Below are 50,220 nucleotides of genomic sequence, written 5' to 3' on the forward strand. Positions count from 1 at the left end.
GGATAAATCCGGCGACGCGATTGTGTGAATTAATGAAGAAACTGCAGAATTGAAACGAGGAGAATAGAGATGCCGCTCGATCCGCAGCTTGAGGCCATGTTCGCCAATCAGCCGGAATGGCCGCCGATACGGAACATTCCCGTACCCGTATTGCGGGAATCGGTGCGGTCGAGTTCGATCCAGTTGCCGCCGCCGCAGGTGTCGTTGGCGTCGGTTTCCGACCGCACGATCCCGGGACCGAACGGTGAAATACCGGTGCGCATCTATACGCCAGAGGGGAAAGGGCCTTTCCCGGTCACTGCCTATTTCCATGGCGGCGGGTTCGTCGTCGGCGATCTCGACACGCAGGACATGATCGCGCGCGGACTGGCGGCGGGCGCGGAGACCATCGTGGTGTCCGTGGACTATCGCCTGGCGCCCGAGCACAAGTTTCCGGCGGCGTTCGAGGATTGCTGGGCCGCGACCCAGTGGGCGGCGGCGAATGCGGCCGAACTGGGCGGCGACCCTGCCCTGATCGCCGTTGCGGGAGACAGCGCGGGCGGCGTGCTGGCCAGCGCCTGCGCCCTCCTGGCACGCGACGCCGGCGCGCCGCGCATCGCCGCGCAGATCAACTGGTATGGCCCCGGCATCCATCCGATTCCGGAAGAAGGTTCAGCCCTTGAATTCGCGAACGGCCCCGTGCTTCGCCTGGAAGATGCCCATTATTTCTGGGAACTGCACATCAAGGACGAAAGCGATTATGATGATTTTCGCGCCAGTCCGATGAAGGCCGAGAGCCACAAGGGCCTCGCGCCAGCCTTTATCGCCGCCGCCGAGTGCGATCCCATTCGAGACGCGGTGGAAGCCTATGGCCCGGTGCTGGAAAAGGCCGGGGTGGAAGTCGAAGTGAAGCGCTATCCGGGCATGGTCCACGGTTTTGTTTCATGGCTGGGGTTCTTGCCGGGCGCGCAGGAAGCGATGGCCGACGCATGCGCTTTTGCCAAGAAGCAGTTCGCCGCCGCGCGCCAGACTGCGTGAACCATATGAGGCGAAGGGCGGCGCCGCGAGGCTGGAGCCGCCCTTCGGCCAAGGATGATCATATTCAAGTGATCGCCATGCCGGACTTGATCCGGCGCCCGTTTCTTATCTGACGCTGACGATGTAGCGGGACCCCGGATCAAGTCCGGGGTGACGGAAAGGGCCGGATGCGTCCGTAAGACGATCACAGTCTGAGCAGTCCGCGGCGGCTCTTGGCCCCGGCCGCTACTGGCCGCCGATCAGCGCGCGGGCGTCGGCTGATCCGTCAAGCAAGCGATTTACGCGACGCGCCACCTTCCATTCCTTGCCCATGCGTATGAGATGCCAGCTATTGGCGGAGGCGCGATGGGCCTCCCAGCTATCGCCGGACTTGCGGAAGACGACCGAATAGGTCCGGGCGGTCGCCTTGTCACCGTCGAGGTCGATGACCGGCGGGCTAAGGACATGGGCTGCGCCGCCATGGATCAGCGATTGGTGGCTTTCCCCTTCCAGCAAGGCCTGGATCGCGGCGCGGCCCGTGTAGCTGCCGAACCCGCCGACTTCATAAACGCCATCCTCCGTCCAAAGGGCAGCAGCGCCCGCGCAGTCGCCAGCGTCGGCCAATGGGCCATAGCTGGCGATCAAGCCGCGTATCGCTTCCCGATCTTCAAGGACGGCGATACGCGCAGTGAGATCGGCAGGCGCGCTCAGAGCTTTACCACCTTGCATTGCGGCACCGGATGCTCGTCAGCCTCTATCCAGCGCCAGAGGCCGGTGCCCTTGCGATGGCCGGACAGGTCGATCCAGTTGCCATAGCCCGGATCCTTGTCGGCGCAGACCAGGATGACGCTGCCATCTTCTTCATATTTAGCCTGCGCGCCATTGACCCACACCTTGCGGTTCACATGGTCCATGGATTCCATCCACCAATTGTCGATCTGGAAGTTCCAGAAGCGGCATTGGGGCGGCTTTGCGGTGATGACCAGCGCCTCGTCAGGGGCGAGATCATAATAGATGTGCCCATACCAGATTTTCGGATCGCCACCGGCACGCTGATAGACCGACTGTTCCTTGCCCTCATAAAAGCGGTTGGGCTGTTCCATGAACCATTGCGACCAGTCGGCGAAGGTGTTGGCCGTGCCGCGCACCCAGGCGGCAGCACCGTTCAACTGCGCTTCGATCGCTTCCGGCGCCAGAATCGCGGGCACGGTGGGCCCTTCGCTGATCCGTTCGATGCGCACATCCGCTGCGACTTCCGTCCTCTTGTCATTGAAGGTCTGGCGAATGATGAGCAGGGTCGTGTCATCCGCCATCGGAAGCCAATTGCCGGGCTTTTGCGCCTTGCTGACGATGATTTCGAAGCTGCCGTCCGGCCCGAACTGCATGTCGGCAAGCTCGATCTCGCCGGTCGAGGCCATGGTGCCGTCGATCGCATAGCGATTCGCCTTCGACCCGATCGAAAAATAGGGAACGCTGTTCCGCTTGCCAGTGATGCGATATTCGCGATCACCCCGAACGACGATCTGCTGATAGAGATTGTCCGGATTGTCGGCGCCGATCTTGATCGCGTCGTCAGTCAACAGGAAGATGCGGGGGAAATCCGGATCGCTGGAATCGACCAGCATGTTGAGCGCCGTGCGGGTCAGTCGGGAAAGATACCGCAGTCCTTCCGCCTGATCGATCGCCGTTCCCGGCGCAGTGGAACGATCCAGAACTTCCCCAGCCTGCGCCAGTTGATCGCAGAAATTCCGCCAAACTGCCGACAACCGAATGTCACCTGCTGCCTTTTCGGCCATCATTCTCTCCAACATGCGTATCAGCTGATCTGGCTTACGCCATTTTCAGGCGCTAAGACAGAGATTGTCTCACATAAATGCGTAACGCGAAAGGGGTTGAGGATGACCGCACTAGCCTTCAGTTTCACCAAGATCATCGTCGGGGATCTTGCCGCTGCCGAACGTTTCTACACAGAACTCTTTGGCCTAGAGGTGGTGGGTTATCTCAATCTTGGCGAAGGCGAAGAGTTGATGAACGAAGTGATCCTCAAGACCGCTGGCGCTCAGCCGCCCGCGCCCAACTTCATCCTGGTCAGCTATCCCAACCGGACGCCCCCTGCCACAGGAGAGGCGACGACGGGCTTCGTCGTAGATGATCTGGACGCGACGCTGGAAAAGGCGAGTGCTGCCGGTGCAACGATCGAGGTCCCCGCGACCGACATACCCGAACATGGCTTGCGTGCTGCCTATATCATCGATCCGCAGGGCCACAGGGTCGAGTTGTTGCAGACCATGAGCGCCTAGAGCATGATCGGGTCAGAGTGAGCCCAAGCCCGGATGTGATCCGGGCCTCGCCCCGTAATCTAACGCTGCGCAGCCAGCGGGACCCCGGGTCAAGCCCGGGGTGACGTAGAGTAGCGGACGCTTGCGTGAAAGATCATGCTCTCCATCACAGTTCGTGATCGATGACTGCGCGGGTGACCTCCCCCGCCTTCAGCGCGGCGATCGCCTCATTGATCCGGTCGAGCGGCCAGATGCCGCTGATCTGGTCGGCGATGTTCAGCCGACCGTCCCGCGCCTGCGCGATGAGTTCGGGATAATCGCGCTGCGGCAACGCGCCACCGTTCATGGTCGCGATCACCTCACCACCCATGACGAAGCTGCCGAGCGGCAGCGCCGCTTCCGCACCGGGGCGCGACATGCCGATCAGCACGACACGGCCCCCGCGCTTCGTGCAGCGCAAGGCGGTGTTGATGGCGCCCACCGCGCCGCTGCATTCCACCACCACATCAATGGGGCCATGCTCGGCAGCCAAAGCGGCCGCTGCGGCATCGCTGTCCTGTGCGGGGTCTGCCAGCACAAAGGCGGTGGCGCCAAATTGCCGCGCCGTCGCTTCCTTTGCAGGATTGGCATCGACGGCGATCACATTCGCGCCATTCCGCGCCGCGCCCTGAATGGCGTTGACGCCGATGCCGCCCACCCCGAAAACGGCGACGGTGTCCCCGGCGCGCACTCGGCCGAGAACGCGCGAGGCGCAGACGCCCGTCGAGACGGCGCACCCGATCAGCGCACCTTGATCCAGGGGCAGGTCATCGATCGCGAACAATTGCGACGCCTTCACCACGATTTCGCTGGCAAAGGAGGAGACGTTGGCGAAAGAGGCAACCGGCTTTCCATCAAGGGTGAAGGGAAAGCCGGGCGCCATGCCCCAATTGATGTCGCAATTATGCGGCTCCCCGCGCTGGCACTCCCGGCATTCTCCGCACGGTGTTTGCGTACCCACGCAGACATGGTCGCCCACCGACCAGCCCTCTACGCCTGGGCCGAGTTCCGCGATCTCACCGGCGGCCTCATGCCCCAGCACGACCGGGAGGTTGGGCAGGTGCGGCGTCAGCATCGCTATGTCGCTGTGGCAGATGCCGGACCGCAGAACGCGGACACGAACCTCGCCCGGCCCGATGGGGCGAAGCGTCACGGCGTCACTGACGAAGAGCGACTGTCCATCCCAAAGCGCGGCCCTCATGCGCTCAACCCCGCCAGCAGGGGATAGCGGAAGGACGGATCATCACGATCCGCGCGGCCATTGGGTGCATCCTTGCTCATCCGTTCAAAGGCTCCTTCATCAACCGGCACGATCGAACCATGATCGAAGACGAGGCTGCGATAGGTGAATTTCCATTCGCCATCCCGCCTTTCATAGCGGTCGAGATAGCGGCCGAGGGCGATGAAGAGCTTGGCGTCAGGGCCATGGGTACGATGCCAGGCCTCTACATAATGTTCACCTTCGGCATGATCGCCGTCGACGACGAACAGGCTGTTGCTGATGCTGTGGCGGGTCAGGCTCCAATGCGCGGTCACTTCAGGTAGCCAGGCAACGAATGCATCGGGACTGCCTTGAAACATCGCTCCATGGTCGTCGATCGCATCATCATGATAGAGGGTTCGCACGAGAGCGAAGTCGCGGCGATCACATCCGCGACAGTAGCGCATCACCAGATCGTGCAGCGCAATCCGGTCGAGCAATGACTGCGACATATTTCTCTCCATTCCGGTCGCGAGGCCGGATTGTTATCGTTCCACGATGTCGAATAGCGGCTATCCTGCGCATAGGGGAAGCGCAAAAAGAGCCGAACCGCTGCTTTTCGTAGCAGCCGGATCTGCGCAAAGGGATTTGGAGTTATCACGGAGATCGTTTATAATTCTGGTAACCCCGACGTTAAAAATGGGGAAGAGGATGGAACCTGACAGTACCATATTCTTGTTATGTCCCTTTCGATTGCTGTGCCTGGCTAGCGGTACATCGGCGCTTATAGGGTTGAGCGTGATCCTCCTGCTGACCTGACAACATTTCCGATCCGGGATCGGAAAAATACTTGCCTTCCGCCTGCGGCAAACCCTAAGCCGTCGCCGTAAAGCCGAGACGGTAGGAATGATATGACCGAAGCTAAGGGGCCGTCGACCGACAGGGCCGAGGCAGGGACCCTTCCCCACGAAGACGTTCATGACAGCGCGAGCAATCCGAAGCGGCGCAAGCTGGGCCTGATCCTGGGCACGGCTGCTGTGATCGTGCTGATCATCGGGGCGATCTGGTTCATACGCCACCAGACATATGGCAAATATCAGCAGAGCACCGAAGACGCCTATCTGCAGGCCGACAGCGTCACCGTGTCCGCCCGCGTTTCGGGCTATATCAGCGAAGTGCTGGTGCATGAGAATCAGGATGTGAAGCCTGGTCAACCGCTGCTGCGGATCGAAGCGCCGGATTACCCGGCTCAGGCGGCACAGGGGCAGGCGCAGATCAATCTGGCAGCGGCCAATGCCGAGAATGCGCAAGCGCTGATCGGCGAACAGGAAGCCGCCATCGCGCAAGCCCGCGCCATGCTGGCGGCGGCGCAGACCAAGGCGCGCTTTGCCGCAGCCGAGGTGGCGCGCTACACCCCGCTCGCCGCGAGTGGAGCGGAGCCACGGGAAAAGCTGGCAACGCTTCGCACCCAGGCGGCGCAGGCGGCGCAGGATGTCGCGGCACAGCGCGCGACGACGGAGGGCGCGGAACGGCGCATCGCCAGCCTGCAAGCGCAGATCGCCCAGGCGAAGGCGCAGGGCCAGAGCGCGCGCGCCCAGCTTGAGGCGGCGCAGCGCAATGTCCGCGACATGGTGATCCGCGCGAGCGTCGCCGGGCGGGTGGGCGACCTTTCCGCACGGGTAGGGCAGTTCGTGCAGCCGGGCCTGCGCCTCATGTCCGTCGTGCCGGTCGAACAGCTGTATCTGGAAGCGAATTTCAAGGAAACGCAGCTCGGCCTGATGCGGCAGGGGCAGCCAGCGGAGATCGAGGTCGACGCTCTGCCGGGCATGACGCTGCATGGCCATGTCGCAAGCCTTGCGCCCGGCACCGGCGCGCAATTCTCGCTGCTGCCGCCGCAGAACGCGACCGGCAACTTCACCAAGATCGTTCAGCGGGTGCCGGTGCGGATCGCGATCGATGCTGATCCGTCGATCAAGAAGCTGTTGCTGCCCGGCATGTCCGTCGGCGTATCTGTGGACACGCGCTCGGCTCGCGAAGAGCTGGAGCGGCTCAAGAGTAACCAGCAGGTCCGGCGGGAAGCCGCCAAGTGAACGCAGCCCAGCCTGAGACAGCGCAGCGCGCGAGCGCGGCGGACTGGCTCGCGGTTGCGGCAGGCACGCTGGGCGCGATGATGGCGATGCTCGACATCTCCATCGTCAATTCGGCCTTGCCGATCATCCAGGGCGAAATCGGCGCCAGCGGGACGGAAGGCACGTGGATCGCGACGTCGTTCATCGTTGCCGAAATCGTCATCATCCCCCTGGCAGGCTGGTTGCAGCGGCTGTTGGGGCTGCGCAATTTCCTCATCATCGCGACGATCGGCTTTGTCCTCTTTTCGATGATCTGCGGCATGGCGCAGACATTGCCGGTGATGATCGGCGGGCGGATCGGCCAGGGCATCACGGGCGGCGCGCTGATCCCGACGGCGATGACCATCATCGCGACGCGGCTGCCCCGCCACCAGCAACCTGTCGGCAACTCGCTCTTTGGCGCGACCGCCATCCTGGGGCCTATCATGGGGCCGGTGCTGGGCGGCTGGCTGACCGAGAATTGGAGCTGGCACTATGCCTTCTTCCTCAATCTTCCGGTCGGCGTTGCGCTGCTGCTTTTGCTGTTCGTCGCGCTGCCGCATGAGCGGGCGCGGCTGGACCTGATCGGCGAGGCGGACTGGCTGGGCGTGTTCGGCCTGATCCTGGGGCTCGGCGGCCTTACCGTCGTGCTGGAGGAAGGCGAGCGGGAACAGTGGTTCGAATCCTCGACGATCATCTGGCTCACCATCACGGCGGTCGCGGGCTTTGCCATGCTGCTGGCGGGGCAGATGCGTTCGGAGCGGCCAGTGATCCGGCTGCGGCTGCTGCTCGACCGGCAGTTCGGCGCGGTGTTCATCATGGCGATGATGATCGGCATGGTGATCTACGGCACATCCTATGTCATCCCGCAGTTCCTGACGGCGATCGCGCATTATAACGCGCTGCAATCGGGGCAGATCGTCCTGCTTTCCGGGATACCGATGGTGCTGATGATGCCGTTCATGCCATGGGCGATCCGGACCGTGCCGATCCATCTGTCGGTGCTGGTTGGACTGGCCCTGCTGATCCTCAGCACCTATATCGAAACGTCGCTGACATCGGCGTCGACTGGCGCCGACTTCGTCGATTCCCAGCTGATGCGCGGGGTCGGCACCATTTGCGTCATGATGTTCCTGAATCAGGCTGCCATCCGGTCGGTGCCCACGTCGCTGGCCGCCGACGCGTCAGGCCTGTACAACGCAGCGCGCAATCTGGGCGGTTCGTTCGCGCTGGCGGGAATCGCGGTCATGCAGGATCAGCGCTTGTGGCTCCACAGCCGCAGGATGGAGGAAAACCTCGCCGCCAACGGGCTTGGCCTGCAAAATTATGTGGACATGCAGGCGCAGGCGCTTGGCGGGCATGAGGCAGCCTACCGCATGATCGAGCAAGGCATTTATACGCAGGCGCTGACCATGACCTATATCGACCTGTTCTGGATGCTGATCATCGCCATCCTCTGCACCGCGCCGCTCGTCTTCTTCCTTCGCCCCTTGCCACAGCATGCCGCGCCCGTGGGCGCCCATTGAGATCGCCAATGCGTAACCGATCCGCCATTGCCTTCATCCTCCTGCTGGCCACGGCCTGTACCGCTGGCCCCGACTATCGGGGGCCACAAGAGGCAGCCCCTCCCCCGCCGCCAAACTTCGTCAGGGGCAGTGCGGACAGCACATCCGTTGACGGTGCCAGCCCTTGGTGGACGAGCCTGGGCGATCCGGTTCTCAACCAGTTGATCGACCGCGCGCTGAGCGGCAATCCGCGTCTGGACGCTGCTGCCGCCCGTATCCGGCAGGCGCGCGCCACGCTTCGGCAAAGGCGGGCGGATGAATTGCCGACGATCAACGGATCAGCCATTTATGCAAAGGCGCGTTTACCCGGGCAGTCCGAGGACGGGGGCGCCACCACATTAGACCTTTACAATCTGGGTTTCGACGCGAGCTGGGAGCTGGATCTCTTCGGCGGCTCCCGCCGCGCGGTCGAGGCTAGCCGGGCCGATGTGGCGGCAAGCGAGGCAAGCCTGGAAGACGCGCGCGTCAGCCTGTCGGCGGAAGTGGCGCAAAGCTATGTCGATCTGCGGGACCGGCAGCAGCGGCTTGCGCTGGGCGCAGAGGCCCTGGCCTTGCAGGATGAGGAAGTCGCCCTCACCCGGCAGCGGTTTGAGCGCGGGACGATTGCGCGCGGCGACTTGCTGCAACGGGAATCCGACAGGGACGGAGCGCGGGCGAGATTGGCGCCGATGCGGGCAGAAATCGATTCGCTGAAAGACAAGCTGGCGGTGCTAACCGGCGGCGCTCCGGGTTCACTCGACGGCATGTTGGATGCGCCGATGCCCCTACCTTTGCCGCCTGCGCAAGTCGCGGTCGGTGATCCAGCTGCGCTGTTGCAGCGTCGCCCCGACATCAGGGCAGCGGAACGCAAGCTGGCGGCGCAGACCGCGCGGATCGGCGTGGCGGACGCGGCGCGCTTTCCGCACATCAGTTTCCTCGGGCTGATCGGCCTCGGTGGATCATCGCCGGAAGATTTGGTCGACCTGGACAAGTTCACGGTGGCGGCGGTGCCGCGGATCAGCTGGTCTTTCCTCGACTTTGGCAAAGCGCGGGCGCGGATCAATGCGGCGGAGGCGCAGCGGGACGAGGCGGCGGCGGATTACCGGGCGGCCGTGCTGGGAGCGTTGCAGGATGCGGAGGGATCGCTGGCGCGGTTCCAGCGGCAGCGCGAGAGCCTGGCGGATCTAGTGCGGGCGGAGCAACAGGGGAAAGCGGCGGCCGAACTTGCGCGGCAGCGGAGCGAGGCGGGGACGATTTCACGCATTAATTATCTGGAAAGCCGCCGTTCGCTTTTGAACGCTTCGCAGGCGCGGGTCCAGACGGCGGCGGCGTTGACCAGCAGCTTTATCAGTGTTGAAAAAGCTTTGGGGCTCGGTTGGCAGGGGGTGGGCACCGCTGAACCTTCTAAATAGTTGCGAATAAGAAACGAAATAGGAGAGTATGGATGAACGCGAATTATGCGCGGGGTTGCCGTCGCCTGGAAGGCAAGGCCGTCGTGGTGGCGGGCGCCTCCACCGGCATTGGCCGGGGCACGGCCTTGCGGCTGGCGGCGGAGGGCGCGACCGTCGCCGTGGCCGCGCCGGCGGGTGAAAAGGCAAAGATCGACAGCCTGGTCGAGGAGATCAACGCGATGGGCAGTCGGGCTGTTGGCTATGCATTCGATGCCACGGATGACGCGTCGGTCGCGGCGTTGATCGACGGCGCGGCGAGCAGCTTTGGCGGCATCGACGCGGTCCATGCCAATTTTGCTGACCTGCGCGTGCTGATGTCGGACAGCGATGCGCTCACCGTGACCGAAGAGGTGATGGAGCGCACGCTGGACGTCAATTTGAAGGGCATGCTGCGGATCACGCGCCATGCCGTGCCCAAGCTTCTGGAACGCGGAGGCGGCGCGATGATCTATACCTCGTCAGCAGCGGCCATCGCGGCGGAGCCGGTACGTCCCTGCTATGCTATGGCAAAGGCCGGGATCAACGCGCTGGTGCGTCATGTCGCAAGCGGCTGGGGCCAGCAGGGCATCCGGGCCAATGCGATCATGCCGGGCCTGATCATCACGCCAGAGCTTCGCCAGACGATGCCGACCGATTTCCAGCAGGAGGTGCTGGCAAGGGGCCGGTCTCCGCGTCTGGGCGAAGTGGAGGATATCGCGGCGATGGTGGCGTTGCTTGTGAGCCAGGATGGCGAGTGGATCAGCGGCCAGTGCATTGCCGTGGATGGGGGATCGACGGTTAATTAGACGTCGACTCCGGTAGATGCCATTCCCCCTCCCGCAGGCGGGAGGGGGTCAGGGGGTGGGTTAGCGCCACCTCGGACTTGTTCTTCAAAGGCTTGCGTCGAAGCTCGCTTCGCTCGCGCTCACCCCTAACCCCTCCCGCCTGCGGAAGGGGAATGTTGGGGGTGATCAGAAGGCGATCTTGGCGTCGATGCCGTAGGAGATCGGCTTGTTGAACGTCGCACCGGCAAAACCCAGGGCACCGAAGTCGATGCCGTAGACCAGACGCTGCTGGTTCAGCAGATTGTCGCCCCAGACGCCTACGTCGAGCTTGCCGCTGCCAAGGTCGATGCCTTCCACAGACAGGCGTGCCTTGACGTTGGTCTGGCTGGGCGAGACGATCTGTTCGTTGAACGGCGCGGTGTTGTCGAGCGCGTTGAAGTAGATCTTCGAGCGGTAGGAATAGTCGCCACGCAGACGGACTAGCGTGTCGCCGCCGCCGATCGGGTGCGAATATTCAGCGCCGACATGGACGTTCCACTTTGGCGTGTAGAGCGGTCGTGCCTCGTCAGCGACATCGAGAACCGTGTTGGTGCCCGGATCGCGGAAGAGGAACGTCTTGTAGTTATGCTTCACATAGCCGACCGAACCGTCGATCTGGAAACCCTGGAACGGCGCTGCGGTCAGTTCCGCTTCGAAGCCCGACAGGCGCACCTTACCCGCGTTCACGATCAACGAGGTGGCGCCGCCGCTGCCCGCGGCGAACTGCTGGACCTGAAGATCATCATAGTCCGTCATGTAACCAGCGAGGTTCAGGCGCAGGCGGTTGTCGAACCACTGCGACTTGATACCGGCCTCGTAAGAGGTGGCTTTTTCCGGATCGAAGCCGTTGATGGTGCCGCCGCGCGGGTTGATGCCGCCCGAACGATAGCCGGTCGAAACGCGGCCATAGAGCATCACGTCATCCATGACCTCATAGGACACCGACGCCAGCCAGGAGAAATTGTCGAAGCTGCGGCGGCCACGCTGCACGGGGAAAACATCCCCCGCGAGATAGATGGTCTTGTCGTCAGCGGTATGGCGGCCACCGAGGGTCACTTCGAGCTTCTCGTCCAGCGAGGCAGGCTTCCAGCTCACCTGACCGAAGAGCGCCATCGACTGCGACGTGCCGCCGAAGGCCTGAACGGGCGTCGCATTGATGCCGACCGTTGCGAGGCCGGGGTTGGCCGCCGCTACTGCGGCACCCGTGCCGACGGGGAAGCCGTAGAAATCAAGGGCAGCAGGCGGCGCCAAAATCGTCAATGCCTGCTGGTTATATTCCGACGATTTTTCGTAGAAATAATACATGCCGAGCAGGTAGTTGAAGTCGCCGACCTTACCGAGCGCCTGGAATTCCTGGCTGAACTGCCACTGTTTCTGCGGTGCATTGTTCCCGGTGTAGGGAACGACATCCTGGACGGAAACCAGCGTCGGCGAGGTGAAGTCCACGACTGGACCACGCAGTACACCGTTACCCGACAGGTTCAGGATCGTGTCCTGGAAGAACTTGCGGTATCCGGTAATCGACTTCAGTGTCAGTTCCGGAATGGCGTCATAGTTGATGGTCAGTGCATGACCATGAACGCGGGTCTTGCTGCCGTAACGGAAATCGCCATTGCGGTCGGTGAAGCCCGCCTGCTGGACCGTGCCCTGACGATCCGGGCTGACGAGGAACGGCGCGCCGCCGAAGCTGGGCGACTGCGAATAATAATCCTGCGCCTGTGGCGTCGCCGCGACGATCTGGAAGAAGGCAGGCGTGCCCTTCCGGTTGTCATAGTCGAAGCTGTAGTTGACCGTGACGTCGCCGAGGTCCGCCTGCAGGCCGATGGCGAGCGAGTCCGCGTTGAGCGAGCCGGGGTCCTGCCGGGCGGGCGTCAGGATATTGTCCACGTAGCCGTCACCTTCACGATGCTGGTAGGCGATAGACGCCTTCAGCACGTCACCGAGGATATAGCCGGTGTCGAGGCGCGCGCGCGCGTACCATTCGTTGAAGCGGCCGTAGCCAGCCTTGGCCGTGACGGCCATGTCATTGGCGGGCTTCTTGGTGATCAGCTGCAGCGCGCCGCCGATGGTGTTGCGGCCGAACAGCGTGCCCTGCGGACCGCGCAGAACTTCGATGCGCTCAAGGTCGATAAGGTCGAACACGGCACCAGCCGCGCGAGCGAGGTAGACGCCGTCGAGATAGACGCCAACGCCCTGTTCCGACACGGCGGAAGGCTCGTTGTTGCCGATGCCGCGAATGTAGATGGTCGCGGCCGAAAGGCTGGACGGCTGCTGTTCGATCGTGATGTTCGGCGCGAAGTTCGGCACGTCCGTCGGATCGGAGATATTCTGCCGTTCGATGAAGTCGCCGCTGAGCGCGGTCACAGCTACGGGAACGTCCTGCAGCGTTTCAGCGGAACGGCGCGCGGTCACGACAATGTCGCCCAGGCTCGTCGAAGGCTCCTGCGCGGCGGAAGACTGTTCCTGCGCGTTTGCGGATACGGAAAAAGGAACGAGAATTGCGGTGACGCCCGCAAGCAACATGGATTTCATATATCCTCCCAAACACAGTTGTTCTTCGTCAACAGTGCGGCATTTATCGTTGTCGGCGCGCTTTACACCGGAAAAAGCGCCTGTTGAGCCCGAACATGAAGAAACATGTCCGATGCGGTTCCGTTAGTCGCAATTATCGCTTACATCAACCCGCTAGTTGCAATCTGCGTAACATATAACGTTTATGTCTACGCTGTTGCATAATCCCAACAGTGAGTGGCTACTCAGGAAGGCGAGCCCAGCAGTCGTGATGCGGGGGTTTCCGCGTGGCGGACGAGCAGCTTTTGAACGGAAAGACCCTGCGGGATGCTGGGGTCCTGCGATCCGGGCAGCCACAGCACTGCCTTCGCAGGGAAAGCCCTTTCGGTCCAATTGGTTGTGAAGTCGATGGATACGCCTGCCATGTCCTTGGCGAGGCTGCGCGCCCAATCAGTGACTGCGGAGCGCAAGTCGACATGTCCGGCACTGTCCTGAACCAGCAAGGCTGTGCGCAGGCCGTCAGTCGCCGCGCGCGGTCCGGAGGACAGGATTACTTCCTCCACGCCAGCGGGGGCGATCACGGATCGGTCCATGAAACGTTCTTCGTCGGCGGCCATGATTTCGCCCACTGGCCCCGCCATCAGCGCGGCGGCGGCTTCTATATCGTCAGACCAGAATTCGCTGATGGTGTCCCAGCCGAAGGCCTGCGTCCCGATGACATGGTTGCGCGCGTAGGCCGAAAAGGGGAAGTAGCCGATCGCCAGAGGAACATGATGATCCTCATAATAAAGCTGGAAATCTTCACGGGTGCTGCCGGGCTTGTGCGCCAGGGCGCAGATGGATTTGGTCATGCTGCTGCACTCTTTCCAGATAGGGTGGCGACAATCTGCTCTGCCGCCGCGTAGGGATCAAGCTGCCGCGTTTCGACACGGTGCATGATGGCGTCGCCGCTTATGCTGACGGCGCGGTCGGCAAGCGCGTCGCGCACCAGCGAAAGAACTTGCTCGCGGGCGCGCATGCGGCTGCGGCTTATGAAGTCGCCATGGCCGTCCAGCCAGGCGCGGTGAGCGGCGATGGCGTCAACGATGGCATCCGCCCCCTCACCCTTTGCGGCCACGGCGCGCAGCAGGGGCACGTGCCAGCGCTGATCCGTGACCGTTTGCGCGCGAAGGTGGAGCATCAATTCCATCTGGCGGTGGGTCGCGTCATAGCCGTCCCGGTCGGCTTTATTGACGACGAAAATGTCGCCTGCCTCCATAAGGCCCGCCTTCACCGCCTGGATCTCGTCGCCAAGGCCAGGCACCGCGATGATGACGGTCGTGTGGGCGAGGTTCACGACATCAATCTCATCCTGACCCACGCCAACGGTTTCGACGAGGATGATGTCATAGCCCATGGCATCGAAGACGAGGCAGGCGTCATGGGTGGAGCGGGACAGGCCGCCCGCCTGACCCCGCGTGCCGAGCGAGCGGATGAAGACGCCCGGATCAAGCGCGTGACGGCTCATGCGGACGCGGTCGCCCAGGATGGCGCCCCCGGTAAAGGGACTGGAGGGATCGACGGCGATGACGGCGACGCGCTGGCCACGTTTGCGCCATTCAGTGACGAGCGTATCGGTGAGAGTGGACTTGCCAGCGCCGGGCGGCCCGGTGACGCCCACCACCTGCGCTCGGCCCGTTTGCGGATAGACGGCAGCAAGCACCTCCGGCCCGCGCGGGTCGCGATCATCGAGCCAGCGGATGGCGCGCGCGCCTGCCGCGACTTCCCCGGCAAGAAGGCGGTTCGCGACATCCGCCGCGCGCTGCATCATCAGGCGGCATCCTCCGCCAGCCGCTGCGCCCACCAGCTTTCGAGATAGGCGACGATGTCGCGCGTGTCCGAACCCATGGTGAAGATGCGATCAACGCCCGCCTGTTCGAGGATCGGCTTGTCCTCTTCGGGGATAACGCCGCCCGCAACGAGCAGCTTGTCACCCGCGCCCGCTTCGCGGAGCAGGCGGGCGAGCTTGGGCAGGCTGCGGGTATGACCGGCGGACAGGGTGGAGATGCCGACGACATCCACATCCTCCTGCACCGCGGCGGCGCAGACCATTTCCGGGGTTTGCTTGAGGCCGGTGAAGATCACTTCCATCCCCGCTTCTCGCAAGGCGTGGCCGATGACGGTGACGCCGACGGTGTGCGTGTCCATGCCAAGCTTGGCGAGCAGGACGCGCAAGGGGCGCTTGAATGTGGTCATGCTGGTCAGATTCCCATCAACTGGCTGTCGGCGCTGTGGACGCCGAAGACGTCGCGCATCGCGTTGCAGATTTCGCCGTGCGTCGCGTAGAGTTTGACGGCTTCGAGGCAGGGCGGGACCATGTTCGCGCCGGTGCGGGCGGCGTCGCGCACCTTTTCCAACGCGGCATCGACGGCGGGCTGGTCGCGGCGGGCGCGCAGATCGCGAACCTTGCGGATCTGCTCCTCCTCCATCGCTTCGTCGAGGCGGAAGATTTCGATCTCGCGCGCCTCATCCTCGCGGGTGAGGTGGTTGACGCCGACCCATTTGCGGCGGCCTTCCTCAATATCCTTGTTGCGCTCATATTGTTCGCGGCCGAGCGCGCGCTGGATATAGCCGGTCTCGATTGCTTTCAGCGCGCCGCCCATGGCGAAGACCTTCTCCATCTCCGCGAAGGCGGCGTCTTCCATCTGCTTGGTCAACGTCTCGACATAATAGGAGCCTGCGAGTGGATCGATCGTCTCGGCGACGCCGGTTTCATGGGCGACGATATGCTGGATCGCGGCGCCAACGCGGATTGCGTTTTCGGCTGGCAGGGCGTGGGCCTCGTCATAAAGCGGCGTCGTCATAGCCTCCCCTGCCCCGCCGAGCGCGCAGGCGGTCGCCATGATGCCGAGGCGGGCGATGTTGTTCAGCGGCTGCTGAAGGGTGAGCGCGATGGTGGTCGGCGACGTCATCATGCGGATCTTGAGCGCTTCGGGCTTCGACGCGCCGTAACGCTCCTTCATCAGCCGCGCCCAGCATTTGCGGAAGGCGCGCAGCTTGCAGACACCTTCGAAGAAATCCATGTCCACATTGACGACGAAGTGATTGATGTACGGCGCGACCGTGTCGATATCGAGCCCGCGTTCCAGCACCGCGTCGATATAGGCGCAGGCGATGGCGAGCGAATAGGCAATCTCCTGCACCGGGTTTGCCTTGGCGGGCTGAAGCTGGGCGGAAATGATCGAGATCGGCGCCCAATTGGGATGGTTGCGGATGATATATTCGATGCAGTCCGTCGCGATGCGCAATCCATGTTCGGGCGGATATATGTAGCGGCCGACGCAGGTATATTCGATCAAGATACCGTTCACGATGTGGAGGACGAAATCCTTGGGGTCCACGCCCTTCTTTTCCAGCGCGGCGATGATCATGGCTAGGTTGACCGGCTGCGGCGCGTTGCAGACGCTCATCAGATATCTGAGCTTGTCGAAGGGGAGGTCAAAGGCCTTTTCCAGATCTTCCAGGCTATCGAGCGCCATCCCTGCCCGGCCGACTTCGCCCTCCACGATGGGATCGTCACTGTCATAGCCATTGGTGGTGGCGAGATCATATTCGAGGATCAGGCCGGAGAGGCCTTGGTCCAGCATGTAGCGGGCGCGCTTCGCCCAATCCTCACCCTTGCCGAAGCCGGTGACCTGGGTCATTGTCCAGAAATCGGTGCGGTGGCCGTTGGGGCGGGTCGAACGGGTGTAGGGATATTCGCCGGGGAAGCCGAGATCTGCGCTGTAATCGAAGCCTATCGCGTCGAGATCTGCGGGCGTGTAGAGCGGCTTGATCGGCCATTTGAGCGCCTGCGTCACGAACGGGTCGCGGCGCTCGGGGCGGTCGCCCATGGCGGGGCCGCGCGTTTCCTGCTGCCAGCGCGCTTCTTCCCGAGCGATCGGGTCTGTGGCAGGCGTGATGGGTCCGGTCGGGCGATTCATGGGGGGCACTCTCCTTGGCCGTAATGCTATGCAGCGGCCGAGGGCGCGCTCAAGCTTCGCCGGAGCGAGTGCGCATGATTGTCACATGATCTCGTAATATATCGCGCGATGTGATAAGCGGCGCCCATGGATGCGATTTCGATCCGGCTGGCGCGGGAGAGCGCCGACATCGTGCGGCGGTCGGTCGGGCTGGATGGCGCGGTGGTCGAAATTTGCGCCTACCCCGAAGTGCGGGAAGAGACGGTGCAGATGGTCGAGCCGCAGTCAGTCCTGATGCTTGGGCTGTCACGACTGCTGACCGGGTCGGAGGGGCGGAAGGCGGGTGATCCGCGCCGTCCGTTCGCGCGCATGGGCGCGCTGGCCCTGCGCCCGGCTGGCGTGCCGATGGAGTTTCATGTGGCGCAAGGCGCGTTCGACACCATCCGCATCCGCTTTGAGGATGAGCGGATTGCCCCGGCGCTGACGGGAATCAGTTTCGACGATGCGACGCTCAGCGCCTGTTTCGACATGCATTCGCCGCCGATCGAGGAAGCGATGCTGCGGCTGGCGGCCGAGGTGGAGAACCCGGGCGACGACAGCGCCGATGTCGGTGAGGCTTTGGTGCGGCTGATCCTGCTCGACCTGCGGCGGTTCCTGACCCAGGCGGCGGAGCGCGCCGGGCGGCGGCGGGGTGGACTGTCCGCACGGGCGCTGCGCATTGCGCTGGCGATGATTGACGCGCCTGGTGATGCACCCTCGATCGATGCAATGGCGGAACGGTGTGGGATCAGCCGGGATCATTTCATCCGCTGTTTCCACCACTCGACGGGGATTAGTCCCGGCGCGGCGATCCGGCGGCGGCGTATCGATCGGGCCAAGGCGATGCTGACCGAGGATCAGGGGTCGATTGAGGAGATCGCGCGGGCGTTGGGCTATGCTGGGGCTCCATCCTTTACGGCTGCGTTTCGGCGCGAGACGGGGCGGCCGCCGGGTGCCTGGCGGGCGTTGATGCGATAGGGATGGCGGCGAACATGGACGATATCGACTTCACCGCCACGGTCATCGCATCCTGCACTGTGTCGGGCGGGCGGTTCGAGCTGGTGGAATGGCATTGGCCCGACATGGTGAGCTTCGAGCAGACGCAGCAGCAGCTGATGCTGGAAATGTCGCTGCCCCCGATGGCGGCCGACGCATCGGCCTATTTCCCGGATATCGACCCGGAACGGCGCTGCTTCATGGGCGCGCTGTTCGTCCGCCATCCGGGCGTCGCGATTGGCGGGCGATCGGAAGGCAGGCAGATCCGCGTGATCCGATGCCTTTTCGACGAGCAGCATGGGGCGGCGATCATTGGCACGGGCGCGCCTTCGCTGCCATTTCTGCAAGGGCTGCTGAATATTCGGAACGACGCGCTGCGCAGCCTGATGCGGCTGGCCCATCGTGAATTGATCAATCCGCTCGATCGGTCGAGCGAGGCCATGGAGGCGCTGTTTCAGCTGGTGCGGGTGGAGCTGGGCCGGGTGTTCCATCAGGCTGCGGGCGCGGCGACGGCCAGCCGCCTCGCGCCCTGGCAGTTCCGCCGTATTCGCGAGCGGATAGAGGCAGGCGCGCCTATGCCTGGCGTCTCTGAACTGGCTGCCCTGTGCGGGATCAGCACGCGGCATCTGCATCGGCAGTTCCTGGCGCTGACCGGCAAGACCATTTCAGACTATATCGAAACCTACCGCATCGAGCAGTCGAAGCTTCTGCTGGCGCGCGGCGATGTGCCGATGAAGCAGGTGGCGGAGCAAGCGGGATTTTCGCACGGCAACAGCTTTGCCCGTGCCTTTCGCCGGGCGACGGGTTTGTCTCCGCGCGAATATCGGCAGCGGTCGGCGGCTTTGATGGAGTGAGAGCGCGGAGGGCTTCTCGCGCAACCTCCGCACCCTTCTCACCAGCGCAGTTTGAGCGAGGTGAAGCCCATGACCGGGCCGCCGAAGACGGACTCCGCGTCCTGATCGGGGTCCAGTTCAAATTCGGGAATTTGCCGCAGCCATTCTTGTAGCGAGATCATGATCTCCCGTTTGGCGAGGTGCGACCCGATGCAACGGTGCGGGCCGAGGCCGAAGGTGACGTGATTGTTGACCTTGCGATCGAGGTCGATCGTCTGCGGGTCGCTGAACGTGCGCGGGTCGCGGTTCGCTACCGTATTGGGCAGGACGACGCGATCATTGCGGCGGAACTGCACGCCTTTGAACTCACAATCATGGGTGACGCGGCGATAGATGTTGGAGACCGCGTTGATGCGCATAAGCTCCTCGATGGCGAGGAGGAATGCGGATGGATCATCCAGCCGGTCGCGGAACTTCTGCCGCGCGTCGGCCGATGTCGCGAGGTAGCGCCAGACATAGGTCATGGTGTTCGTGACCGTATCCAGCCCAGCGACGAACAGCAGGAAGCCGCAGTTGATGATGTCGGTCCAAGGGAAGGGATTGCCATCCGCGTCGCGCGATTGCACCACGGTGGAGGCTATGTCGGTGCCGGGATTGCGCTCCTTCTCGCGGAACAATTCCTCCAGCACTTCATAGATTTCGAGCAGGTTTGCGGCACGTACGTCCGGGTCGGTGCTGCGGAAGAAGGTGTCGGAGATGCGCAGGAATTCTGGCAGGCGCTCTTCAGGCAGGCCAAACAGTTCGAGGAACGTGCCGGTCGGGAATTTGGCGGCATAGTCGTGCACGAAGTCGCACCCGCCGTTCCCGGCGAAACCGGAGATGAGGCGTTCGGCGCGGCTTTGCAAGCCATCGGTCATGCGGCGGACGGCGAGCGGCGTGAACATGGGCGCAAGCAATTTGCGGAACACGTCATGCTGTGGCGGATCGACGCCATTGGGCTGAAGAACCGGATAGGGTTCGAGCGGGGGAATCTGCGCCTTGTGCGTCGAGAAAATCTCGTGATTGCGATAGGCTTCGGCGATGTCGGCGTAGCGAAGGAACACCCAATGGCCGCCATTGCGCGGCGTGTAGAAAATGGGCGGCGCACCTTTTTGGATAAGGCCGTGCCATATCTGCACCGGATCGGACACGTCGGCAGGCATGTCGAAAAAGTCGAAATCCAGGATCAAGTCTTCAGGCACATGGGTTGGCGCGGCGGGATAATAGGTGACGGTCATGCCACCGCTCCCTTCGCGATGCGGAGAGCCCCTTCCGGGCAATTGCGCACGGCGAGCCGCACCTTTTCCTCAAGCTCCGGGGGGAATTCGGGCTGTTCTATGACGACCTTTCCCTCGATCGCGTCGGTGGAAAACACCTCCGGGCACAGGTCTTCGCATCGGGCGTGCCCCTGACATTGGGCAAGATTGGCAACCACTCTCATCGGGCCAGACTCTCCTGATCATGTGTTGCCGCCTTTTACCAAAGCGGTGATCGGGGGCCTATTGTCGCGACGGAGCAAAATGCGTCATAAGGAGCAGATCAGGACATTGGCGCTGGCTGCCGGTCAGAAGATGCCAAACGCTTTTAGTCGGTCGAGCATCTGGGTTTCACCGATTGCGGTCGGGTTGGTTGGCTCAAATTCGAGCTCTATCATGCCGCGATAGCCATGATCCTCTATCGCCTTCAGGATGGCGGGCCAATCCAGTTCACCCAGGCCGGGATCGACGCGATTGGGTATGTCGGCGAACTGGACAAGGCCGGTCTGCTGCGCGCAGGCGGCGAAGGATGAGGGCACATCGTGGCCCATCATTGCGACGTGGCCGGTGTCGAACAGCAGGCGGACCGACGGCATGGCAACAGCGCGCACCATCTCTACCGCATTCTCCAGCCGATCGAGCAGGAGGCCGGGGATGCGGCTGGCGGCGATGGGTTCGACGAGTAGGGTCAATCCGCTGCGGACGGCCTGTTCGGCGTAGCGCTTCAGATTTTCCGTCATCGCACGGAGTTGCACGTCACGCGGGCGCTGATTGTCGAGGCCTGCTACGCAGACGACGCTGCCGCCGTTGAAGCGAGCGGCGATCTCGGCGCTGAGGTCCACGCTGCTGCGCAGATGTTCGAGGCCTGCTTCATCCTCGGCGCTCCAGACCGGCTGGTTCCAATATTTAAGGTCGCTGAAGCTGGACAGGACAAGACCGCGGCTCGACATCCGATCGGCCATCGCGACTTGCTCAGCCTCGGGCCGCAGCATCAGGAACAGGTCCTGCACGCCGCGAAAGCCATGATCGGCAAGCGCGTCGATCTGGTCGAGCGGGCTGGTGGACCGGGCGAGATGCGCAAGCATCGGTTGGTCGGGCGAACTAAGGCCCAGATGACCGCCGATGGGCCAGCGGGCGGTCATTGCGTCATCGATCGAGCGAAGTCCAGCAACGCCTTGTTGAAGGCGGCGGGTTGTTCCTGCTGCACGAAATGGCCTGCTTCGGGGATGGCGATGATGTCGCGCAGGCCGGGCACGCGCTTGCGTAACCGCGCTTCCCAATCGGTGAAGAAGCCGAAGGACGGGTCCTTTTCGCCATAGAGGAACAGGGTAGGCGTTTCGACATCATGGTCAGCCCATTTTTCGCCAATGCGCCAGTTCACGTCAGCGGTGCGATAGCTGTTGAGGCCCCCGATGAAACGCAGCAGCGGGTCGGCATCGATATATTCGCTGACGAAGCGGTCGAACTCTGCTTGGGAAAGCCAGGGCCAGGGGAGCGGAGGGGCGGGGGGCAGGACGTCTAGATAGCCGCTGCCGACTGATGAGACCGTTTTCCAACTCCACAGGTCGCCCTTTGAGGAAAGGGCGTAGAAGAGGCGGGCGAGGAATTCAGGCGCGCGGTCGGCCAGTTCGCGCTCGGCGGGGCCCACCTCCATGAAATAGTGGAAGTGGACGAAATGCTCGGCGGCCATGGCGGCGAAGCGTTCGCTGGGGAGCCGGTCGGGGGAGGATGCTTCCGGTCGCGCGGGCTCGTCGGGGGAAAGGCGCGGCGCGCTGCCGAGCATGGCGCGTCCGGCCATGTCATAATCATAGGGGATGGTGGCGATGAGGCCCGCCACCCGATCCGGCGCGCGAACGGCGAGGTTCCAGGCATATTGCGCGCCGAAATCCTGGCCGACAATGACCGCCTTGTCCGCTTCATAATGATCGAGCAGGGCGATGAGGTTGGCCTGCATCCGGTCGGCATCATAGGCGGCGGGATCGGTGGGACGGTCGCTGCCGCCATAGCCGAGGCTGTCGATGGCGACGGCGCGGAAACCTGCCGCTGCGAGCGGCTCCATCTGGTGCCGCCATGACCAGGCGAGGCCGGGAAATCCGTGGATCATGAGGACGAGCGGCCCCTCCCCCTGCTCCACAGCGCGGAGCCGGTAGTCGCCTGCGTTGATAAGTTTTTCTGTCATAGATGGGCATCCTCTTCCCCGCGGGCGATGCGCCACGCGAGGCCTGCTATTTCTCCGGCACGCGCGCCGTGGATGGCGGCGGCTTCGCTTGATGCATTGCCGCTGATCGCGCGGTGATAGACGCCTTGGCGGATGGCGGCGTTGCGGAACATGGCGAAGGCAAGGGCGTAGCGCCAATGGCTGGGGTCGATGGGGCCTGCGCCGCTACGCTGTGCATAGCCTTGCAGATAATCCGCTTCGGACGGGATGCCGAGCGTGGGCAAGTCTGCGTCGGACAGGCCGCGATAGCCTTCCTTGGGCACGCGCCAGGCCATGAGATGCTGGGCGAGGTCAGCGAGGGGATGGCCGAGCGTCGAGAGTTCCCAGTCGAGGACCGCGATGACGCGCGGCTCCGTGGGCGCGAAGATCATATTGTCGTTGCGATAGTCGCCATGGACGATGCGGCTTGCTTCGAGGCCGGGATCGTTGGCGGGGAGCCAGTCGATCAGGGACTCCATCGCGTGGATCTGCTGCGTCTGGGTGGCGCGATATTGCCTGGTCCAGCGGGCGACCTGCCGGGCGAAATAGTTGCCGGGCTTGCCATAGTCTAGGAGGCCAACTTCGGCGGGGTCGATGGCGTGGAGCGCAGCAAGGACGCGGTTCATTTCATCATAGATGGCGGCGCGGTCGGCGGGCGTAAGATCGGGCAGGCGTGCGTCCCAGAAATTGCGGCCCTGCGCATAGGTCATTATGAAGAAGGGCGTGCCGACGATGCTCGCATCTTCGCACAGGGCGAGCGGGCGGGCGACGGGGACGGCGCTGTCCTTGAGCGCATCGGTGACGCGATATTCCCGCTCTATCGCATGGGCGGAGGGGAGCAGCACGCCATCGGGCTTGCGGCGCAGGACGAAGCGGGGCCGCCCGTCCACCGACAGCAAATAGGTGGGGTTGGACTGGCCGCCCGCGAATTTCTCTGCGCTGATTTCCCCGTCCGCGCCCGGCACATGGGCCTGAAGCCATGGGCCGAGGCGGTTGGTGTCGAGCGTGCGGACGTCAGTCATATTTGGCGAGTTCGAGGCGGCCGAGCTGGTGACGGTGCACCTCGTCGGGGCCATCGGCGAAGCGGATCTTGCGGGCGTGGGCATAGTAGCTGGCAAGGAAAAAATCCTGGCTGATGCCCGCCGCGCCATGCGCCTGCATCGCCCAGTCAATAACCTGGCAGGCCATGTTGGGCGCTGCGACCTTGATCATCGCGATGTCCGCCTTCGCCACCTTGTTGCCGACCGTGTCCATGCGGTGCGCGGCATGGAGGGTGAGCAGCCGCGCCTGATCGATCATGATGCGGCTGTTGGCGATGCGTTCGATGATGACCCCCTGTTCGGCGAGCGGCTTGCCAAAGGCGACGCGGCTCTTCACCCGGCGGCACATGGCTTCGAGCGCGCGTTCGGCCATGCCGATCATGCGCATGCAGTGATGGATACGGCCGGGGCCAAGGCGGGCTTGTGCGATTTCGAAGCCGCGGCCCTCGCCCAGCAGCATGTTGGAGGCAGGCACGCGGACATTTTCGAACAGGATTTCCATGTGGCCGTGCGGCGCGTCGTCATAGCCGAGCACGGTCATGGGCCGCAGCACGGTGATGCCGGGTGTGTCGCGGGGGACCAGGATCATCGACTGCTGCTTGTGCTTGGGCGCAGTCGGATCGGTCTTGCCCATGAAGATCATGAGCGCGCAGTCCGCCTCGCCCATGCCCGAAATCCACCATTTGCGGCCGTTGATGACATAGTCATCGCCGTCGCGCACGATTGAGCTTTCGATATTGGTGGCGTCGGACGAAGCCACCTGCGGCTCCGTCATGGCGAAGGCGGAGCGCATTTCGCCCGCCAGCATGGGTTTCAGCCAGCGTTCCTTATGCTCGTCCGTGCCGAAGCGTTCGAGCGTTTCCATGTTGCCGGTGTCGGGCGCGGCGCAGTTGAAGACGGCGGGGCACCAGTGAACGCGGCCCATTTCCTCGCAGAGCGGCGCATATTCGAGGTTAGTGAGCCCCGCGCCATGGGTGCTTTCGGGGAGGAACAGGTTCCAGAGACCCGCGTCCTTCGCCAGCGGCTTGAGGTCATCGATGAGCGTGACATGCGCCCAGCGGTCGCCGGTAGCGACCTCCTCATAATAGCGCTTCTCATTGGGATAGATGTGCGCGTCCATGAAAGCGCGCAGGCGGGCGAGCAGGTCGGCGGTCTTCGCATTGGGTTCGTAGCTCATGCGTAGAAGCCCCTGCCCTCGCACGCATATTGCTCCAGAAGCGGCGCGGGCGTCCAATAGGCGTCGCCCTGTTCGGCGCGGAATTTCTCGATGGTGGCCAGCACCTTGTCGAGGCCTATCTGGTCGGCCCAATGCATCGGGCCGCCCGTGTAGCTGGGCCAGCCGAGGCCATTCACCAGCGCGACGTCGATCTCATGCGGGCGCGGCACGATGCCTTCGCTGAGCAGCTTCGCACCTTCATTCACCATCGCGTAGAGCAGGCGTTCGCGGATTTCATCCTCGCCGATTTCGCGCAGGGTAAGGCCGTGGCGCTGCGCATGGGCGGCGATCATCTCGTCGGTCAGCGGGTTGGCGCTGGCTTTGCGGTTTTCGTCATAGCTGTACCAGCCGGAGCCGGTCTTTTGCCCGAGGCGTCCGGCGGCGACCATCTGTTCCGGGAAGTCGGCGCGCAGTTCGCGTTCCGTCGCGCTGGCGGCGCGGGCCTTGCGGGCGGCGGCCTGCACGTCGAGCCCTGCGAGGTCGCCAAGCGCGAACGGCCCCATGGGGAAGCCGTACGACAGCAGCACCTTGTCGATCGCGGCGGGCTTTGCGCCCTCCTCCACTAGGAAGAAGCCCTCGCGGGAGCGCTTGGAGAGCATGCGGTTGACGATGAAGCCGTCGCATACGCCCGACAGAACGGGCAGCTTGCCGATGCGTTTGCCGATCGCCATGATCGTCGCGACCACTTCGGGATCGGTCTTGGCCGCGCGGACATTTTCCAGCAGGCGCATGACATGGGCGGGATTGAAGAAGTGCATGCCGCACACATCTTCAGGCCGCCCGGACGCTTCAGCCAGCGTGTCGATGTTGAGGAAGCTGGTGTTGGAGGCAAGGATGGTTCCGGCGGGCGTAACCTCGCCGAGCTTGGCGAAGACGGCCTTTTTGATGTCCAGATCTTCGGTCACTGCCTCGATCACCAATTGCGTCGGCGACAGGTCGCGGGGGTCGTCGCTGGTGGTGATGAGCGCGAGGCGCTTGTCCATCGTCTCCTGCGACATGCTGCCCTTCGCGACGGAGGACGACCACATTTTGGTGATGGCCTTCATCGCGGCGTCGATGTTCGGTTGATCAAGGCCGACCGCGATGACGGGGATGCCGACGCTGACGACCGCCATGACGATGCCGCGTCCCATGACGCCCAGGCCGATGACGCCGACGCGCTCGATGTTGCGGGTCTGGGTATCGGGTGCGAGGCCGGGGATGCGCGCGACTTCGCGTTCGGCGGCAAACAGGTGGCGCAGCGCCTTTGACTGCGACCCGTTCATGCATTCGCGAAAGATCGCGAGTTCCTTTTTCACCGCCTCATCGAAGGGCAGTTCATAGCCGAGGCGCATGGCTTCCAACGCGCGCAGGGGTGCGGTTTGGCCGCGCATCTTCTTGGCGACGGTCTTGCGCGCTTCTTCGAATAGCGCCGGATCATCGGCGGGCATGGGCAGGGTGGAGGAACTGCGCGGCCCCTTCCCTTCCGCCACCAGCTTTTCCGCGAAGTTGCGTGCTTCGGTCGCAAGGTCGCCGCCCGTCGCGACGGCGTCGATAAGGTTGGACTTCAGCGCCTCATCCGTGCCGATCTGATTGCCTTCCGTCACCAGCTTGATTGCGGTGGCAAGGCCAGCAAGGCGCGGCGTGCGCTGCGTGCCGCCGCCGCCGGGCATGAGGCCGAGCTTCACTTCAGGAAAGCCGAATTTCGTGCCCGGCGCGGCGATGCGATAGTGGCAGGCGAGAGCGACTTCGAGGCCGCCTCCCAGCACCGTGCCATGGACGGCGGCGATGATCGGCTTTGTCGAATGGTCCATCATTTCCATGACCAGCGGCAGGCCGGGATCAGCCATGGGCTTGCCGAATTCCTTGATGTCGGCGCCAGCGATGAAGGTCTTGCCTTCGCAACGGATGACGAGCGCTTGGAGGGCGGGATCGGATTCCAGCTGGCGAATGGCTTCGGAAAGCCCCTGCCGCACGCTGGCGGAGGTGGCGTTGACCGGCGGATTATCGATCACCGCTTCGGCAATCGCGCCATGGATGTGGAAGCTGACTGTTTCGGACATGAGGAATTTCCTGTTCAGGACGCAGGCTGGAGGGTCAGGAGCACCTTCCCCTTCACCTTGCGCTTTTCGAGATGTTGGAGCGCGGCCACTGCGTCAGGCAGAGCAAAGCGCGTGTCGATGACGGGTTTGAGCGAGCCGTCCGCCAGCCAGGCGAGCAGCTGGCGCATGTTTTCGCCCTGCGCGACCGGATCGGCGCGGACGCTGTTGCCCCAAAGGACGCCGACCGCCGACGCGCTTTTGAGCAACAAAAGGTTGGCCGGAATTGACGGGATGTCCCCACCCGCAAAACCGATGACGAGCAGCCGGCCGCCCCATGCGAGGCTTTTCACCGCCGTCAGGTTCATGGGGCCGCCGACAGGATCATAGACGACATCGACGCCCTTTCCGTCGGTCAGCTGCTTGATGCGTTCGCGCAGATCCTCCTGCGCATAGTCGATGAGGTCATCCGCCCCCTGAGCCTTGGCGAGCGCGAGCTTTTCCGCGCTGGACGCGGCAGCGATCACGCGCGCGCCCATATGCTTGCCAAGTTCCACGGCAGTAAGGCCAACGCCACCGCCCGCGCCCAGCACGAGCAGCGATTCGCCGGGCTTCAACTGCGCGCGGTCCTTCAGCGCATGATAGGAGGTGCCATAAGTAATGGAGATGCCCGCGGCGACTTCCAGGTCGACGCCGTCGGGCACCGGCCAGACCTGCGTCGCGGGCACCCGCACCTGCTCGGCAAAGGCGCCGCTGCCGGTGAAGGCGATGACGCGGTCCCCGATAGTGAAACCCTTTACGTCAGGTCCAACGGCGGCGATGCGCCCCGCTGCTTCACTACCGGGAACGAACGGCAGGGCTGGCTTTGTCTGATATTTGCCCTGCACGATCAGCACGTCGGGATAATTCACCCCGGCGGCTGCCACGTCGATCACCACTTCCCCCGGCCCTGCTTGTGGCTCGGGGAAATCGCCATGGTGCAACTCTTCGACCGGCGCGAATGCGCTGCAGATCATGGCTTTCACATCACTCTCCTTGAACACACCTACTGGGCATGCATGACCTGATTAGGCCTTTGGAAGCGATGCTACCATTTCGTATTTCCGACGCATGACATCAGAAAAACTGATGGATAGGCAGCGCAAGAAGCTATTTTCCTGATCCGCCAATTTGCCTGCCCCATTGCCGGGCGAATTCGTGAAAGGCGCGGCAGGCCTGGGGCTGCTGGGTATCGCGGCGGCTAACCAAGCTCACGATGCGAGTGAAGTGCAGTTCCGGCACAGCCAGTTCGACCAGCTCGCCGCGCGCCAGTTCATCGGCGACGGTCAGGCTGGATAGGCAGGCGAGCACCGCGCCGTCGCGGACGATGCGCTTGATCGCTTCCACGCTTTCGCCTTCGAACATGATGTTGAGCGAGTTCATCGACTTGAGCGTTTCGACCGTGAAGGAGATGCGTTCGCTCGACAGGGTTTTTTCCAGCGCCCATGGCTGGTCGCCAAGGTCCGCGAGCGGCACCGCCTTACGTCCGGCGAGGGGATGGTCCGGCGCGGCGCACACAACCAGCCGATCGCGCAGCCATGGCTCGGCCTCCAGATAGCTGCTGTTGACCGGTGCACCGACGAAGCCGACGTCTAGCGCCATGTTGCGCACGCCCTCCATCACCTCATGGGATGGCATGATGCGCATTTCCACCCGGACGCCGGAGTGCAGGCGCATGAAGGCGGCGCAGAGGCCGGGCAGCACATAGTCGCCGACGGGAACCGCCGCCCCTATGCGCAGCCGCCCGCGCACTTCTTCAGGCAGGGAAAGGGATTCAAGGTCCGCGACCTGCACCAATATGCCGCGCGCCATTTCAAGGATCGGGCGACCCCGGTCAGTCAGCAGCATGCGGCGGCCCGACCGGGCGAACAGCTGCACGCCCAGATGGGTTTCAAGGTCCTTGAGCGACATGCTCGCCGCCGAGGGGCTGAGCCCGATCTCGTCAGCCGCGCCCGCCACGCTGCCGGTGCGGGCGACGGCTTCGAATACCGCGATCTGGCGTAATGTTATCCTCACTTGCCGGTGGCGGCGATCAGCTGATCTCGCCCCGGTGCATGGCTTCGGCACGGGCTTTCAAAGCCTTGGCCGTGTCGTTGAAGGCGCGCGTAACCCAGGGTCCGCAGAAGCGCATGACGTGGATGCCGTTGGGGCCGGTAAAGGCGTCAGTTGATTGATAGCGGCACTTTTCGGGCCCAAGTTCCTCGATGATCTGATCGCGGCGAGCGGGATAGGGCCATGCTTCATTGTCGGGCAGCTCCCAGGACAGAAGACGGCCGGGCTCGAAGGCGCAGACATATTCGCAGTTGGGCGCAAGCGAACCGGGATTGGCGTAATTGTTGAGCCGCATATAGACCGGCGCACCCATTTCCAGCGTCGATTCCGCCCAGACGCAGAAGGGGTTCCATTCCCCATAGCGGGGCATGTCGGTCAGGATTTTCCAAACGACCATCGCAGGCGCGTCGATTTCGACGGGGTCGGACGCGACCAGCGTCTCGGGATCATAAACTTTGAACGGATCGAAACGATCAGCAGTCAGGGTTTGCGTGGACATCCTCTTCTCCTCGATAAGGGCGAACCGGCAGGCGTGCCGCCTCTGTTTGGCAACGCGAATATCGCAGGTTCCGCTACGTGTCGCGCTTGTTTGCGTAGACAATAACAGGCAGCTTCTGCCGGTCAATGGCGGCGCGCGGGGTAAATCCGGCTTGACCTGCGTATCATATTGACCAATTCAGCGCGCAACACGTCATCCGCGATCCAGCCTGCACCGGTACTTCTGCCGAGTCCCGGCGCCGTAGCATCGTAGAAGATAATGGACGTTGGAATTCGCGCGGGAGAGATCATGGCCGACAGTTACGACTTCATCATCGCTGGCGGCGGATCGGCAGGATGCGTGCTCGCTGGGCGCCTGTCTGAAGATCCGCGTAATCGCGTGCTGCTGCTGGAGGCGGGCGGCAGGGACAACAGCGTCTTCATCCACGCGCCGGGCGGACTGCTGCCCATCATGTATCGCGGCATGTTCCAGTGGATGCATGTCAGCGTGCCGCAGGCCAATGCAGGCGGGCGGCAGATGTATACGCCGCGCGGCAAGGTGCTGGGCGGTTCATCCTCCATCAACGGCATGGTTTATGACCGGGGCGCGGCGGCGGACTATGACGGCTGGCGTCAGTTGGGGAATGAAGGGTGGAGCTATGACGATGTGCTGCCCTATTTCAAGAAGCTGGAGGATTTTCAGCCGGGCGGCGAAGAAGGCTATCATGGCCAGGGCGGGCCAGTGCTGGTCACGCGGCCCGGCATCAACAATCCGCTGGCCAAGGCGTTTCGCGATGCTGCGGTCGCGGCGGGCGTTCCCTATAATGACGATCCCAGCGGATCGCAGCGCGAGGGCGTGGTGCCCGCCGATGTCACCGCGTCGGCCGGGCGGCGATGGAGCGCGGCGCGCGCCTATCTGACGCCTGCGCGGAGGCGGCCCAACCTTCGCGTGATCACGGGCGCGAATGTGGAGCGGGTGATCGTCAAGGACGGCCGCGCGACTGGCGTTGCGTGGCGGCGCGAGGGGCAGCTGGAAGAGGCGAATGCGACGCGCGAGGTGGTCCTGTCGGCAGGCTCCATCCATTCGCCCTGGATCCTGATGCTCTCGGGGATTGGACCAGCGGACCATCTGCGCCAGACCGGGGTGCCGGTGGTGCATGACCTGCCCGGCGTCGGCCAGAACTACCGCGATCATGTGGCGGTCAGCGTGAAGCAATATTGCACGCAGCCCGTGTCGCTCTTCAACGTTTTCCATCCGGTCGTGGCGGCCAAGGCCGTCGCAAACTTCCTGCTGTTCCGCAAGGGGCCCTTGGCGAGTCCTCCGGCGGAGATCGGCGCCTATCTCAAGACCATGCCAGGCGCGGAATATCCCGATGTGAAGGTGCATTTCGCCATGGCGCTTTACGAAGCGATGGGGCGCAAGCTGATCATGGAACATGGCTATTTCGCGCATATTGACCTCTTGAACCCGGAGAGCGTGGGCGAAATCAAGCTGACCGGTCCCGACGCATCCGCGCCGCTGTCGATCGATCCCAACATACTTTCGACCCCCAATGACATGGCGATGGGCCGCGCAGCGATCCGTGCGGTGCGCAACATCTTCGCGCAAACCCCCTTCGATCCCTTCCGGGGAGAGGAACTGGCGCCCGGCGCAAGCATCCAGTCGGATGACGAGCTGGACGCCTATCTGCGCGAGACGGCGATTTCCGATATTCACGCGGTGGGCACCTGCCGCATGGGGCATGACCCGATGGCGGTCGTCGATCCGCAGCTGCGGTTGCGCGGCATCGATGGGCTTCGGGTGGTCGATGCATCCGTCATGCCACGCGTGCCGGGCGGCAACACCAACGTCCCCACGATGATGGTGGCCGAAAAGGCGGCGGACATGATCTTGAAAGCCTGACGCTGTTGCGATCGGGAACATAAAGGAGAGGCCGATGTCTGAACTGCGTTTCGACGATAAGGTGGCAATCGTCACGGGTGCGGGAGGCGGGTTGGGCAAAGCCTATGCTGCCCTGCTCGCTGCCCGTGGAGCCAAGGTGCTGGTCAACGACCTGGGCGGCAATTTCCAGGGTGAGGGCAAGGATCAGGGCTATGCGGACGCAGCAGCCCAGGAAATCCGCGATGCTGGCGGGATTGCAGAGGCCAATGGCGACAGCGTCGCGACATCGGCTGGCGCGCAGGCGATCGTGCAGGACGCGCTGACGCGATGGGGCCGCGTCGACATTCTGGTCAATAACGCTGGCATCGTCAGCGCGTCAGGCACCCTTTCCGACGTCACAGATGAACAGTGGGACAAGGACATGGCGGTGTCGGCCAGCGGCACCTTTTACCTGTGCCGCGCGGTCTGGGACGGCATGCTGGAGCGGAATTTCGGGCGGATCGTCAACATCTCGTCAGGCTCCTGGTTCGGCATGGGGAGCGCGGTGCCCTATCCCGCCGCCAAGGGTGCGGTGTGGGCGATGACGCGCGGGCTGGCCGCGGCGACCCAGGCGCAGGGCAAGGACGTCAAGATCAATGCGATCATGCCGATCGCGGGCAGCCGGATGACGCAGCTGATGGGCCCTGAGATACACGGCCTGATGGAGCGCGACTTCCCCGCGCGCGCGGTTGCGCCGGTGGTAGCGATGCTGGCTCATGACAGCGCGCCCTGCAATGGCGAGATGTTCACCGCAGGGGGCGGCGGCTATACGCGGGTGTTCGCAGGTGTCACGCGGGGCTACCGCGCGACGGACAAGGACTGGACCCCTGAAACGGCGCTTGCACAATTTGACGCAGTGATGGACACGAACGGCTTCCACATCCCCGCAGGATCGATGGATGAAGCCGCCCTCTATACCTCGGACGTGCCCTGGGACGCGTTCAAGGCCTATATTCAGTAGTTGATCAGCAAGAAAGAGCAGGAATCATGACTGGCAGGTTGCAAGACAAGGTCGCCATCGTCACTGGCGGTGCACGTGGCATGGGCGAAGCTACCGTCCGCCTGTTCGCGCGCGAAGGCGCGAAGGTGGTCATCGCCGATGTGCTGGAGGCTGAGGGCCAGGCACTGGCCGCCGACATTGGCGATGCCGCGATGTTCCAGCGGCTGGACGTATCGGACGAGGGCAGCTGGACCGCGCTGGTCGATGCGGTCATCGCCCGCCATGGCCGTATCGATGCGTTGGTCAACAACGCGGCCGTCGTGGCCTTCGGCCCCATCACCGCCCTTAGCGTCGAAGACATCGACCGCGTTCTTGGCATCAACGTCAAGGGCACGATGCTGGGGATGAAGCATGTCGGGGCGAAGATGTGCGCCGCCGGACGCGGCGCCATCGTCAACATTTCGTCGGTGGACGGTCTTCGCGGCGTTAATTCGGTGTCGCTCTACAGCAGCTCCAAATGGGCGGTGCGCGGCTTCACCAAGAGCGCGGCGATGGAGTTTGGCCATCAGGGCGTGCGCGTCAATTCGGTGCATCCGGGCGGCGTCAACACGGCGATGGGCAACCCACAGTCGCTGGAAGGCGACGCGAAGAACTACGGCTATGAACGCGTGCCGTTGCAGCGGATCGGCGAGCCGGAGGAAATCGCCGCCGCCAGCCTGTTCCTCTGCTCGGACGAAGCCAGCTACATCTGCGGCGCTGAACTGGCGGTCGATGGCGGCTGGGCGGCCGGCTATTACCACCATTATCTGCCCGCCGCGCCGGCACCGCTGACATCGATCTAATCCCTTCCCTTTCGGAGAAGCATGAACATGACTGAAGAAGAAAAGGTCTTTTCGGGCGGCGTGGCCGTCATCACCGGCGCGGGCGCTGGCATCGGTATGGGCCTTGCCCGCCGCTGCGGCCAGATCGGCATGACGGTCGTCGTCACCGACATCGACAAGGGCCGCGCCGACAAGGTCGCCGCCGAAATCGTGGCGGCAGGCGGCAAGGCGGAAGCGATCCAGCTAGACGTTTCGAAGCCCGAAGCGCTCGACGCGCTGGCCCAGGATGTGTTCGACCGGCACGGAGCCGTCCGCCTGCTGATCAACAATGCGGGCATCGAAACCATCGGCAATGTCTGGGAAATCCCGACCGCGCGCTGGGAAACGACGCTGAACGTCAACATCCATGGCGTCGTCCATGGCGTGCGCGCATTCGTGCCGCACATGCTGCGCGTCGGTCAGGAAGCATGGATCGCGAACCTGGCTTCGATTGGTTCATTCGGTCAGATGCCGACGCAGACCGCCTATATCATGAGCAAGCACGCCATCCAGTCCTTCAGCGAATGCCTCTATCTGGAGATGCAGGTCGCGAAGGCGCCGATCAATGTCTGCTCGATCATCCCGGGCATGCTGAAGACCAGCATCTTCGACGCCGATGCTGGCGTTGGCGAGCCGGAAAGCGCGGCAGGGCATCGCGCGACCATGGCCCATATGATGGCCAATTACGGCATGGACCTGGACGAAGGCTGCCGCATTTTCGTCGAAGGCATCGCTGCGCGGAAATTCTGGATTTCGAGCCAGCCGGAGATGACGGAACAGTCGCTCGCCGGTCGTATCGCCTTCTTCCAGGAACAGAGCAATCCGGAACTGGGCGAACAGCAGCGGGCGCTGCTGGGCATCTGAAAAAGCGGCCGGGCGGGTTGAACCTCGCCCGGCCCTTTTTTTCGTCAGGCCTTTGCAGCTTCCTGCTTGACGATTTCCAGGAAGAGCGGCCGTTCACCACCGCCATGCACTTCCAGCCGCGCGCCGCTGACATAGGCGGCGGACGGCGAACCCAGGAACACCACGGCTTCGGCGATGTCGCTACCCCGGCCCATACGGCCTAGCGGCAGGGAAGAAGCGATCCGATCCTGCGCGGCTTGCGAGCCATAGGTCATTTCCGCCGTTTCCGTTTCGATCAGGCCGACGATGATGGCGTTGACGCGAACTTCCGGTCCCCATTCCTGCGCCAGGCTGGTGGTCAGGCTGAGCAGGCCCGCCTTTGCCGCGCCGTAGATCGCTGTGTCGGGCGACGGACGTGCGCCGGAAACGCTGGCGATGTTGACGATCGATCCGCCCACTGCCTTCAGATGGGAATAGGCGGCCTGCGATACATGCAGGGGGGCCAACAGGTTCAGTTGCAGGATGCGTTCCGAAAAGCGCGGGCTGGCAGTGGCGGCATCGGCCTGCGGCGATCCGCCCGCATTATTGACAACCAGATCGATCCGGCCGTGCCGCGCCACCAGGTCCGCAATCCACGCGTTTACGGCCGACGGTTCGCGAATATCGCATGCAGCGAACTCGGCCGTTTTGCCATCGACGCCGATCGGTTCGTCAGGCGCGGTGCGCCCGCATGTTGCCACGGCATAGCCTTCCGCCAGCAAACGCCGCACGATCGCTGCGCCGATGCCGCGCGTTCCGCCGGTGACGATCGCGACCTTGCCTACACCCGTCTCGCCCACAGCCTTGTCCTTCCTCTTCTGAATAATGCGCAGTCAGCACATCCATTTGAACGGCTCCATAGTCAATCCGCGGCATCTTTCGCCAGTGATAATGCAGTGGTCATTGCAGATTGTTACGCAGATCAGGTATAGGATCGCATCAGAAGCGCATATCGCGTCAGAAGTGGAGAGGATTGATGGCTTATACCCTGCAGCAGTTGAGCGACCTGGAAGATATCCGGACCCTCAAGCATCGTTATTTCCGGGGCATCGACACGGCTGATCTGGCGCTGCTCGGCACCCTTTTCACAGAAGACCTGACCGTCGATTACCGGGGCGGCACCTATCGCGTCCGGTTGGAAGGCCGCGACAACATGCTGGAGTTCCTGGCGAACAGCTTCCATTCCGGCGCCGTCGCCATGCATCACGGCCATATGCCCGAAATCACGCTGACGGGCGAGGACAGCGCCGACGGGATTTGGTATCTCGAAGATATCTTCATCGACGTGGAGCGCAAAGATCACACCATCGGCAGCGCCATTTACCGTGACGCTTACCGGCGTGAAGATGGCCTTTGGAAGATCGCGCGTACCGAATATGATCGCGTGTTCGAAATGATCCGCCCGCTGGCTGCGGATGCGCAGATCACCTCGCACCATCTCGCGACCGCAGGCCGCAAGCCAGAGCAGCGCAGCGACATCAGCCATTTGATCGAATGGGAAGCGGCTTGACCTAAAGGTGATGCTCTTCCGCCACGGCCGGGCCATTTCCCGGCTGTGGATGGAGAATGGAAGCGCGGGGAAACGATAACCCGTCAGAATAAAACCGGGCTTTTTTGGGGAGGAAAGCATGCGCAAGACGCTATATCCGATCGTTTCACTCATCGCACTGGCAGCGCCGTGGACTGCCTTTGCTCAAACAGACGCGCTGGGAGCTGGCGCGGCGAGCGGTAGTGACATTGTCGTCACGGCTCGCCGCCGCGAAGAACGGTTGCAGGATGTGCCGATCGCGGTGAGCGCCGTCGATGCTTCGGCTCTTGATAGTCGTGGGCTCGACAATGTCACGCAGATCAGCCAGATCGCGCCCAACATTCAGTTCACGCCTGGCCAGGGTGGCAACAGCGGCGGCATCGCGCCCTTTATCCGGGGCGTGGGCGAGAACGACTTCATCATCACGTCCGACCCCGCCGTTGGCGTCTATATCGATGGGGTATATGTCGCACGCACCTTCGGCGCGACCACCGAATTGCTGGGCATCGACCGGATCGAAGTGTTGCGCGGGCCGCAGGGTACTCTGTTTGGCAAGAACACAGTCGGCGGCGCGATCAACATCGTGTCGGCGATACCGGGCCGGGAGCAAAGGCTCGAAGCCGATCTGCGATATGGATCGTTCAACACGGTGCGCGGGCGGGTCTATGCCGAAACGCCGCTGTCGGACAGCTGGTCGCTTGGCGTCGCCGCACTGGGCGAGTTTGGCGAGGGGTGGCAGAAGATCCCATCCGGAGACAATCTCGGCAACCGCAAGGTGATGGCTGGCAAGCTGGCGCTGCATTATGACGGCGAAGGCTTGGACGCTGTGTTGCAGGTCGACGGGCTCCACCGGCGGCAGCACAGCGCGCCGCACAGCATGATCGCCTTCACGCCCACCTTCTTTTCCATCCTGCAATCGACCTTCATCTCGCCCTGCTGTACCGTGCCGGGCGACATCGACCGCACCGACAGCAATTCGGAGCTGAACAAGGATCACACCGATGCGGTGAACGCATCGTTGACCCTGACCAAGGATCTGGGCGGCGCGACGTTGAAGTCGATCACCGCCTATCGCTATGTCGATGCGCTGTTCGGCCGCGATGGCGATGCGTCGTCGGCGGTCAATTATGCCGGTGACATTCATGACGAGCGGGCGCGGCAGATCAGCCAGGAATTGCAGCTCTCGCTGGACCTTGGCGGCCGTGGCACTTTGTTGCTGGGAGCCTTCGCCTATCGCGAAAAGACGCGCGACAATACCCGGCTGATCGTCGCCGACGGGCTCTTTCCGGCGCTGGTTGCGGCGGGGCTTGACCCCTTCCCAGTTCCTTTCCCTCCATTTGCCGTTCCGGCGTCGTCGCTCGACTTCAATATCGATTTCCGCAACCGGCAGCGCACCGACAATCTTGCGCTGTTCGCAAACGGCAATTATGAACTGATCGACGGGCTGTCGCTGGAATTGGGCGCACGCTATACTTGGGAGAAGAAGAAGTTCTTCCAGTCGGCAACGCGCATTTATTCAGGCGAGCCGCTGCTGGCTGGAACGCCGAGCTACACGCTGGAAAAGAGCTGGGACGCCTTTACGCCGCGCGCGTCGCTTTCCTACAAGTTCCGGCCGAACCTGATGGCCTATGCGTCCTATTCGCGGGGCTTCCGGTCTGGCGGGTTTAATGGGCGGCCCACCTCGGTCGAGGAAATCGGGTCCTATGATCCGGAATATCTGACCTCCTACGAGGCGGGCGTCAAAGCCGGTTTCGGCGGGATCGCGACGATCAACCTCGCCGTGTTCCGCAACGAATATCGCGATCAGCAGATCTTAGTGTCCACCGTCAGCCCGGCCACTGGACTGATCATTGTCCGCAATGAGAATGCGGGTCGCTCCCGCATCCAGGGCATCGAACTGGAAGGCGCGTTCAAGGTGTCGCCGCGCTTTACCGTGACCGGCGCACTCGGCCTGCTGGACGCCAAATATCTGGAATATGTGTCCGTCATTAACGGTGTGCCGACCGATGTCAGCAACCGCGAACTGAAGCAGGCGCCCGATATTACCGCCAATGCGAGCGCGGTTTACCAGGCGCCGCTCAGCGACAATGTGGAAGGCGTGCTTCGGTTGGACGCAGCCTATAAGAGCCAAGTCTTTGTCGATGCGGAAAACACGCCGTTGTTGCGGCAACCCGACCACGCGATCCTCAACGCCAGCGCGGAGCTGCGCTTTGCGGACAGCGGCCTGTCGGTGCGCGTCGGCGTTGACAATATCACGGACCGGCGCATCATCACGGCGGGTTATGATGCATCGACCAGCTTTGGCTTTACGGAAGCCTATTACTCACCGCCGCGCCGCTACAGCATCACGCTGGCGCTGCGGCGCTGAGCCGGAACATGGTCCCGGCGGTGCAAACCATCGCCGGGGCCGTTGGCGGCCGATCTGAACATGAGCGATGACACCGCCTTTGCCGACCTGTTGCAGACGCTTTACGGCGGATTGACGCGGTCGCCGCCGTGGGAGGATTTCCTGCGGGCACTGGCGGCGATCACCAACACGACCTTCGCCACACTGCTGATCGGCCGGGGTCATGCGCGGATCGATGCCCATGTCACCCCGGGAGCGGACCCGGAGCGCACGCAGGAATATCAGCGCATCTCGCAGGCCGACCCCTTTGTCGGATTGCCGGAGGGACAGGTCGTTTCCTTTCGCGATTTCGTCCACCATGTCCCGGCGCGCTTCCGCGACTGGTTGGACGTGGCGCGCAGCAGCGAAATTCTGGGCGTCGACCTGCACCGGCCGCCCGATGTCGCCGTGCGGCTGCGCCTCACGCGCGAAGACAGTCAGACGCAATTTGGCGACGCCGAACGCGCGTTGCTCGAACGGCTGATCCCACATCTGCGCATTGCGCTCGACCTTCACGCGCGGCTGACGATCACCCAGGCGGAAAGCCAGCTGTTCAGCAGCGCCATGGCGGGTCTCGCGGTCGCGACGCTGATCCTCGACCGCGAGGGCCGCATCCTGCGCCGCAATGCGCTCGCCACGCAGATGCTGGAAGAGGGAAGCATCATCGCGGAGCAGCATGGCAGTTTTGAAGTCAGGACAGGCTCCAGCGCGGCCACAATCAACCGCATCCTTTCATCGCCACCGCCGCAGGGCGAGGAGATCCTGTTCGAAATCGCGACCGGCGGCACCCCCCTGCATGCGCGAGCCCGCGCCGTGCCGTCCTCCGCTTATGCGGATGGCGCGTGGCTGGCGCTGTTCATCGCAGACCCCAGCCGCCCGGTAGGTCCGTCGGAAGAGATACTGCGGGATCGCTTTCACCTCACCCGCGCCGAATCGGGCCTGGCCCTGCATCTTGCGCAGGGCGCCACGCTGGCGGACGCGGCGGACGCTCTGGGCATCGCCTACAATACCACGCGTTCCCATCTGCGCGCGATATTCGCCAAGACCAACACACATCGGCAGGTCGAACTGATCACGCTGTTGCGCACGATCGCCAGCGAACCCGAAATCTGATCCATTTGGATGATGCAGCGGCACGGGCCGAAGCATAGCCTGCATCCACGATACGAAAAGTTTTGTGGAGAAGATGATGAAGTTCTCGATCATTTACGAAGCGCAGATGGCCGACACGTCGCGCCAGAATGAGCAGCAGGTGTTCCGCGACATCGTGGAACAGTCCATCTACGCCGAGGAAATGGGCTTCGACACGATCTGGGCCGTCGAACATACCGCGCTGACGCAATATGCGCATATGTCCGCTCCGGAAACTTTCCTTGCCTATCTGGCCGGGCGTACCTCGCGCATCGGCATTGGCCATGGCGTTGTCTGCCTGCCGCCCGCGATGAACCATCCGGTGAAGGTCGCGGAGCGCATCGCGACGCTCGACATCCTGTCGGGTGGCCGCGTCCATTTCGGCATGGGCAAGGGCGGGACGCAGCAGGAAGCGGGCACCTTCGGCTATAATCTCGAAGACCTGCCGCCGATGATCGACGAGAGCATGTATCTGATCCCCAAGATCCTGAAGCATGGCGAGATCGAGCATGACGGCCAGTTCGTGAAGATCCCCTTCCGCCCGATCCACCCGAGCCCGATGCAGGACCCGCATCCGCCGATCTACATGGCCTGCACCCGCGCCGATACGCTGGTCACCGCCGGTTCGCGCGGCATCGGTGCGCTGGTTCTGGGCTTTGCCGGGCCTGAGGATATCGCGAAGAAGAACGCCATCTATCGTGAGGCTTTCGCCAACCGCAAAGCTGAGGATCAGGTCGGCTACCGTCCGACCCAGCATCTTGCCGCGCTCTGCCCTGCTGTTGTGCTGGAGGACCGCGAGAAAGCCCGGCGTATCGGCCTGCGCGGGCAGCGTTTCTTCGTTGAGTCGCTCGGCCACTGGTATTCGGGCGGTCCCGCGCCCGATGTCGAGGATCTCGACGCCAGCGAAAGCCTAGCCGCGCTGCAGCGTCACAAGGAAGAGACGGTGGCCTGGCTGTCGGACGAAAAGATCACTGTTGGCGGACATCATACCGAGAGCTTCGAAGTGGTCGATGACGCCTATGGCACGCCGGAGGACTGCATCCGCCAGATCAAGCGACTGCAGGATGCGGGCGCCGACGAAATCCTTTTCATGTTCCAGATGGGCGGCATTCCCCATGACGTGATCATGGAGACGATCCGCAATATCGGTGAGAAGGTGATCCCTTATTTCCGCGAGCAGGCGACACTGGCGGCGGAGTGAGGGGTCTTGCGGGCGGGGTAGCGCGCTCCGCCCGAAACTCGACTGCGCTAGCTGCCTTCCGTTCGCCCTGAGCTTGTCGAAGGGCTTCTCTTAGGAAAGAAGGGCTCCGACAGGCTCAGCGCGAAGGAGGTGAGATCTGGTGAATTTAGGATGACGCGTTATTCCGGCGCGTACAAAGCCTTCATCGCCTCCATCAACCGCACCGCGCGCTCGTGCGGGTTGCCCTCGGCCAAAGCACGGGATGGCGCTTCCACCGCTATGGTGGCGTGGTGGGGCAGCAGCGGGAGCAACGCGCGGAGGCCGAACTCCCCATCGCCGGGGAGCAGGCGGTCGAACACGGCTTCATTGACCCGGTCATGGGGCGGCTCGATCGGGCCGTCGTTAAACTGGACATGACGGATGCGATCAGCGGGCAGGCACGCCACATCGTCCCAGCTTCCGCCGCTACGGATGACGTGAAGCGTGTCGATGCACAAGCCCACTTCCGCCCCCAGCGAATGAGCGATCTCCAGCGCCTGTGACGGCGACCGGATCGAAGAGAGCGGATAGGGTTCGATGATGGCGGGAACAGCCGCCCGACGGCAAATCTCAACCATGCGCGCGAGGGATTCCCGCAGCCGCGCATGATCGGGGTCCAGACCCAATATGTTGACGGTGCCGCCCAACTCGGCGGTGAGGTCCGCGCTGCTTTCAAGCAGGTCCCAGTCAGGCTCCGCATCAAGCATGAAGGGTTCGATGATACCGGCACGCAGCCCCGTGTCGCGCAAGGCGGACGCGACAGCCCTGCGCGCAGCCTTGTCCGCCAAGAGGTCAGGCGTCGGGCTGATCGGGATCGGGGTGACGAACAGGCTGACAGCGGTGAAGCCCGCGCTCGCCGCCGCCTCTATCACGGTCAGCGCGTCAAGATTGACGAGCGAAAGATGGTCCAGGCAAAATCCGTTCGAAGGGACGGTCATGACAGCCGCCCTCCTGCATCACCCGGCCGGTCAGGCGTGAACGCCTCCATCAACGCGCACGATCGCCCCATTCATATGCCCTCCATCCTCGCTCGCCAGCATGGCGATGACGCCCGCTATCTTGTCAGGAGTCGCAAATCCATTGATCGGGCCGAGATGATTATACAACTCCCAGTCGGCTCCTTCCACCATACTGGTTTGGACGCTGTTGGCGAGGGGCGTTTCAATGCCGCCCGGAGCCACGGCATTTACGCGCACCCCGCGCTTCACATATTCCCAGGCGAGACTCTGGGTATAGGCGGCGACCGCGCCCTTGCTGGCGGCGTAGCCGGTCAGGAAGGGATGACCGAAATGACTAGAGGTCGAAGCGGCGTTGACGATATTGCCCTTCGTCTTTTCCAGATGCGGTAATGCTTCGCGGCACATCAGGAATGTGCTGCCCATGTTGACCGCGATGATCGACATGAAGGCTTCATAGTCGGTGGTCGCTGCATGGCTCGACCGGATGATGCCAGCCATGTTGATGAGGACGTCGAGCTGCCCGGCTTCTTCCACCCACTGCGCGACGATCGAGCGGGCAGTAGGCTCGTCTGCTACCGATCCCGCACGGACCGCAATGCCGGGTTGTTCCTGCCTTAGCGTTTCCAGCCCTTTTTCATCCAGGTCGACCGCCAGCACCCGGCCGCCCTCTGCGGCAAGGCGGATCGCGGTCGCACGCCCGATGCCGGACGCAGCGCCAGTGACGATGATCGACTTGCCTGCAAATCGGCGTCCGAAGTTCATGGCCTGCTCCTTTATGCCACGATGGCGGGGTGCGGGATGCGCGGATCGCCCAGCATCGCGCGGTAGGAAGGCGGCGTCCGGCCGCCCGCTTCGGTGATGCCGTATCGCTGCGCGATTTCAGCCGTGATCAGGGTCTGGCCGTTCAGTTCGTCGCGGTTCGGATCATCATGGATGGCGGCGATCACCCGACCGTTGAATTCGGGCGTTTCCGCGTCTGCCATGAACTTTTCATATTGTTCGGGATGTTCCGAAAGCGTGCGGGCACTGCGTTCGGTGAGCAGCGGCCCCATCCAGAGCGAGATGGCGGCAACCCCGGTGCCCCGGAAGTCCACGCCCATGTCGGCAGCGAACTTGTCCACACCAGCCTTCTGCGCCCCATAGGCCGCGCCGTGCATGTAGCAAACGGAGCCGAAGGAGGAGGTGAAGGCAATGAGGCCATTGCCTGCCGGAACCATCATGCGCGCGGCATGCCAGCTCGCCAGATAATGCGACCGCAGTCCGACATTCAATATGTCGACGAGGCCAGTGGATTTTTCCCAGAAGGGACCGGGCTTCACCAGATCGTCGTTCAGGGCGGCGACATTGTTGACCAATATGTCGAGGCGGCCGCTTTCATCGCGAACGCGCTCGAACAGCGCAGCGATCGCGCCGTCGTCGGCATGATCGACCTGCACCGCGCGGCCCTCGCCACCGGCTGCGTCTACCTGCGCCGCGGTGGCGCCGATGGTGCCGGGCAGTTCCGCATCGCCTTCGCGAACCGAGCGGCCCGTCACATAGACGCGATAGCCTTTTTCTCCCAGCGCGGCGGCGATACCCCGGCCTGCACCTCTGCTCGCGCCTGTTACGATCGCGACCGGACGTTCACTTCTCTCCATTTTCTGTTCTCCTTATGCCGCCTGCGTGGAACTACGCTTGTCGAGTGTGACATGCATGCCGTTGGTGCGCTTGTGCAGGTCGGGGGTCTTGTCGCGGGGATTGTAGAACTGCTTGTACCAGGTCCGCACCTTGCCATAGGGGCCGTCATTGGGGATGACGAGCGGGTTCAAACAAGCTTTCTTGTTCTGCCAGATCTCCACGTCCTGGGCAAAGGCAAGGCGGCTGCCTTCCTGATATTCGAGCGCGGCGGCGCGCAGCTCGTCGGTGACGGGCGCGGAGCCGTCATTCACCTGCACCATCAGGCCATGCCAGACGCGGATCTTGCCATCCTCGATCGGCGTGTGGGTGATGATGATGAAGCTGTCGAACGTCCCTTCCATCTCCGACTGGAGGATAGAGGGGCCGGTGTACCAGGTGTCGAGCGTCAGCACGTCCTCCGGGTTCTGCACCAGCGTGCGGTGACCGGCGGCATAATATTGGTGGACGATATGATCCTTGAACTCATTGGCGAAGTAGACAAAGTCCTTTGCGCCATGGATCGGAATGAAGTGGCCGAAGTCGGCCATATTGTCCACGACCTCGATCGGGTGGATGTCGAGATCGCCCATGAAGTCGATCTTCCAGTTGACCCAGCCGGGCGCATCATAATGGCCGCCGAAATCGGGCAGGTCGAAATTGGGTTCGAGCGCTTCGGGATCATGCCAGATCCAGATCGTGCCCGCGCGTTCCACCACCGGGAAGGTCTTGAGCTTGGCCGCCTTGGGCACGAAGTCGGAATAGGGAATGTTCTTGCACGCGCCGTCAGGGCCGAACTGCCAGCCATGGAAGGGGCAGCGGATCGAATCGCCCACCACCTGCTCGCCGTCGCGCACGATGTAGCTGGTCGTGTTCTTCGCCAGATGCGCGCCCATGTGCGGGCAATAAGCCTCCGTCACATAGACCTGCCCGCTCTCGCCACGGTACATCACCATGTCCTGGCCAAGATAGCGCATCGCCTTGGGGCTGCTCGTCGCCTCGTCGCTCTCACCCACCATGAACCAGCCACGTGGAAAGGTGAATTCTCCCAGACGATAGTCCGACGATGTCGCCATTGCTTGATCCTCTCACTGCGCGCGGCAAAATAGCAGCTAATGCAGCGAGTCACAGCCTCGCCCATCGCCTGCCTTGAAATCTCCCTCTTTCTACGCAAAACACGATCCAGAAAGCAAGTTCATATGTTAAATGCGCGTTTTGAAGCCATCATGATTATGAGGTAAGCAGAATATGTCGGAACCCTCTCCGCCTGGCCTTCCCGCTCCGGGCCAGGATCTCATGCGGCAGGCGCTTCAAGCCTATGTCGATCGCATCAATGCTGGCGACAAGGACGGCGTCCTTGCGCTGTTCGCCCCGGGCGCGGTCATCGAAGATCCGCTCGGATCTCCGCCCAAGACCGGCGCAGATATCGATAGTTGGTTTGCCGACACGATCGCCTTCGACACGCACATCCAGCCGGTTGCGCCCATCAGGGGATCTCACGCCAATGCCGCCGCGCTGGTCTTCGACGTGACGTTCCAGCCGCCCGAAGGCCCTCGCCTGCTGATCAGGTCGCTCGACGTGTGCAGCTTTGATGCGGAAGGACGCATCACCAGTCTAAAAGCTTATTGGGGACCGGACGACATGGAGCCGGTTTCCTAACGAAAAAGGGGCACCTGACCGGGCGCCCCTTCTTCCTGTCGCGTAGCGCGCTGGCGCTTATGCGCCGACCAGCTCACGCGGCGCTTCGGCCGGATATTCGGCAGGGCCACCATAGTCATAAGCGGCATTCAGCGCCTTGATGAAAGCCGGATCATTCAGCGGATCAGTCGGCGTCTCGATCTGGAAGCCGCGCGAACGGACATCCTTGATCAGCGTGTCGAATACCTGATCATAGGTGAGGTTGTCCGAGCCATCCATGTTCTTCTTGAGCTCGGCATAATCTTCGAACACTTCGGCCGACCAGTGGACGAGGAAGCGTAGTTCATCGGTATGATAACGCTCGATGACTTCGTCACCGGTCTTTACCAGCCAACCATCAGGGTTGCCCGGTTCGCCGCTGAACAAGGAGTCGAAGCCCAGACCCTTCGGCTTGCGGCGCTCGATCGGGCCGTTGGCTTCGCCGCGATGGACGAGCATCTCGTTCTGGACGAGCACGCCCCGATTATAGACAGGCGGCTGCAAGCGGGCGGGCTTTTCCAGCGGGCCCTTGGGCCAATAGGTGAAGCCGCTTTCCGGGTCATGGCTGAACCAGGTGATCACCTGTGCCATCTTGATCAGATAGTCCTGGAACAGGCCCGAGCGGCCCATGATCGAACAGAGCCAAGTGGGCGAGTTCTCATAACGCACGCCACGGAAGCTCGGCGAGTCCAGATGGCCCGGATCAGTGTTGCCGCAGGGGCCGTTCACGTTGAACAGCATCATCTGCGGCTTGGCATATTCCGCGTTCCAGTAGGACTTGGCATATTCCAGGAAGGTAGGATTGTAGAAGGTGTCCTGGATTTCCGGATACATGCAGGTCGAATAATTGGCATAGAAGCCCCGGAAGGTGGGCGTCAGGAACATGTCCAGCGACGGTTCGAACCCTTCCGGAAATCCGCCAGCGAAAGTCGCGATAAGGGACTCAGGCGTCGGGAAATGCTGGGCAATGATGAGCTTCCACGCTCCGCTATGGACCACGTCCAGCAGCCGCCTACGCTGATCCTCGGTATACACATTGCTCAGTTCGCGCGGCGGCGAAACAGGCTGCAGGAGGTCGGACAAATGCCGCTTCTGCTCATTGCTCAACATGGCTCTCGAACTCCTCTCCAAACAGCCAGGCGAATCGTCCCATTCGCCATCAATAGAACAAAGTTATCGATCTATAACTTTTTCGTCAATCCTCTTTGGTGAGTGGATGCTCATACCCACCGCCCGGCCATTTTGCGTCACACAAGAAGGATAATGGCACGGGATCGACAGAAGAATGGCTGGCCCCACAAGCGCGACGGTGGCACCTTCCCCACAACAAGATAGGAGAGGACAGGGCGCAATGGCTGACGCGTTGGACGGATCGAACGACAAGCGCGATATGGAAGCGCGCGCGGCAGAGCGGCTGCTCTCTGGCCAGTCCTGGGAAGATTTTTGCGATGTCCTGAAGGTTGCGGGCGGGATGATCGACCGGTTCGGTGATGACCCGTCCGATCTGGACAGGGCCGAATGGTATCGGTTCCTGACGCGCGTTGCGCGGTCAAGCTTCGAACGACTGATCGAAAATGCCGAGCCCACGCGCCCGCGCCTGCGGGACATGGTGTGGAGGCAGTCGATCAACGTGCAAACGGTCGATCAGGACCATCTGATGTGCCAGTTCGATGAAGCCCGTGATTACCGGATCATCGGCACGCGCGGCACCATACCCTATTTCGTTCTTGCCATTTTGACCGCCCCCGCGCCGGAAGATGTCGGGGCGCGCGATTGGGCTCAACTTGGCCTGAACGGCCTGAAGGAATTCGACCCCTCCAATCTGAAGACGACCGGGTTCCTGGGCAGCCAGCAGCTTCATGTCGAGGATGACGGGACGTTCGAGATCATCCTGTCGCAAAATGATCCGGGCGAAGGCAAGAACTGGCTGAAACTGCAGCCCGACAGCAATTGCATCCTTATCCGGCTCGTCTGGAGCGACCGGGACAGGGAAATTGCGCCTGACATGCGGATCGAGCGGATGGATGAAGCGGCGCCCGAACCACTCACCCCCGCGCTGATGGCCAATAATCTGGCGTGGGCCGGGCAGGCCGTGCTTGGCTATGCGGAGCTGGTGCGCAACTGGTGGAACGGCACGCAAGGCAACTTCGCCGCGAAGCTGAACCGGCTCGACTATAGCCGCGCACAATATCTGTCGAATGGAGGGGTGCCCGACCGCCACGTTGCCTTTGGCGGCTGGGAAAAGAAGCTGGAAGAAGCACTGGTGCTGGAGTTCGTGCCGCCTGAATGCGAATATTGGAACTTCCAGATCTGCAACATGTGGCAGGAAAATCTCGACACGTTTGAGGATGGCAATGGGTGGGTAAACAACTACCGCTTCGTTGCCGAGCCTGACGGCCGCGTGCGCATCATCATCGCCGAACATGATCCAGGCCTTGGCGGGAATTGGGTGAATTCCTTCGGTCATGAAAGGGGCATCTGGGGATTGCGGCTCGTGCGAACGGAGAGCACCGCAGAGGTCAATCTGTGGCGCTTGCCGCTCGCCCGATTGGAGGCAGAGGGCGAAGCAGCGCTCAGTCCCGACGCAGCGATCCTGACCGGACAATTTGTGGATTGATGCCATGGCTGTGCGCACGCTTGACCATGTAAACATCCGCACGGCGGACGTGCCGGGCACTGCCGCCTTCTTCAAGGATGTGCTGGGCCTTCGCGCCGACACTGCGCCGGGCGCGGAATCCATCGCCAAGGGTTGCTGGATCCACGATCCCGATGACCGGCCGATCATCCACATCGGTCCGATAGAGGCGCGCTATCCAAGTGACGACGCATTTCCCTTCCACCCCGCATGGGGAAGTGGCGCGGTGCATCATGTCGCGTTGGAGTGCGATGATCTGCCGGTGATGCTGAGCCGTCTGACGACAGCAGGCGTGAGCGTCGTGCGGAAAGATTATCCGCCTGCCAATCTCGTCCAGCTGTTCGTGGAAGAGCGGAACGGGATCATCCTGGAACTCAACTTCCGTTTGGAGCAGGCATGACGGCCGATCCGATGCTGGTCCTGTCGGGCCCACCCTTTGGGCATCTGCCGCTGCTCGATCGCCTGGCACCCGCGCGGGAAGCAGGCTTTTCCGCCATATCGTTGATGCCCGGCGACATCTGGTCGCTGGAAGCCGCCGGGATGAGCGCAGTCGAGATCGGCCAGCGGATAGCAGACCATGGCCTCGCCGTCATGGAAATGGATTGCACGGCCTGCTGGTTGCCGAGCCAGCGGACTGCGGGTGACGATGTTCCCATGGCTGCGCTCCTGCGATCCTTGACACCAGATCGCGTGATCGAAGCCGCAGCGCGGATCGGATCGCCCTCCGTCACTGCCGTGGAGATGATGGGCGTTACGACCTCGCTCGATGAAGCGGCGGAAGCCTTCGCAAATCTGTGCGATCTTGCCGCTGAACATGGTTTGAAGGTGCATATCGAGTTCCTGCCCTTTGGCGGGATTCCCGATTTGGCGAGCGCATGGGCGATTGTTCAGGCGGCAGGACGGATCAATGGCGGCCTGACGATGGACAGCTGGCACTTCTTCCGCAGTGGTTCGAGCTTTGAGCTGCTGGAGCAAATTCCCGGATCGCGCATCCACACCATCCAGATCAATGATGCCCCGACAAAGGCTGAACCCGACCTGCTGCAGGAAACGATGAGTGCCCGCCTGATCCCTGGGCAAGGCAGTTTCGACCTCCCGCGCTTCATTCGAACACTGGATCGGACGGGGACCGAAGCACCGATTTCCGTCGAGATCTTTTCGGCCTCGACCCGGTCGGCGCCGGTGGCCGAAGCGATAAAATCCTGGGCGCCAGCCGCCCACGGCATCATCAGAAAGGCAAGAGAGATACAATGAATGGAGAGGAGGCGCCAATCGGCGCGGTGGTCGTGGGCACGGGCTTTGGCTTGTTCACGCATGTGAGGGCGTTGCGCAACGCGGGTTTCGAGGTTCGCGCGATCATCGGGCGCAACAGGGAACGCACCGCAGAACGCGCTGCGCCACTCGGCGTCCCGCTGGCGTCGGACAATCTGGAACAGGTACTCGCCGATGATCCGGCGATCCGCCTTGTGACAGTCGCAACGCCGCCGCACGCCCACTATACGCCGGTCATGCAGGCGATCGCCGCCGGTCGCCATGTGATGTGCGAAAAGCCTTTCGCGCGTGATCTGACGCAGGCGCGCGAGATGCTCCACGCGGCGAACAGGGCAGGGATCGTCCATGCTCTGGGCGCGGAGTTCCGGTTCGACAGCGCGCAATCACTGTTGCGGCGTGTGGTGCAGGACGGCCTCATCGGTGATCCGCTGATGTTCAGCCGCATCTATCAGCAACCCGGCACGGGCGAGGACGAGCCGCTTGCGGATTGGTGGACGGACGCAGCCCAGGGCGGCGGATTCCTGGGGGCGTTCGGCACGCACATGATTGATCAGGTTCGTTCGACCGTGGGTGAGATCGTCGCGGTCAATGCGATATTGCGCAAGCTTACGACCAGCCGTCCCACGATGACGTCGGACGATTATTATAATGTGCAATTCCGCACGGCGAACGGCTGCATGGGTGTGATCGAGGCGGCGATGAACTTCCCCGGCCCGTTCGTCATGGCGACGAAGGTCGCGGGAACGAAGGGTGCCGCGTGGATCCAATCGGGCAGCGCCTTTGGCGATCCCGAAGAAGTCTGGATCAAGGACGCGGACGGGGCTCGTCAGGTGCCGATGCCGGACGAACTGGTCAACCCGGCGCCCGAGCCCTTTGCTGTCAAGGAACTGATCCAGACCGAAATGGATCGTTGGCATACGCAAGGCTTCGATGTCGCGCCCTATGCCAAGCTGTTCCGCCAGATGAAGGCCAGGATCGAAGGGCGTGCGCCTCCGCTGCCTGATCCGGCGGGTGATTTTCAGGACGCAGCGGCGGGGCAGGCGGTGCTGGACGCCTCTCGCCTGTCCGCCGCGGAAGGCCGTTGGGTCGAAGTGGAGGCAGTATGACGAACCCATCCTATGATTTTTCCGGCGCGCATGTCCTCGTCACCGGCGGCACCAGCGGCATTGGCGCTGCGGCAGCGGGGGCCTATCGCGAAGCCGGTGCGGACGTGACCATCACAGGCACGCGCGGGAGCGCCAGCGAATATGATGCCGACCTGTCCGGCTATCGCTATCTGCAGATGGACATTGAGAGTGGCGAGAGCATCGACGCCGTTGCCGCCAGCCTCGACCGACTGGACATATTGGTGAACAATGCCGGGATGGCGCTGCCAAGCCTGGGCCTTGACGAATATGAGCCAGATGTTTTCGCGCGATCCGTCAATATGCTGCTGGTCGGCGCTTTCCGCATGGCCCGGCAAAGCGCTGACCTGCTGGCACAAAGCAAAATTGCAGGAGGTGCGAGCGTCGTCAGCATCGCATCCATGAGCAGTTATTTCGGCATCCCGATCGTGCCGGGCTATGGGGCGGCGAAGACGGGCCTGCTTGGCCTTACCCGAACGCTGGCGGTGAAGTGGGGCGAGCGCGGCATCCGCGTCAATGCCGTCGCGGCAGGGCTGACCCGCAGCCGCATGACGGAGGGCACGTTCGCGCAGGATGAGTGGATGGCGCCGACGCTTGCGAGAACGCCGCTGGGCCGCCCGGGCGAACCTGAAGACATCGCCAATGCGATCCTGTTCCTGTCGAGCCCCGGCGCTGCGTGGATCACGGGCCAGACCTTGGCCGTCGACGGGGGATATACCGTCGCGGGCTGATTATAGGCATCCGATATGAAAGGAGCCGGTCTTTGCAGGCCGGCTCCTTTTTTACGTCCGAACTGCTTAGTGCAGCTCGAAATTCTCTTTGACCGGCCCGCGTGTCTGATTCCAGAGGTCCACAAGCCGCCACGGCCAGGACAGGAATACGCGGCCCTTCGAGTTATTATAGTAGCTGCTCGCCCTTGGATGGGTCCAGATCATGTTCTTCATCTGGTCTTCCACCG

The 50,220-nt window shown here is 62.9% G+C and carries 47 protein-coding genes; 22 read left to right on the forward strand and 25 right to left on the reverse strand.

Annotated elements, in window-relative coordinates; translation table 11 throughout:
- Positions 1-69 precede the first annotated feature (69 nt).
- A complete protein-coding gene (locus NCHOL11_RS12710) occupies positions 70-1,017 on the forward strand; it encodes an alpha/beta hydrolase (protein ID WP_097092943.1) in 948 nt (315 codons plus the stop codon).
- A gap of 225 nt (positions 1,018-1,242) precedes the next feature.
- On the opposite strand, the gene NCHOL11_RS12715 is transcribed toward NCHOL11_RS12710, so the two are convergent.
- Both NCHOL11_RS12715 and NCHOL11_RS12720 read right to left on the reverse strand, forming a co-directional pair.
- Complete coding sequence (locus NCHOL11_RS12715) at positions 1,243-1,725, reverse strand: nuclear transport factor 2 family protein (protein ID WP_097092944.1); 483 nt, start codon at positions 1,723-1,725, stop codon at positions 1,243-1,245.
- Entirely contained in the window at positions 1,704-2,807 is a 1,104-nt protein-coding gene (locus NCHOL11_RS12720; RefSeq protein ID WP_255254814.1) for a DUF1214 domain-containing protein, read from the reverse strand. The genes NCHOL11_RS12715 and NCHOL11_RS12720 overlap by 22 nt, the downstream gene beginning before the upstream one ends.
- Positions 2,808-2,894: 87 nt before the next feature.
- Here NCHOL11_RS12720 and NCHOL11_RS12725 point away from each other — a divergent pair, with 87 nt between their 5' ends.
- A complete protein-coding gene (locus tag NCHOL11_RS12725; protein WP_097092945.1) occupies positions 2,895-3,296 on the forward strand; it encodes a VOC family protein in 402 nt (133 codons plus the stop codon).
- 145 nt (positions 3,297-3,441) lie between these two features.
- Here the strand turns inward: NCHOL11_RS12725 and NCHOL11_RS12730 are convergent, their stop codons facing one another.
- Together NCHOL11_RS12730 and NCHOL11_RS12735 are read right to left on the reverse strand one after the other, a co-directional pair.
- Positions 3,442-4,515 (reverse strand): alcohol dehydrogenase catalytic domain-containing protein, encoded by a 1,074-nt coding sequence (locus NCHOL11_RS12730; RefSeq protein ID WP_097092946.1) that lies wholly within the window; start codon positions 4,513-4,515, stop codon positions 3,442-3,444.
- Positions 4,512-5,027: a nuclear transport factor 2 family protein gene (locus tag NCHOL11_RS12735; RefSeq protein WP_176502263.1), complete on the reverse strand. Its 516-nt coding sequence runs from the start codon at positions 5,025-5,027 to the stop codon at positions 4,512-4,514. Before NCHOL11_RS12735 ends, NCHOL11_RS12730 begins: the two co-directional genes overlap by 4 nt.
- Positions 5,028-5,426: 399 nt before the next feature.
- Here NCHOL11_RS12735 and NCHOL11_RS12740 point away from each other — a divergent pair, with 399 nt between their 5' ends.
- From NCHOL11_RS12740 to NCHOL11_RS12755, 4 genes are read left to right on the forward strand one after another with little or no spacing between them, the layout of a single operon-like run.
- A complete protein-coding gene (locus tag NCHOL11_RS12740; RefSeq protein ID WP_097092948.1) occupies positions 5,427-6,605 on the forward strand; it encodes an HlyD family secretion protein in 1,179 nt (392 codons plus the stop codon).
- Entirely contained in the window at positions 6,602-8,149 is a 1,548-nt protein-coding gene (locus NCHOL11_RS12745; protein ID WP_255254815.1) for an MDR family MFS transporter, read from the forward strand. Before NCHOL11_RS12740 ends, NCHOL11_RS12745 begins: the two co-directional genes overlap by 4 nt.
- 8 nt (positions 8,150-8,157) lie before the next feature.
- Positions 8,158-9,579, forward strand: a complete 1,422-nt coding sequence (locus NCHOL11_RS12750) for an efflux transporter outer membrane subunit (protein ID WP_097092949.1) — start codon at positions 8,158-8,160, stop codon at positions 9,577-9,579.
- Positions 9,580-9,611: 32 nt separating this feature from the next.
- Positions 9,612-10,403, forward strand: coding sequence for an SDR family NAD(P)-dependent oxidoreductase (locus NCHOL11_RS12755; RefSeq protein ID WP_097092950.1), 792 nt, complete (start codon positions 9,612-9,614; stop codon positions 10,401-10,403).
- Between the two features lie 165 nt (positions 10,404-10,568).
- On the opposite strand, the gene NCHOL11_RS12760 is transcribed toward NCHOL11_RS12755, so the two are convergent.
- The 5 genes from NCHOL11_RS12760 to NCHOL11_RS12780 form a co-directional block, all read right to left on the reverse strand.
- The gene (locus tag NCHOL11_RS12760; RefSeq protein ID WP_236575196.1) at positions 10,569-12,953 is read right to left on the reverse strand and encodes a TonB-dependent receptor; all 2,385 of its coding nucleotides are present in this window, start codon (positions 12,951-12,953) and stop codon (positions 10,569-10,571) included.
- Positions 12,954-13,177: 224 nt separating this feature from the next.
- On the reverse strand, positions 13,178-13,783 hold the full coding sequence (locus NCHOL11_RS12765) for an EthD domain-containing protein (protein ID WP_097092951.1): 606 nt from the start codon (positions 13,781-13,783) through the stop codon (positions 13,178-13,180).
- Positions 13,780-14,742, reverse strand: coding sequence for a methylmalonyl Co-A mutase-associated GTPase MeaB (meaB, locus tag NCHOL11_RS12770; protein ID WP_217991077.1), 963 nt, complete (start codon positions 14,740-14,742; stop codon positions 13,780-13,782). Before meaB ends, NCHOL11_RS12765 begins: the two co-directional genes overlap by 4 nt.
- Entirely contained in the window at positions 14,742-15,167 is a 426-nt protein-coding gene (locus NCHOL11_RS12775; RefSeq protein ID WP_097092952.1) for a cobalamin B12-binding domain-containing protein, read from the reverse strand. Before NCHOL11_RS12775 ends, meaB begins: the two co-directional genes overlap by 1 nt.
- 5 nt (positions 15,168-15,172) lie before the next feature.
- A complete protein-coding gene (locus NCHOL11_RS12780) occupies positions 15,173-16,894 on the reverse strand; it encodes a methylmalonyl-CoA mutase family protein (protein WP_097092953.1) in 1,722 nt (573 codons plus the stop codon).
- A 126-nt stretch (positions 16,895-17,020) separates the two neighbouring features.
- Here NCHOL11_RS12780 and NCHOL11_RS12785 point away from each other — a divergent pair, with 126 nt between their 5' ends.
- Positions 17,021-17,890 carry a helix-turn-helix domain-containing protein gene (locus NCHOL11_RS12785; protein WP_097092954.1) on the forward strand — a complete coding sequence of 290 codons (870 nt, stop codon included), beginning with the start codon at positions 17,021-17,023 and terminating at the stop codon, positions 17,888-17,890.
- A gap of 14 nt (positions 17,891-17,904) precedes the next feature.
- Positions 17,905-18,762: a helix-turn-helix transcriptional regulator gene (locus tag NCHOL11_RS12790; protein WP_097093298.1), complete on the forward strand. Its 858-nt coding sequence runs from the start codon at positions 17,905-17,907 to the stop codon at positions 18,760-18,762.
- A gap of 38 nt (positions 18,763-18,800) precedes the next feature.
- Here NCHOL11_RS12790 and NCHOL11_RS12795 read toward each other — a convergent pair whose 3' ends face one another.
- The 10 genes from NCHOL11_RS12795 to NCHOL11_RS12840 all read right to left on the reverse strand — a co-directional run bounded on the left by NCHOL11_RS12795 (position 18,801) and on the right by NCHOL11_RS12840 (position 29,097).
- Positions 18,801-20,018: a cytochrome P450 gene (locus NCHOL11_RS12795; RefSeq protein WP_097092955.1), complete on the reverse strand. Its 1,218-nt coding sequence runs from the start codon at positions 20,016-20,018 to the stop codon at positions 18,801-18,803.
- Positions 20,015-20,221 (reverse strand): ferredoxin, encoded by a 207-nt coding sequence (locus tag NCHOL11_RS12800; protein ID WP_097092956.1) that lies wholly within the window; start codon positions 20,219-20,221, stop codon positions 20,015-20,017. The genes NCHOL11_RS12795 and NCHOL11_RS12800 overlap by 4 nt, the downstream gene beginning before the upstream one ends.
- Positions 20,222-20,344: 123 nt before the next feature.
- Complete coding sequence (locus NCHOL11_RS12805) at positions 20,345-21,178, reverse strand: sugar phosphate isomerase/epimerase family protein (RefSeq protein ID WP_097092957.1); 834 nt, start codon at positions 21,176-21,178, stop codon at positions 20,345-20,347.
- Positions 21,175-22,215, reverse strand: coding sequence for an alpha/beta fold hydrolase (locus tag NCHOL11_RS12810; protein ID WP_097092958.1), 1,041 nt, complete (start codon positions 22,213-22,215; stop codon positions 21,175-21,177). Before NCHOL11_RS12810 ends, NCHOL11_RS12805 begins: the two co-directional genes overlap by 4 nt.
- Positions 22,212-23,255, reverse strand: coding sequence for a phosphotransferase family protein (locus NCHOL11_RS12815; RefSeq protein WP_255254816.1), 1,044 nt, complete (start codon positions 23,253-23,255; stop codon positions 22,212-22,214). Before NCHOL11_RS12815 ends, NCHOL11_RS12810 begins: the two co-directional genes overlap by 4 nt.
- A complete protein-coding gene (locus NCHOL11_RS12820; RefSeq protein ID WP_097092960.1) occupies positions 23,248-24,450 on the reverse strand; it encodes an acyl-CoA dehydrogenase family protein in 1,203 nt (400 codons plus the stop codon). The genes NCHOL11_RS12815 and NCHOL11_RS12820 overlap by 8 nt, the downstream gene beginning before the upstream one ends.
- The gene (locus NCHOL11_RS12825) at positions 24,447-26,531 is read right to left on the reverse strand and encodes a 3-hydroxyacyl-CoA dehydrogenase NAD-binding domain-containing protein (protein ID WP_097092961.1); all 2,085 of its coding nucleotides are present in this window, start codon (positions 26,529-26,531) and stop codon (positions 24,447-24,449) included. The genes NCHOL11_RS12820 and NCHOL11_RS12825 overlap by 4 nt, the downstream gene beginning before the upstream one ends.
- A 14-nt stretch (positions 26,532-26,545) precedes the next feature.
- Positions 26,546-27,523 (reverse strand): NADPH:quinone oxidoreductase family protein, encoded by a 978-nt coding sequence (locus NCHOL11_RS12830; protein ID WP_217991094.1) that lies wholly within the window; start codon positions 27,521-27,523, stop codon positions 26,546-26,548.
- 133 nt (positions 27,524-27,656) lie between these two features.
- Complete coding sequence (locus NCHOL11_RS12835) at positions 27,657-28,562, reverse strand: LysR substrate-binding domain-containing protein (RefSeq protein WP_176502265.1); 906 nt, start codon at positions 28,560-28,562, stop codon at positions 27,657-27,659.
- Between the two features lie 16 nt (positions 28,563-28,578).
- Positions 28,579-29,097, reverse strand: a complete 519-nt coding sequence (locus NCHOL11_RS12840; protein WP_097092963.1) for an SRPBCC domain-containing protein — start codon at positions 29,095-29,097, stop codon at positions 28,579-28,581.
- A gap of 288 nt (positions 29,098-29,385) precedes the next feature.
- On the opposite strand from NCHOL11_RS12840, the gene NCHOL11_RS12845 reads away from it, so the two are divergent.
- The 4 genes from NCHOL11_RS12845 to NCHOL11_RS12860 are packed head-to-tail and all read left to right on the forward strand — an operon-like array spanning position 29,386 to position 33,660.
- Positions 29,386-30,978 carry a GMC family oxidoreductase gene (locus NCHOL11_RS12845; RefSeq protein WP_097093300.1) on the forward strand — a complete coding sequence of 531 codons (1,593 nt, stop codon included), beginning with the start codon at positions 29,386-29,388 and terminating at the stop codon, positions 30,976-30,978.
- A gap of 34 nt (positions 30,979-31,012) precedes the next feature.
- Complete coding sequence (locus NCHOL11_RS12850; protein ID WP_097092964.1) at positions 31,013-31,957, forward strand: SDR family NAD(P)-dependent oxidoreductase; 945 nt, start codon at positions 31,013-31,015, stop codon at positions 31,955-31,957.
- Between the two features lie 26 nt (positions 31,958-31,983).
- Complete coding sequence (locus NCHOL11_RS12855) at positions 31,984-32,778, forward strand: SDR family NAD(P)-dependent oxidoreductase (protein WP_097092965.1); 795 nt, start codon at positions 31,984-31,986, stop codon at positions 32,776-32,778.
- Between the two features lie 27 nt (positions 32,779-32,805).
- Positions 32,806-33,660, forward strand: a complete 855-nt coding sequence (locus tag NCHOL11_RS12860; RefSeq protein WP_097093301.1) for an SDR family NAD(P)-dependent oxidoreductase — start codon at positions 32,806-32,808, stop codon at positions 33,658-33,660.
- Positions 33,661-33,704: 44 nt separating this feature from the next.
- On the opposite strand, the gene NCHOL11_RS12865 is transcribed toward NCHOL11_RS12860, so the two are convergent.
- Positions 33,705-34,478 carry an SDR family oxidoreductase gene (locus tag NCHOL11_RS12865; RefSeq protein WP_097092966.1) on the reverse strand — a complete coding sequence of 258 codons (774 nt, stop codon included), beginning with the start codon at positions 34,476-34,478 and terminating at the stop codon, positions 33,705-33,707.
- Between the two features lie 176 nt (positions 34,479-34,654).
- On the opposite strand from NCHOL11_RS12865, the gene NCHOL11_RS12870 reads away from it, so the two are divergent.
- From NCHOL11_RS12870 to NCHOL11_RS12885, 4 genes are all read left to right on the forward strand, one after another.
- The gene (locus NCHOL11_RS12870) at positions 34,655-35,188 is read left to right on the forward strand and encodes a nuclear transport factor 2 family protein (RefSeq protein WP_097092967.1); all 534 of its coding nucleotides are present in this window, start codon (positions 34,655-34,657) and stop codon (positions 35,186-35,188) included.
- 118 nt (positions 35,189-35,306) lie between these two features.
- A complete protein-coding gene (locus NCHOL11_RS12875; RefSeq protein WP_097092968.1) occupies positions 35,307-37,574 on the forward strand; it encodes a TonB-dependent receptor in 2,268 nt (755 codons plus the stop codon).
- 60 nt (positions 37,575-37,634) lie between these two features.
- Positions 37,635-38,705, forward strand: coding sequence for a helix-turn-helix transcriptional regulator (locus NCHOL11_RS12880; RefSeq protein ID WP_141397860.1), 1,071 nt, complete (start codon positions 37,635-37,637; stop codon positions 38,703-38,705).
- Between the two features lie 76 nt (positions 38,706-38,781).
- On the forward strand, positions 38,782-39,924 hold the full coding sequence (locus tag NCHOL11_RS12885) for an LLM class flavin-dependent oxidoreductase (RefSeq protein ID WP_097093302.1): 1,143 nt from the start codon (positions 38,782-38,784) through the stop codon (positions 39,922-39,924).
- Positions 39,925-40,082: 158 nt separating this feature from the next.
- Here NCHOL11_RS12885 and NCHOL11_RS12890 read toward each other — a convergent pair whose 3' ends face one another.
- The 4 genes from NCHOL11_RS12890 to NCHOL11_RS12905 are packed head-to-tail and all read right to left on the reverse strand — an operon-like array spanning position 40,083 to position 43,630.
- Positions 40,083-40,880, reverse strand: coding sequence for a sugar phosphate isomerase/epimerase family protein (locus tag NCHOL11_RS12890; RefSeq protein WP_097092970.1), 798 nt, complete (start codon positions 40,878-40,880; stop codon positions 40,083-40,085).
- A gap of 30 nt (positions 40,881-40,910) precedes the next feature.
- Entirely contained in the window at positions 40,911-41,663 is a 753-nt protein-coding gene (locus NCHOL11_RS12895; RefSeq protein WP_097092971.1) for an SDR family NAD(P)-dependent oxidoreductase, read from the reverse strand.
- Between the two features lie 11 nt (positions 41,664-41,674).
- On the reverse strand, positions 41,675-42,538 hold the full coding sequence (locus NCHOL11_RS12900) for an SDR family NAD(P)-dependent oxidoreductase (protein ID WP_097092972.1): 864 nt from the start codon (positions 42,536-42,538) through the stop codon (positions 41,675-41,677).
- A 12-nt stretch (positions 42,539-42,550) separates the two neighbouring features.
- Entirely contained in the window at positions 42,551-43,630 is a 1,080-nt protein-coding gene (locus NCHOL11_RS12905; RefSeq protein WP_097092973.1) for a Rieske 2Fe-2S domain-containing protein, read from the reverse strand.
- Positions 43,631-43,850: 220 nt separating this feature from the next.
- Here NCHOL11_RS12905 and NCHOL11_RS12910 point away from each other — a divergent pair, with 220 nt between their 5' ends.
- Positions 43,851-44,213, forward strand: coding sequence for a nuclear transport factor 2 family protein (locus tag NCHOL11_RS12910; RefSeq protein WP_255254817.1), 363 nt, complete (start codon positions 43,851-43,853; stop codon positions 44,211-44,213).
- Between the two features lie 57 nt (positions 44,214-44,270).
- Here NCHOL11_RS12910 and NCHOL11_RS12915 read toward each other — a convergent pair whose 3' ends face one another.
- Positions 44,271-45,341 (reverse strand): hypothetical protein, encoded by a 1,071-nt coding sequence (locus NCHOL11_RS12915; RefSeq protein WP_097092975.1) that lies wholly within the window; start codon positions 45,339-45,341, stop codon positions 44,271-44,273.
- 241 nt (positions 45,342-45,582) lie between these two features.
- Between NCHOL11_RS12915 and NCHOL11_RS12920 the strand changes: the two genes are divergently transcribed.
- The 5 genes from NCHOL11_RS12920 to NCHOL11_RS12940 are packed head-to-tail and all read left to right on the forward strand — an operon-like array spanning position 45,583 to position 49,993.
- A complete protein-coding gene (locus NCHOL11_RS12920; protein WP_255254818.1) occupies positions 45,583-46,848 on the forward strand; it encodes a DUF1214 domain-containing protein in 1,266 nt (421 codons plus the stop codon).
- A gap of 4 nt (positions 46,849-46,852) precedes the next feature.
- Positions 46,853-47,266: a VOC family protein gene (locus NCHOL11_RS12925; RefSeq protein ID WP_097092976.1), complete on the forward strand. Its 414-nt coding sequence runs from the start codon at positions 46,853-46,855 to the stop codon at positions 47,264-47,266.
- On the forward strand, positions 47,263-48,120 hold the full coding sequence (locus tag NCHOL11_RS12930) for a sugar phosphate isomerase/epimerase family protein (RefSeq protein ID WP_097092977.1): 858 nt from the start codon (positions 47,263-47,265) through the stop codon (positions 48,118-48,120). The genes NCHOL11_RS12925 and NCHOL11_RS12930 overlap by 4 nt, the downstream gene beginning before the upstream one ends.
- Positions 48,117-49,244: a Gfo/Idh/MocA family protein gene (locus NCHOL11_RS12935; protein ID WP_097092978.1), complete on the forward strand. Its 1,128-nt coding sequence runs from the start codon at positions 48,117-48,119 to the stop codon at positions 49,242-49,244. Before NCHOL11_RS12930 ends, NCHOL11_RS12935 begins: the two co-directional genes overlap by 4 nt.
- A complete protein-coding gene (locus NCHOL11_RS12940; RefSeq protein ID WP_097092979.1) occupies positions 49,241-49,993 on the forward strand; it encodes an SDR family NAD(P)-dependent oxidoreductase in 753 nt (250 codons plus the stop codon). Before NCHOL11_RS12935 ends, NCHOL11_RS12940 begins: the two co-directional genes overlap by 4 nt.
- Positions 49,994-50,220: the final 227 nt, after the last annotated feature.

The organism is Novosphingobium sp. Chol11 (assembly GCF_900218065.1).
In the GTDB taxonomy this organism is placed as follows: Bacteria; Pseudomonadota; Alphaproteobacteria; order Sphingomonadales; family Sphingomonadaceae; genus Sphingobium; species Sphingobium agri.

What these genes read in the sequence shown, in the direction of transcription:
- NCHOL11_RS12710 (WP_097092943.1), top strand. Translation starts at nt 70, where the DNA reads ATGCCGCTCGATCCGCAGCTTGAGGCCATGTTCGCCAATCAGCCGGAA.
- NCHOL11_RS12715 (WP_097092944.1), bottom strand. Translation starts at nt 1,725, where the DNA reads ATGCAAGGTGGTAAAGCTCTGAGCGCGCCTGCCGATCTCACTGCGCGT.
- NCHOL11_RS12720 (WP_255254814.1), bottom strand. Translation starts at nt 2,807, where the DNA reads ATGTTGGAGAGAATGATGGCCGAAAAGGCAGCAGGTGACATTCGGTTG.
- NCHOL11_RS12725 (WP_097092945.1), top strand. Translation starts at nt 2,895, where the DNA reads ATGACCGCACTAGCCTTCAGTTTCACCAAGATCATCGTCGGGGATCTT.
- NCHOL11_RS12730 (WP_097092946.1), bottom strand. Translation starts at nt 4,515, where the DNA reads ATGAGGGCCGCGCTTTGGGATGGACAGTCGCTCTTCGTCAGTGACGCC.
- NCHOL11_RS12735 (WP_176502263.1), bottom strand. Translation starts at nt 5,027, where the DNA reads ATGTCGCAGTCATTGCTCGACCGGATTGCGCTGCACGATCTGGTGATG.
- NCHOL11_RS12740 (WP_097092948.1), top strand. Translation starts at nt 5,427, where the DNA reads ATGACCGAAGCTAAGGGGCCGTCGACCGACAGGGCCGAGGCAGGGACC.
- NCHOL11_RS12750 (WP_097092949.1), top strand. Translation starts at nt 8,158, where the DNA reads ATGCGTAACCGATCCGCCATTGCCTTCATCCTCCTGCTGGCCACGGCC.
- NCHOL11_RS12755 (WP_097092950.1), top strand. Translation starts at nt 9,612, where the DNA reads ATGAACGCGAATTATGCGCGGGGTTGCCGTCGCCTGGAAGGCAAGGCC.
- NCHOL11_RS12760 (WP_236575196.1), bottom strand. Translation starts at nt 12,953, where the DNA reads ATGAAATCCATGTTGCTTGCGGGCGTCACCGCAATTCTCGTTCCTTTT.
- NCHOL11_RS12765 (WP_097092951.1), bottom strand. Translation starts at nt 13,783, where the DNA reads ATGACCAAATCCATCTGCGCCCTGGCGCACAAGCCCGGCAGCACCCGT.
- meaB (WP_217991077.1), bottom strand. Translation starts at nt 14,742, where the DNA reads ATGATGCAGCGCGCGGCGGATGTCGCGAACCGCCTTCTTGCCGGGGAA.
- NCHOL11_RS12775 (WP_097092952.1), bottom strand. Translation starts at nt 15,167, where the DNA reads ATGACCACATTCAAGCGCCCCTTGCGCGTCCTGCTCGCCAAGCTTGGC.
- NCHOL11_RS12780 (WP_097092953.1), bottom strand. Translation starts at nt 16,894, where the DNA reads ATGAATCGCCCGACCGGACCCATCACGCCTGCCACAGACCCGATCGCT.
- NCHOL11_RS12785 (WP_097092954.1), top strand. Translation starts at nt 17,021, where the DNA reads ATGGATGCGATTTCGATCCGGCTGGCGCGGGAGAGCGCCGACATCGTG.
- NCHOL11_RS12790 (WP_097093298.1), top strand. Translation starts at nt 17,905, where the DNA reads ATGGACGATATCGACTTCACCGCCACGGTCATCGCATCCTGCACTGTG.
- NCHOL11_RS12795 (WP_097092955.1), bottom strand. Translation starts at nt 20,018, where the DNA reads ATGACCGTCACCTATTATCCCGCCGCGCCAACCCATGTGCCTGAAGAC.
- NCHOL11_RS12800 (WP_097092956.1), bottom strand. Translation starts at nt 20,221, where the DNA reads ATGAGAGTGGTTGCCAATCTTGCCCAATGTCAGGGGCACGCCCGATGC.
- NCHOL11_RS12805 (WP_097092957.1), bottom strand. Translation starts at nt 21,178, where the DNA reads ATGACCGCCCGCTGGCCCATCGGCGGTCATCTGGGCCTTAGTTCGCCC.
- NCHOL11_RS12810 (WP_097092958.1), bottom strand. Translation starts at nt 22,215, where the DNA reads ATGACAGAAAAACTTATCAACGCAGGCGACTACCGGCTCCGCGCTGTG.
- NCHOL11_RS12815 (WP_255254816.1), bottom strand. Translation starts at nt 23,255, where the DNA reads ATGACTGACGTCCGCACGCTCGACACCAACCGCCTCGGCCCATGGCTT.
- NCHOL11_RS12820 (WP_097092960.1), bottom strand. Translation starts at nt 24,450, where the DNA reads ATGAGCTACGAACCCAATGCGAAGACCGCCGACCTGCTCGCCCGCCTG.
- NCHOL11_RS12825 (WP_097092961.1), bottom strand. Translation starts at nt 26,531, where the DNA reads ATGTCCGAAACAGTCAGCTTCCACATCCATGGCGCGATTGCCGAAGCG.
- NCHOL11_RS12830 (WP_217991094.1), bottom strand. Translation starts at nt 27,523, where the DNA reads ATGATCTGCAGCGCATTCGCGCCGGTCGAAGAGTTGCACCATGGCGAT.
- NCHOL11_RS12840 (WP_097092963.1), bottom strand. Translation starts at nt 29,097, where the DNA reads ATGTCCACGCAAACCCTGACTGCTGATCGTTTCGATCCGTTCAAAGTT.
- NCHOL11_RS12845 (WP_097093300.1), top strand. Translation starts at nt 29,386, where the DNA reads ATGGCCGACAGTTACGACTTCATCATCGCTGGCGGCGGATCGGCAGGA.
- NCHOL11_RS12850 (WP_097092964.1), top strand. Translation starts at nt 31,013, where the DNA reads ATGTCTGAACTGCGTTTCGACGATAAGGTGGCAATCGTCACGGGTGCG.
- NCHOL11_RS12855 (WP_097092965.1), top strand. Translation starts at nt 31,984, where the DNA reads ATGACTGGCAGGTTGCAAGACAAGGTCGCCATCGTCACTGGCGGTGCA.
- NCHOL11_RS12860 (WP_097093301.1), top strand. Translation starts at nt 32,806, where the DNA reads ATGACTGAAGAAGAAAAGGTCTTTTCGGGCGGCGTGGCCGTCATCACC.
- NCHOL11_RS12870 (WP_097092967.1), top strand. Translation starts at nt 34,655, where the DNA reads ATGGCTTATACCCTGCAGCAGTTGAGCGACCTGGAAGATATCCGGACC.
- NCHOL11_RS12875 (WP_097092968.1), top strand. Translation starts at nt 35,307, where the DNA reads ATGCGCAAGACGCTATATCCGATCGTTTCACTCATCGCACTGGCAGCG.
- NCHOL11_RS12880 (WP_141397860.1), top strand. Translation starts at nt 37,635, where the DNA reads ATGAGCGATGACACCGCCTTTGCCGACCTGTTGCAGACGCTTTACGGC.
- NCHOL11_RS12885 (WP_097093302.1), top strand. Translation starts at nt 38,782, where the DNA reads ATGAAGTTCTCGATCATTTACGAAGCGCAGATGGCCGACACGTCGCGC.
- NCHOL11_RS12890 (WP_097092970.1), bottom strand. Translation starts at nt 40,880, where the DNA reads ATGACCGTCCCTTCGAACGGATTTTGCCTGGACCATCTTTCGCTCGTC.
- NCHOL11_RS12895 (WP_097092971.1), bottom strand. Translation starts at nt 41,663, where the DNA reads ATGAACTTCGGACGCCGATTTGCAGGCAAGTCGATCATCGTCACTGGC.
- NCHOL11_RS12900 (WP_097092972.1), bottom strand. Translation starts at nt 42,538, where the DNA reads ATGGAGAGAAGTGAACGTCCGGTCGCGATCGTAACAGGCGCGAGCAGA.
- NCHOL11_RS12905 (WP_097092973.1), bottom strand. Translation starts at nt 43,630, where the DNA reads ATGGCGACATCGTCGGACTATCGTCTGGGAGAATTCACCTTTCCACGT.
- NCHOL11_RS12910 (WP_255254817.1), top strand. Translation starts at nt 43,851, where the DNA reads ATGCGGCAGGCGCTTCAAGCCTATGTCGATCGCATCAATGCTGGCGAC.
- NCHOL11_RS12915 (WP_097092975.1), bottom strand. Translation starts at nt 45,341, where the DNA reads ATGTTGAGCAATGAGCAGAAGCGGCATTTGTCCGACCTCCTGCAGCCT.
- NCHOL11_RS12920 (WP_255254818.1), top strand. Translation starts at nt 45,583, where the DNA reads ATGGCTGACGCGTTGGACGGATCGAACGACAAGCGCGATATGGAAGCG.
- NCHOL11_RS12925 (WP_097092976.1), top strand. Translation starts at nt 46,853, where the DNA reads ATGGCTGTGCGCACGCTTGACCATGTAAACATCCGCACGGCGGACGTG.
- NCHOL11_RS12930 (WP_097092977.1), top strand. Translation starts at nt 47,263, where the DNA reads ATGACGGCCGATCCGATGCTGGTCCTGTCGGGCCCACCCTTTGGGCAT.
- NCHOL11_RS12935 (WP_097092978.1), top strand. Translation starts at nt 48,117, where the DNA reads ATGAATGGAGAGGAGGCGCCAATCGGCGCGGTGGTCGTGGGCACGGGC.
- NCHOL11_RS12940 (WP_097092979.1), top strand. Translation starts at nt 49,241, where the DNA reads ATGACGAACCCATCCTATGATTTTTCCGGCGCGCATGTCCTCGTCACC.